This is a genomic window from Cellulomonas endophytica (assembly GCF_004123805.1).
Lineage (GTDB): Bacteria > Actinomycetota > Actinomycetes > Actinomycetales > Cellulomonadaceae > Cellulomonas > Cellulomonas endophytica.
The window spans coordinates 1-41,468 of sequence record NZ_RWJX01000033.1; the positions used below are offsets into that span (position 1 = coordinate 1).

Annotated in this window: 37 protein-coding genes; 21 read left to right on the forward strand and 16 right to left on the reverse strand. The window is 77.9% G+C overall.

The features are described 5' to 3' along the window. Positions 1–102 precede the first annotated feature (102 nt). The gene (locus EJA20_RS10925) at positions 103–879 is read right to left on the reverse strand and encodes a hypothetical protein (RefSeq protein WP_164983942.1); all 777 of its coding nucleotides are present in this window, start codon (positions 877–879) and stop codon (positions 103–105) included. Positions 880–1,064: 185 nt separating this feature from the next. On the opposite strand from EJA20_RS10925, the gene glf reads away from it, so the two are divergent. The 5 genes from glf to EJA20_RS10955 all read left to right on the forward strand — a co-directional run bounded on the left by glf (position 1,065) and on the right by EJA20_RS10955 (position 8,207). Then, positions 1,065–2,255 (forward strand): UDP-galactopyranose mutase, encoded by a 1,191-nt coding sequence (gene glf / locus EJA20_RS10935; RefSeq protein WP_129338188.1) that lies wholly within the window; start codon positions 1,065–1,067, stop codon positions 2,253–2,255. Next, positions 2,252–4,207: a glycosyltransferase gene (locus EJA20_RS10940; protein ID WP_129338189.1), complete on the forward strand. Its 1,956-nt coding sequence runs from the start codon at positions 2,252–2,254 to the stop codon at positions 4,205–4,207. Before glf ends, EJA20_RS10940 begins: the two co-directional genes overlap by 4 nt. Further along, the gene (locus tag EJA20_RS10945) at positions 4,204–5,055 is read left to right on the forward strand and encodes an ABC transporter permease (protein ID WP_129338190.1); all 852 of its coding nucleotides are present in this window, start codon (positions 4,204–4,206) and stop codon (positions 5,053–5,055) included. Before EJA20_RS10940 ends, EJA20_RS10945 begins: the two co-directional genes overlap by 4 nt. After that, a complete protein-coding gene (locus tag EJA20_RS10950) occupies positions 5,055–5,777 on the forward strand; it encodes an ABC transporter ATP-binding protein (RefSeq protein WP_129338191.1) in 723 nt (240 codons plus the stop codon). The genes EJA20_RS10945 and EJA20_RS10950 overlap by 1 nt, the downstream gene beginning before the upstream one ends. Positions 5,778–5,861: 84 nt before the next feature. Beyond that, positions 5,862–8,207 carry a hypothetical protein gene (locus tag EJA20_RS10955; RefSeq protein WP_129338192.1) on the forward strand — a complete coding sequence of 782 codons (2,346 nt, stop codon included), beginning with the start codon at positions 5,862–5,864 and terminating at the stop codon, positions 8,205–8,207. 99 nt (positions 8,208–8,306) lie between these two features. On the opposite strand, the gene EJA20_RS10960 is transcribed toward EJA20_RS10955, so the two are convergent. The 4 genes from EJA20_RS10960 to EJA20_RS10975 form a co-directional block, all read right to left on the reverse strand. After that, positions 8,307–10,646 (reverse strand): hypothetical protein, encoded by a 2,340-nt coding sequence (locus EJA20_RS10960; RefSeq protein ID WP_129338193.1) that lies wholly within the window; start codon positions 10,644–10,646, stop codon positions 8,307–8,309. Further along, entirely contained in the window at positions 10,643–11,248 is a 606-nt protein-coding gene (locus EJA20_RS10965) for a hypothetical protein (protein WP_129338194.1), read from the reverse strand. Before EJA20_RS10965 ends, EJA20_RS10960 begins: the two co-directional genes overlap by 4 nt. 163 nt (positions 11,249–11,411) lie before the next feature. Further along, positions 11,412–12,317: a glycosyltransferase family 2 protein gene (locus EJA20_RS10970; protein WP_164983943.1), complete on the reverse strand. Its 906-nt coding sequence runs from the start codon at positions 12,315–12,317 to the stop codon at positions 11,412–11,414. Further along, a complete protein-coding gene (locus tag EJA20_RS10975) occupies positions 12,314–12,928 on the reverse strand; it encodes a GtrA family protein (protein ID WP_240675377.1) in 615 nt (204 codons plus the stop codon). The genes EJA20_RS10970 and EJA20_RS10975 overlap by 4 nt, the downstream gene beginning before the upstream one ends. 109 nt (positions 12,929–13,037) lie before the next feature. On the opposite strand from EJA20_RS10975, the gene EJA20_RS10980 reads away from it, so the two are divergent. From EJA20_RS10980 to rfbB, 3 genes are all read left to right on the forward strand, one after another. Then, entirely contained in the window at positions 13,038–14,045 is a 1,008-nt protein-coding gene (locus EJA20_RS10980; protein ID WP_240675378.1) for a glycosyltransferase, read from the forward strand. Positions 14,046–14,068: 23 nt separating this feature from the next. Then, on the forward strand, positions 14,069–15,061 hold the full coding sequence (locus tag EJA20_RS10985; protein WP_240675379.1) for an NAD-dependent epimerase/dehydratase family protein: 993 nt from the start codon (positions 14,069–14,071) through the stop codon (positions 15,059–15,061). Positions 15,062–15,142: 81 nt separating this feature from the next. Further along, a complete protein-coding gene (gene rfbB, locus EJA20_RS10990; RefSeq protein ID WP_129338195.1) occupies positions 15,143–16,138 on the forward strand; it encodes a dTDP-glucose 4,6-dehydratase in 996 nt (331 codons plus the stop codon). 93 nt (positions 16,139–16,231) lie between these two features. Here the strand turns inward: rfbB and EJA20_RS10995 are convergent, their stop codons facing one another. After that, positions 16,232–16,852 carry a dTDP-4-dehydrorhamnose 3,5-epimerase family protein gene (locus EJA20_RS10995; RefSeq protein WP_129338196.1) on the reverse strand — a complete coding sequence of 207 codons (621 nt, stop codon included), beginning with the start codon at positions 16,850–16,852 and terminating at the stop codon, positions 16,232–16,234. A 256-nt stretch (positions 16,853–17,108) separates the two neighbouring features. Between EJA20_RS10995 and rfbD the strand changes: the two genes are divergently transcribed. The 3 genes from rfbD (at position 17,109) to EJA20_RS11010 (ending at position 20,138) form a co-directional block, all read left to right on the forward strand. Further along, on the forward strand, positions 17,109–17,957 hold the full coding sequence (gene rfbD, locus EJA20_RS11000) for a dTDP-4-dehydrorhamnose reductase (RefSeq protein WP_129338197.1): 849 nt from the start codon (positions 17,109–17,111) through the stop codon (positions 17,955–17,957). Between the two features lie 111 nt (positions 17,958–18,068). Then, on the forward strand, positions 18,069–19,280 hold the full coding sequence (locus EJA20_RS11005; RefSeq protein WP_129338198.1) for a M15 family metallopeptidase: 1,212 nt from the start codon (positions 18,069–18,071) through the stop codon (positions 19,278–19,280). Between the two features lie 123 nt (positions 19,281–19,403). Beyond that, positions 19,404–20,138 (forward strand): hypothetical protein, encoded by a 735-nt coding sequence (locus EJA20_RS11010; RefSeq protein ID WP_129338199.1) that lies wholly within the window; start codon positions 19,404–19,406, stop codon positions 20,136–20,138. A gap of 60 nt (positions 20,139–20,198) precedes the next feature. Here EJA20_RS11010 and rfbA read toward each other — a convergent pair whose 3' ends face one another. Beyond that, on the reverse strand, positions 20,199–21,062 hold the full coding sequence (gene rfbA, locus EJA20_RS11015; protein WP_129338200.1) for a glucose-1-phosphate thymidylyltransferase RfbA: 864 nt from the start codon (positions 21,060–21,062) through the stop codon (positions 20,199–20,201). Between the two features lie 52 nt (positions 21,063–21,114). Between rfbA and EJA20_RS11020 the strand changes: the two genes are divergently transcribed. Together EJA20_RS11020 and EJA20_RS11025 are read left to right on the forward strand one after the other, a co-directional pair. Beyond that, positions 21,115–22,098 (forward strand): GDP-mannose 4,6-dehydratase, encoded by a 984-nt coding sequence (locus EJA20_RS11020; RefSeq protein WP_129338201.1) that lies wholly within the window; start codon positions 21,115–21,117, stop codon positions 22,096–22,098. Beyond that, positions 22,095–23,108, forward strand: a complete 1,014-nt coding sequence (locus tag EJA20_RS11025) for a GDP-mannose 4,6-dehydratase (protein WP_129338202.1) — start codon at positions 22,095–22,097, stop codon at positions 23,106–23,108. The genes EJA20_RS11020 and EJA20_RS11025 overlap by 4 nt, the downstream gene beginning before the upstream one ends. Here EJA20_RS11025 and EJA20_RS11030 read toward each other — a convergent pair. Beyond that, on the reverse strand, positions 23,105–23,932 hold the full coding sequence (locus EJA20_RS11030; RefSeq protein WP_129338203.1) for a TIGR03089 family protein: 828 nt from the start codon (positions 23,930–23,932) through the stop codon (positions 23,105–23,107). The two genes, EJA20_RS11025 and EJA20_RS11030, sit on opposite strands and share 4 nt — an antisense overlap. 164 nt (positions 23,933–24,096) lie before the next feature. Here EJA20_RS11030 and EJA20_RS19760 point away from each other — a divergent pair, with 164 nt between their 5' ends. The 3 genes from EJA20_RS19760 to EJA20_RS11045 all read left to right on the forward strand — a co-directional run bounded on the left by EJA20_RS19760 (position 24,097) and on the right by EJA20_RS11045 (position 30,185). Then, positions 24,097–24,441, forward strand: a complete 345-nt coding sequence (locus EJA20_RS19760; protein ID WP_129338204.1) for a WhiB family transcriptional regulator — start codon at positions 24,097–24,099, stop codon at positions 24,439–24,441. Between the two features lie 90 nt (positions 24,442–24,531). Further along, positions 24,532–28,215, forward strand: a complete 3,684-nt coding sequence (locus tag EJA20_RS11040; RefSeq protein WP_129338205.1) for a glycosyltransferase — start codon at positions 24,532–24,534, stop codon at positions 28,213–28,215. Between the two features lie 152 nt (positions 28,216–28,367). Then, complete coding sequence (locus EJA20_RS11045; protein WP_164983944.1) at positions 28,368–30,185, forward strand: DUF5719 family protein; 1,818 nt, start codon at positions 28,368–28,370, stop codon at positions 30,183–30,185. A gap of 36 nt (positions 30,186–30,221) precedes the next feature. Here the strand turns inward: EJA20_RS11045 and EJA20_RS11050 are convergent, their stop codons facing one another. Then, entirely contained in the window at positions 30,222–30,833 is a 612-nt protein-coding gene (locus tag EJA20_RS11050; protein ID WP_240675380.1) for a metallopeptidase family protein, read from the reverse strand. 107 nt (positions 30,834–30,940) lie between these two features. On the opposite strand from EJA20_RS11050, the gene EJA20_RS11055 reads away from it, so the two are divergent. From EJA20_RS11055 to EJA20_RS11065, 3 genes are all read left to right on the forward strand, one after another. Next, positions 30,941–31,348, forward strand: coding sequence for a DUF3499 domain-containing protein (locus EJA20_RS11055; protein WP_129338207.1), 408 nt, complete (start codon positions 30,941–30,943; stop codon positions 31,346–31,348). 1 nt (position 31,349) lies between these two features. After that, the gene (locus EJA20_RS11060; RefSeq protein ID WP_129338208.1) at positions 31,350–31,613 is read left to right on the forward strand and encodes a hypothetical protein; all 264 of its coding nucleotides are present in this window, start codon (positions 31,350–31,352) and stop codon (positions 31,611–31,613) included. 75 nt (positions 31,614–31,688) lie between these two features. Further along, positions 31,689–31,916: a Trm112 family protein gene (locus tag EJA20_RS11065; protein ID WP_129338209.1), complete on the forward strand. Its 228-nt coding sequence runs from the start codon at positions 31,689–31,691 to the stop codon at positions 31,914–31,916. A 16-nt stretch (positions 31,917–31,932) separates the two neighbouring features. Here the strand turns inward: EJA20_RS11065 and EJA20_RS11070 are convergent, their stop codons facing one another. Beyond that, positions 31,933–32,754, reverse strand: coding sequence for an RDD family protein (locus EJA20_RS11070; RefSeq protein WP_129338210.1), 822 nt, complete (start codon positions 32,752–32,754; stop codon positions 31,933–31,935). 120 nt (positions 32,755–32,874) lie between these two features. On the opposite strand from EJA20_RS11070, the gene EJA20_RS11075 reads away from it, so the two are divergent. Next, entirely contained in the window at positions 32,875–33,864 is a 990-nt protein-coding gene (locus EJA20_RS11075; protein ID WP_129338211.1) for a stage II sporulation protein M, read from the forward strand. Positions 33,865–33,977: 113 nt separating this feature from the next. Here the strand turns inward: EJA20_RS11075 and EJA20_RS11080 are convergent, their stop codons facing one another. Next, positions 33,978–35,186, reverse strand: a complete 1,209-nt coding sequence (locus EJA20_RS11080) for a winged helix DNA-binding domain-containing protein (RefSeq protein ID WP_240675381.1) — start codon at positions 35,184–35,186, stop codon at positions 33,978–33,980. A 181-nt stretch (positions 35,187–35,367) separates the two neighbouring features. Here EJA20_RS11080 and EJA20_RS11085 point away from each other — a divergent pair, with 181 nt between their 5' ends. Beyond that, entirely contained in the window at positions 35,368–35,766 is a 399-nt protein-coding gene (locus tag EJA20_RS11085) for a GNAT family N-acetyltransferase (protein ID WP_129338213.1), read from the forward strand. A gap of 118 nt (positions 35,767–35,884) precedes the next feature. Here EJA20_RS11085 and EJA20_RS11090 read toward each other — a convergent pair whose 3' ends face one another. The 5 genes from EJA20_RS11090 to EJA20_RS11110 all read right to left on the reverse strand — a co-directional run. Continuing rightward, a complete protein-coding gene (locus EJA20_RS11090) occupies positions 35,885–37,177 on the reverse strand; it encodes a DUF58 domain-containing protein (protein WP_129338214.1) in 1,293 nt (430 codons plus the stop codon). Between the two features lie 7 nt (positions 37,178–37,184). Beyond that, a complete protein-coding gene (locus EJA20_RS11095; RefSeq protein ID WP_129338215.1) occupies positions 37,185–38,264 on the reverse strand; it encodes an AAA family ATPase in 1,080 nt (359 codons plus the stop codon). Next, entirely contained in the window at positions 38,261–39,475 is a 1,215-nt protein-coding gene (locus tag EJA20_RS11100) for a DUF4350 domain-containing protein (RefSeq protein ID WP_240675383.1), read from the reverse strand. Before EJA20_RS11100 ends, EJA20_RS11095 begins: the two co-directional genes overlap by 4 nt. Before the next feature lie 101 nt (positions 39,476–39,576). Beyond that, entirely contained in the window at positions 39,577–40,395 is an 819-nt protein-coding gene (locus EJA20_RS11105; protein ID WP_205687461.1) for a DUF4129 domain-containing protein, read from the reverse strand. Continuing rightward, positions 40,392–41,468, reverse strand: a 1,077-nt coding sequence (locus EJA20_RS11110; RefSeq protein ID WP_205687462.1) for a glycerophosphoryl diester phosphodiesterase membrane domain-containing protein, incomplete at its 5' end; no start/stop codon positions are given. The genes EJA20_RS11105 and EJA20_RS11110, both read right to left, overlap by 4 nt.

Consider the following 41,468-nt stretch of genomic DNA (forward strand, 5'->3'; position numbering starts at 1 on the left):
GGCGTGGCCGGGGGCGGCACGGGGCCGCCCGCACGACCGCCGGGCCCGCCGCGGCTGCGACGGGCCCGGCGGTGCTGCGGCGTCGCCGGGCGACGCCCGGCGTCAGCGCCGCTCGGGGGTCGGGCGGCCGAGCGCCGTCCACTCCGCGAAGGTCAGGGCGCGGTTCACCGTGGGGCCGGCGTAGTAGACCGTCGACCCCGAGCCGATCCGGTAGACGGTCTCGCCGGGGAAGCTCGTGACGACCAGCGGGGTCGGCATGGCCAGCTCGGACCACTCGGCGTAGGCGAGCGGCGTGCCCTGGCCGGCCTCGAGGGACGTCATGTAGGCGATGCCCGGGTCCCACGAGAGCTTCGCCACGCCCATGTCGGCCTGCACCTCGGGCTCCGGCCGGCCGAGGTCGGACCACTGGTCGTACGAGAGCTTCGTGTACGAGCCGGGATCGACGCCGAACACCTCGGCGGACGTGCCCCACTGCAGGAAGCCGGACCCCGGGTAGACCTCGACCGCGGGGTCCGGCGCACCGATGGACTGCCAGTCCGAGAAGGTGAGCGCCTCGGCGAGGAACGTCGTCTCCGGGTCGGCCGGGTCGCCGAAGTACGCGACCGCCGAGACGACCCGGGACCAGGGGGCCCGGTAGACCTCGACCGGCGCGATGCCGTCCGGGGCGGGGCGGCCCAGGTCCACCCACTCGTCGTAGGTGAGCTGCACGGCGACGGGCACGCCCTCGTCGGAGTAGACGTCGAACAGCGCTCCGGACCACTCGACCTGCCAGAGGTCGCCGATGGTGCCCGGGGCGGCGGCGGCGGGGGCCGCGGTGAGCCCGGCGGCGAGGAGGGCGGCCGCGGCGGCGGCGGAGGCGAGGGACTTGCGGGACGTCATGGTGCTCCTCGGGCGTCGGGGCCCGGTCATCGGCGACCGTGCCGTCCCCCGAGCGTCACCGCCCGGGTGGCACCGCCGCCACCCGGGCGGGCCGCGGTGTCCGGGACCGGCCACGCCGCGCCGCGCGCGGGCCGCGGTGGAGCACCGACTAGCCTGAGGCGGTTGTCCGAGGAGAGGGAGTGGGCGTGGACGTCGATCTCGTCGTGGTGGGTTCCGGGTTCTACGGGCTCACCGTCGCCGAACGGTGCGCGGAGGAGCTCGGCGCCCGGGTGCTGGTGATCGACCGCCGGGACCACATCGGCGGCAACGCCTACACCGAGGACGAGCCCACGACGGGCATCGAGGTGCACCGCTACGGGGCGCACCTGTTCCACACGTCGAACGAGCGCGTGTGGGAGTACGTCAACCGGTTCACCGCGTTCACGTCCTACGTGCACCGGGTCTACACCACGCACCGCGGCGAGGTGTACCCCATGCCGATCAACCTCGGCACGATCAACCAGTTCTTCCGCTCGGCGCTCGGTCCCGACGCCGCCCGCGCCCTCCTGCGGGAGCAGGCGGCGGAGCTGGGCGGCAAGGAGCCGGAGAACCTCGACGAGAAGGGCATCTCCCTCATCGGGCGCCCCCTGTACGAGGCGTTCATCCGCGACTACACGGCCAAGCAGTGGCAGACGGACGCGCGCGAGCTGCCCGCGGGCATCATCAGCCGGCTGCCCGTGCGCTACACGTACGACAACCGGTACTTCAACGACACGTACGAGGGCCTGCCGGTCGACGGGTACACGCGCTGGATCGAGCGGATGGCCGACCACCCGCGCATCGAGGTGCGCCTGGGGACCGACTTCTTCGACGAGGGCCAGCCCGTCAACCGCCGCTCCGTCGTCGGGCAGGTCCCCGTCGTCTACACCGGCCCGGTGGACCGCTACTTCGACCACGTCGAGGGCGAGCTCAGCTGGCGCACGCTGGACTTCGAGCAGGAGGTGCTCGACATCGGCGACTTCCAGGGCACCCCCGTCATGAACTACCCCGACCTGGACGTGCCGTACACCCGCATCCACGAGTTCCGGCACTTCCACCCCGAGCGGACGCACTACCCGACGGACCGCACGGTGGTCATGCGCGAGTACTCGCGCTTCGCCGAGCGGGGCGACGAGCCGTACTACCCCGTGAACACGGCCGCGGACCGTGCGCGGCTGCTGGCGTACCGCGACCTGGCCCGCGGCGAGCGCCAGGTCCTCTTCGGGGGGCGTCTGGGCACCTACAAGTACCTCGACATGCACATGGCGATCGGCGCGGCCCTGACGGCCGTCGACAACCGGGTGGTCCCCGCGCTGCGCAGCGGCGCCGGGCTCGAGAGCGGCGGGGTGGACCTGTGAGCACGACGACGGCGGCCCCGACGACCACCCGCGTGCTGCAGCGGGTCGTGCTGCCGGTCGAGGGCGACCTCGACGTGCTCCCGCTGTACGTGGAGGGGACCTCCGTGCGCGCCGCCGCCGTGGCCGGGGCGCCCGAGGACGAGCCGGCCGGGGCGGCGCCGCAGCGGCTCGAGCAGGTCCTGGACCGGCACCGGTACCGCGTGCCGGCCTCGGGCCGCAGCTCGTTCGGCACCTACTTCAACGCCTTCCCCGCCTCCTACTGGCGCCGCTGGACGACCGTGGCCTCGGTGACGCTGCGGGTGCGGGTGTCTGGCACGGGCTCGGTCTTCGTGTACCGGTCGAACGCGAAGGGGGACGTCAGCCGCGTCACCTCGGAGGCGGCCCCGGCGTCGGGGGAGGAGCTGGCGATCGAGCTCCCGCTGACCCGCTTCGCGGACGGCGGCTGGTACTGGTTCGACGTCGTCGCCGGGGACGGCCCCTGCACGCTCGAGCACGCCGCCTGGACGGCGGAGGTGCCGGAGGGCACGCACCAGGGCACCGCGACGGTCGCCATCACGACGCTGAACCGGCCCGACGACGTCGTCGCCCTGCTGGGGCAGCTCGGGGCGGACCCGGAGGTGCTGCCGGTCCTCGACGCGGTGCTGCTCGTCGACCAGGGCACGCAGCACCCGGAGGACGCGGAGGGCTTCGCGGCGGCCGAGGCGGCGCTCGGCGGACGCCTGCGGGTGATCCACCAGGGCAACCTCGGCGGCTCCGGCGGGTTCTCCCGGGGCATGCTCGAGACGGTCGACGCCGGGCGCAGCGACTACGTGCTCATCTCGGACGACGACGTGCGCACGGAGCCCGAGGGGCTCCTGCGGGCGGTCGCCTTCGGGGACCTCGCCCGGACCCCGACGATCGTCGGCGGGCACATGTTCAGCATGTTCGACCGCGCCTTCCTGCACTCCATGGGCGAGCGGGTGCAGCCGTGGCGCTTCTGGTGGGGGCCGGTGCTGCGCGACAGCCACGGCTTCCACCTCGACCGGTCCTCGCTGCGCACGACGGCCGAGCTGCACCGGCGCGTGGACGTGGACTACAACGGCTGGTGGAACTGCCTCATCCCCACGGGCGTCGTCCGCGACCTGGGCCTGTCGCTGCCGTTCTTCATCAAGTGGGACGACGCGGAGTACGGGCTGCGCGCCAAGGCCGCCGGCGTCCCGACGGTGTCCCTGCCCGGCGTCGCCGTCTGGCACGTGCCGTGGACGGACAAGGACGACTCCCTGGACTGGCAGGCGTACTACCACCAGCGCAACCGCTTCGTCGCGGCCCTGCTGCACTCCCGGTACGAGCGCGGCGGGCGGCTCGTCCGCGAGAGCTTCCTGCACCAGGTGCGGCACCTGCTGTCCTCCCAGTACTCCGTCGCCGAGCTGCGGCTCCAGGCGCTGGAGGACCTGCTCGAGGGCCCGGAGCACCTCCACCGCGACCTGGCCACGCGCCTGCCGCGCATCCGGCAGGTCCGCGCGCGCTTCCCCGACGCCCGCGTGTCCTCCGACCCCGGGGCCTACCCGGCGCCGCGACGCGAGAAGCTGCCCCGCAAGGGCGAGGACGTCACCCTCCCCGAGGGCCGGCTGCCGGCGCTGGCGATGGCCGCGGTCGGCGTGGTCAAGCAGCTGCGACCCACCCGGCCGTCGGCCCAGGAGGCCCCGGAGGCGCAGGTCGCCGCCGTCGACGCCCGCTGGTGGCTCCTCGCGCAGTTCGACTCGGCGGTCGTCTCGACGTCCGACGGCGGCGGCGCGGCCTGGTACCACCGGGACCCCGAGCTGTTCCGCGACCTCCTGCGGCGCAGCGGGGAGCTGCACGCCCGGGTGCTGCGCGAGTGGCCGGAGCTCGCGCAGCGCTACCGCGCGTCCCTCGACGACCTGGTCTCCCCGGAGGCGTGGCGCCCCGCCTTCGCCCCGCGGGAGGACGGGTGAGCGCCACCGCGCTCGTCGAGCCGGGGCGGGGGCGCGGCCTCCTCGACGTCCTCGACCGGCGGTTCCTCCTGCGGCTGCTCGTGAAGAAGGAGCTCCGGGTCCGGTACCGGGGCTCGGCGCTGGGCATGCTGTGGTCCTACGTCAAGCCGGCGACCCAGTTCCTCGCGTTCTACCTGGCGCTCGGGGTCTTCCTCGAGCTCAACCGGGGGACGGAGGACTACGCCGTCTACCTGTTCTCCGGCATCGTCGTCATCAACTACTTCGGCGAGGGCTTCGGGAACGCGACGCGGTCCGTGGTCGGCAACGCCCCCCTGGTCAAGAAGGTGTACCTGCCGCGGGAGCTGTTCCCGGCGGCGTCGGTCTGGGTGTCGGCCGTGCACCTGCTCCCGCAGGTGCTCGTGCTGCTCGTCGGCGCGGTCGGCTTCGGCTGGCGGCCCGACCTCGGCGCGGTGGTGGCCGCCGTGCTCGCCTTCGTGATGGTGACCCTCCTCGCGCTCGGCCTCGGCATGCTGGCCGGGGCGGTGAACGTCCTCTTCCGCGACGCGGAGAACCTCGTCGACCTCGTCATCATGCTGGCGACGTGGGTCTCGCCGGTGCTCTACACGTGGGACCGGGTGGCGGCCGTCCTGCCGGGCTGGGTGTTCACGCTCTACCAGCTCAACCCGCTCACGGTGGCGGTCGAGCTCTCCCACCGCGCCTTCTGGTGGCCCGCCACCTCGCGCGAGGCCGCGCTCCCGCCGCACCTGCTGTGGACCGGGCTGCTCGGCCTCGGCGTGTCCGTCCTCGTCGTCCTCGTCGGCCAGCTGGTGTTCCGGCGCCTCGAGGGCCGTTTCGCCCAGGAGCTGTGATGGTCACCGCCGTCGAGGTGCAGGGCGTGACGAAGGACTTCCGGCTCAGCCACGAGCGCTCGCTCAAGGAGCGGGTCGTCGCGACCGTCCGCGGGCGGCGCACCACGGAGGAGTTCCGCGCGCTCGACGACGTCGACCTCACGGTCGCGAGCGGCGAGAGCGTGGCCCTGCTCGGCTTCAACGGGAGCGGCAAGTCGACGCTGCTCAAGGTCGTGTCCGGGGTCATGCGCCCGGACCGGGGGCGCGTGCGCGTCCGCGGGCGGGTGGCGGGCCTCATCGAGGTCGGCGCGGGCTTCCACCCGGACCTCACGGGCCGCGAGAACGTCTTCATGAACGGCGCCATCCTCGGGATGGACGAGCGCCAGGTGACGCAGCGGTTCGACGACATCGTCGCGTTCAGCGAGATCGAGCGCTTCATCGACACCGAGGTGAAGCACTACTCCTCGGGCATGTTCCTGCGCCTGGCCTTCGCCGTCGCCGTGCACAGCGACCCGGACGTGTTCCTCATCGACGAGATCCTCGCCGTCGGCGACGAGCCGTTCCAGCGCAAGTGCCTGGACCGGGTGCGCGCGCTGTCCGGGGAGGGGCGGACCCTCGTCGTCGTCAGCCACGACCTCGACATGGTCGCCGGCCTGTGCACCCGTGGCGTGCTCCTCGAGCGCGGGCGCCTCGTGGCCGACGGGCCGTCGCACGAGGTCGTCCGTCGCATGCGGGAGGGTTAGGGCGGGCGGCGTCCGCCGCCGGCCCGCCGCGTCCGTCCGGCACGCCCGGGCCTGCGCCGGGTGCCCGCTCGGTAGGATCGGCCGGTGCCTCGCCGCCTCACGTCCCTCTGGGCTGCCGCCGCCGCGCTCGCCGTGCTCGTCGGTGCGCTCCTGCCCCTGCTGGGCGACGGCCGCTTCTACTTCGCGGACGACACCCAGGCCGGTGCCTACGGCATCTGGTACGAGCTCGGGGAGCGCCTGCGCGCCGGGACGCTGCCGCTGCTGGAGGTGTCCACCTGGCAGGCCGGCAACGTCCTCGCCGAGGGCCAGTGGGGCGTCCTCAACCCGGTGGTCCTCCTGCTCGGCCTGGCGGCCACCGTCGTCGGCGACGCCGTCCTGCTCACGACGGCCGTGAAGGTGCTGTTCCTCGTCGTGGCCTCGCTGACGACGTTCGCCCTGGCCCGTTCCTACGAGGTCCGCCACGAGCTGGCGCTCCTCGCCGCGGTCCTCGTGCCGTTCGGCGGCTTCACGCTGTACATGGACGCCGCGTCCTGGGTCACGGGCCTGTTCACCTGGGCGCTCCTGCCCGGGTTCTGGGCCGCGCTGCGCCGGGCGGCGGCCGGCGGGAACCCCCTGCTCGCGGGCGTGCTGGGGTACCTCGTCGTCACCGTGGGGTACGTCCACGGGACGATCGCCCTCGTCGTCGTCGGTGCCGGCGTCGCGCTCGAGGCCTGGCTCGGCGGGCACGGGCGCCCGGCCCGGGCGCGGGCCGTCCCGGTCGTGCGCGTCGTCGGCCTCGGGGTCCTCCTCGGGCTGGTGGCGCTCGCGGTGTACCTGCCCGGGATCCTCGCGGCGGACGTCACCGTCCGGGACTCGGAGGAGGTCACGAACGACAACTTCCTCGTCGCCGACCTGTCCGGGCTCCTCGCCGGCGTCGTGCCGCTCACGCAGCCGCAGGTCGGCGGGTGGTGGGGCGGCACCGCCAGCGTCCCCCTGCTGTACTCCGCGTGGGCGCTGCCGCTCGTGGCGCTCGTCGACGTGCGGCGGCTCGCCGCGACCTGGCGCCGCTGGTCGGCGATCGCCGTCCTCCTCGTGGTGGCGACGGCCTTCCTCGTCGGCCCGAGCAACCTGGGCCCGCTGCGGTTCCCCGTCCGCATGCACCCGTACCTCGTCCTCACCGTGGTGCTCCTGCTGGTGGTCGGCCTGTCCCGGGCGGCGGCCCCGCGGCCCTCGGTGCGCCGGCTGGGCCTGGCCCTCGCGGTGGTCGCGCTCGGCACCTACCTCGGCTACGCGCAGGTGCCCGAGCACCGGACGATCGCGGTCGTCGGCGGGCTCCTCGCCGCCGCCGGCCTCACGGCGGCGTGGTGGGCCCTGGGCGGGGTGCTGCCTGCGCGGGTGGCGCGCCTCGCGCGGCGTCCCGGCGCCCTCCGGCCCGCGGTGCGGCCGCGGGCCCTCGCCGGCGTGGCGGTCGCGACGGTGCTGCTCGTGGGGTTCGCCCAGCAGCACTGGTTCCCCCGGACCTGGCTGCCCGACTTCGGCCTGCCCGCCGCCGTGGAGGAGTACCGGGCGCCCCTGGCGGACGTCGGCCCCGGGGACGTCATCGTCGTCGGCGCCCCCACCACCGAGGCCGGGGAGCGCGGTGCCCCTCCCCGCGGCACCTGGGACGACACGCTCGTGGCCAACGCCTGGTACCTCAACGACGCCAGCGTGCAGAACGTCTACACGCCGCTGTCCTACCGCGCCTACGCCTGGCGGCTGTGCATGAACTGGCGCGGCGAGACCTGCCCCGAGGCCCTCGGCGCGCTCTTCACGCCGGTCCAGGTGGGCAACGGCGAGCGCCTGCTCGTCGACCTCCTCGCCGTCTCCCACGTGCAGCTCGTGCGCGCCGCCTTCGACGGGGACCCGGTCGTCCCCGAGGGCTGGCACCTGTCGGAGGAGACGCCGACGACCCTCCTGTGGAGCCGGGACACGCCCGTGCCCGGCGCGGGCGGGGTCGTCTCGACGTCCCGCGGCCTGGAGGTGACCACCGTCGAGCAGTCGGACACCCGCGTCCGGATGTCGGTGGCGTCCCCCGCCGGGGGGCGCGTCGTCCTCAGCCGGCTGGACTGGCCGGGCTACCGCGTGAGCGGCGGCACCCTCGCGGCCCCGGCAGAGGACTTCCTCGTCACCGTGGACGTGCCGGCGGGACGGGCCGGGCGGGTCGTCGACGTCTCGTTCGAGGCCGCCGGGTGGGGGGTCGGGCGGCCGGCGGCCGTCGTCGGGGTCGCGGGGCTGCTGGCGTGGTCGCTCGCGGCGGGTGTGCTCCGCCGGCGCCGCGGCCGGCCGGCCGGGGTCGCCCCGGCGGACCCGGCACCCGGCCGACCCGTCCGGCCCGCGGCCGGGGAGGCCACGCCGCTGCCGGCGGGGGCGACGAGCAGCGGCACGGCCGGCCGGTCGACCGACGGCGTCTGACGCCGCCGAGGACGGGACCGGCGACCGGGGCCGGCGACGACGGGGCCGGCGACCGGCCAGCCGGCGCGGCCCGCGGCCGCCGCCGGGTGCCCGCGGCCGTCAGGGTGCCGGCGCCCCGAGGGGGATCGCCGCCACGGACGCGTCGGACAGGACCGCGATGAGGGGACGGGGCGACCCCGCGAGCGAGACGAGCGCCGACCACCCGGTCACCGGACGCCGCTGCGTGGCCGTGAGGAGGTAGACCGTGTCGGCCGCCGCGGAGCGGACGAAGACGGGGCCGCGCTCCGGCGCCGGCGGGGTGCGCAGGGGCAGCGCCCGGCAGGTCGCGTCCGCGGGCCGGGTCACGGGCAGGGTCGGCGGGTCGGCCACGGCCGGCGTCCGCAGCACGGGACCGGTGCCGTCCCCGAGGTAGCTGCGCCCGAAGCACGTGAGCACGGGGGACAGGTAGGCGCGCGCCACCGTGTAGCCCGCGAGGGCCGGGCGGGGGACCGTCGTCCAGCCCGTGAGCCCCAGCTGCCGCGGGACCGCCAGCGCGTCGACGTGGACGAGCCCGGAGACCCCGTCCACGAGGTAGATCTCCGCGCCGTCGGCCGGCCGGACGAGCGTCCCGGGGGACAGGACCGGCGTGCCCGTCGCGGCGCGCGCGAGGGTCGACGTGGCCACGGTGCGCACGGCGGGCGTCCCGCCGGTGAGGGCGACGAGGTCGGCCCAGCTCCCGACGGCCCGGCGGACGCCGGCCTCGAGGCGCCACACCGTCGGCGTGCCCGGCTCCTTGACCACCGGCGGGGCGGTGGCGGCGGGGAGGACGCCGAGGGCCCGGCGCAGGGCCGTGCTCGCCGGCGGGGCGGGCACGGGGAGGGTGCCCGCGTCCGCCAGGGGCAGCAGCCCGTCGGTCGTCAGCAGGAGACGCCGGGCGCCGTCGGCGAAGACGCCGGTGGTGACGCCGCCGGCGCCGAGGCGCTCGATGGAGGCGCCGTCGAGGACGCCGCGCGGCAGGCCCCACAGCGGGGTCGCCATCAGGGAGGCGTCGAGCGAGGTCGTGGCGCCGCCGTCGACGAGCACGGCGGCCCCGTCCTCCCGGCGGACCGCGACGGTCGCGTCCCGGACCACGGGCACGCCGACGGGCAGGTGCGCCACGGCGGCGCGCGGGAGGTCGGTCGGCGCGACGCCGGGCAGCGTCGCCTGGAGCGCCACGAGGTCGGGGATCTCCCGCAGGGTGGCGTCCGTGACCCAGTAGTGCTGCCCCTGCGGCGTGCGCACGAGGCGCGTCACGTCGCCCCGGTCGGCGAAGAGGTCGACCTGTGCCGGGTTGAGCGCCGTGAGGGCGCCGCAGGACGCGCCGTACGCGGCCACGTCGGTGCAGCTGCGGAAGTGGCGGCGCGTGCCCCGGTCGAGCAGGTACACGGCGCCGTCGCCCCGGTCCACGACGAAGGGGGAGGCCGGCCCGCGGTCGGCACGCCGGTCGAGGTAGGTCTGGGAGACCACCCCGACGGGCCCGAGCGGCGCCAGCGCGTCGAGCATCGCCAGGTCCCGGACGTGGTAGCGCTCCTGGTCGACGACGAGCCAGACGCGGTCGTCGGTCGCGGTGCGCAGCAGGTGGCTGCCGGCCTGCGTGCTGCCGAACCAGTCCGTGAAGATGCGCCAGAAGTTGCGGTTGCCGTAGGCGCTGCAGCTGTCGCCGCTGCCGTACAGGTTGGCCATCGCGGCGGCGTTCGGGACGTAGGGCGTGTAGATGTACAGGCCCGCCGTCGCCTGGTTGCGGATGGTGACCTGGGCGGACCCGCAGACGGCGTTCGGGTGGTAGCCGATGGTGTTGGTCCGGCCCGCCTGGTACGCGTACCGCGTGGGGCGCGAGGCGTACACCTTGTACTGGCGCGCGGCCCGGTACACCTGGTTCGAGAAGCCGAAGTACTCCGCGTCGCAGGGCGCGGTGTCCGGGCACCCGAAGCCCGTGGCGCGCTGGTACGCGTAGAGCGTGGGTCGGGTGCGCGTGACGAGGCTCTGCTCCTTCTCCAGGAGCACGAGCAGCACCCGGGGGTTGACCCCGCAGGAGTCGGCCACGCGGGCGACGATGGTCGCGGCGCTCTCGCCCGCGGCCCCGGCGTAGCCGGCGCACAGGCCCGCCTCCGCCGGGCGGCTGGGCGTGTCCTCCGTGTACCGCTTGAGGCACGGCCGTTCCCCGTCGACGCAGCTCGAGCCCCGGGCGTCGAGGAAGGTCTGGATCTGGCCCGCGCTCATCGTGCCCGGGTCGTAGAAGACGCTGTCCGAGATGATGGAGCCCGGGTCGAAGTCGCGGGCGTCGGCCGCGGCCGCGGGCGGGGCCGTGGCGACCTGCCCGGCCACGCCGGCCGTGACGGCGGTGCCGGCCACGAGGGCGAGGGCCAGGACGCGGGCGACGAGCCCGCGCAGGCCGGGGCGTGCGGTGCGGACGGTGCTCATCCCAGCTCCAGCGAGGTCGGGGCGGACGTGCCCGTCGAGGTCGGCGAGGAGTACTCGACGTCGACGACGGCGGCGCCGGTCAGGCCCTCCACGTCGAGCAGCGCCGGCTCGCAGACCGTGGTGGTGGCGTCGGCGAACGCGGCGACGCTGGCCTGGCGGACCTCCGCGCCGGCGCGGAGCGTGACGGTGCAGGTCCCGCCCGTCTCCACCACCTCGGCGACGACGGCGTCGACCTCGGCCGTCCCGTCCCCGAGCGCCGCCGCGTAGGTGATGCTCGGCGTGGCGGCGCGGCGGCCGTCGGCGCCCACGGGGGGCGGGTCGGCCGTGGCGGACGGGGCCGGCTCGGCCGTCCCCGGAGCGTCGGGGGTGGCGCTCGCGGCCGGCTCGGCCGGTCCGCTCGCCGTGGGGGAGGGGGCGGCGGACGTCGGCGCCGCCTCCGTGGGGCCGGCGGACGGCGGCGTGCTGCCGGCGGCGGCCGGGCCGCCCCCCGTGCACCCCGTCAGCGCGAGGACGAGCCCGGTCGCCAGCAGCGCCGCCCCGGCCGCCCCGCCGCGCGCGTGCCGCGCCCCGCCCCGTCCCGTCGTCGTCCCCCGTGCGCGCATGCCCCCGCCGTCCTCGCCGCGCACCCTCGGCGGCGCGCCCTGTCCCGTCCCACCGACGGTAACCGCTCGTCGCGCCGCCGCGGTGCACGCGCCCGCCCGGTGCCCGCGGACGCACCGGCCCCGGGCGCCGGGCCCGACCGGTCCGGGCCGGGCGTGGACTGGCTCAGGCGGAGGCGGCCGCGCCCGCGCCCGCGCGCGGGCGCATGCGCCGCCCCAGCACGAGGTAGGCCGCCCGCCGCTGCAGCGCCGCGACCTGGGCCAGCGCGTCGCCGCGGCGGACGTCGGCGGCGGAGACGGCCTCGGGGGCCAGTGCCCGCGCGGACCGGTGGAAGACCGCCGCCTGGCGCGCCTGGTCGCGCATGAGGCGCACGCTCCACTGGGACGCCGACACGCGGAACGCCGCGAGCGAGCGGCGCACGGGCACGAAGTCGCCCTGGACGAGGACCCGGGCGTAGGTGCCCGCGTCGATGTAGTACGGGCTCGTGTCGTCCCACCAGCCGGCCGCCTCGAGGGCGGAGCGGCGCAGCAGGACGCAGGCGGGCTCGCCGAAGACGTTCGTGCCCGCCCGGACCGTCACGCGCAGGGCCTGCGCCCCCGGCAGCCGGCCGCGCAGCCCCGCGAGCCCGCGGCCCCGCACGAAGACGCGCCCGTCGGCGTCGACGAGGTCGCGCTGCGAGGCGACGAGCACGACGTCCTCGCCGCCCTCGTCGAACGCGCGCACCTGCTCCTCCACGAGCGTGGGGCGGACGAGGTCGTCGCCGCACACGAGCTTGAGCAGCTCCCCCCGCGCCTCCCGGCTCACCGCGTCCCAGTTGCGCTTGGCCCCGCCGCCCGCGGGCGTGCGCAGGAGCCGGACCCGCGGGTCCGCGGCGTAGCGCTGGAGGATCTCCCAGGTCCCGTCCGTCGAGGAGTGGTCGGCGACGACGACCTCGAGGTCGGGGTAGGTCTGCGCGAGGACGGAGTCCATCGTCGCGGCGATGTAGTCCGCGTTGCGGAACGCGGGGACCACGACCGAGACCCGCGGGGGTCGGGGGCCGGGGGCTTGGGGGGCGTCGGGCCGGTCGCTCACGCGGGGTCCTCCGAGGTCGGGGGCGAGGTCGGGGGCGAGGTCGGGGGCGCGTCGTCGGCGGGGCGCCGGCGGTGGAACGAGAAGCCCCGGTGCCCGAAGAAGCTGATGGTGGCGGTCACGAGGGTGACGAGCAGCTGCCCGACGATGGGCGCCAGGCCCAGCACCTCGACCGTGAAGGGGAGGGCGACGGCGTTGACGCCGAGCGAGGTGAGGTTCACCAGCTCGAAGCGGAACAGGTCGAGCCAGACGTGGCCCCGGACGCGGAAGACGAGGCGCCGGTAGAGGACGAACGCGGTGAGCACGGCCGCCACGTGCGCGCACAGCAGGCTGGCCATGTAGCCGAACCGCTGGCCGATGCTGAGCTCGAAGACGACGAACCACGCCGTGCCGATGGCGGTGTTGAAGGCGCCGACGAGCAGGAAGGCGACGCGCTGGTCCCGCACGAGGCGGAACAGGGGGCCGAGCGAGCCCTCCATCCCGGCGGGCGGGGCGGGGGTGCCCGCCGTCGGGGCCGGGGCGCCGCCGGCCACCGGGGGCGCCAGGGGCTCCGGGGGCGCCGCCGCCCCGGGTCCCGTCGCGCGCCCGGGGGCGGCGTCCTGGGGCTGGGGCACGGTCGGGGGTCTCGCTCTCGCCGGCGGCGCCGGGTCGCGGCGGACGCGGTGGCGCGCCCCGGCGCGAGGCGTCCGGGTGCGCGGGAACCCCTCGACTATAGTCGGCGGCGTGAGCGCGACGGAGGAGCCGGGGCGGGCCGACGAGCCGCACCGGCTGTCCCTCGTGATCCCCGTGTACCAGGGCGAGAAGACGCTCGAGGCGCTCGTCGCGGAGATCGAGCGGCTCACCGTGCCGTTCCGCACGGCGGCCGGGCACCTCGCGGTGGTCGACGAGGTGCTCCCCGTGTACGACAACGGGCCCGACGACTCCGCCCGGGTCATCCGGGAGCTCGCGCGCAAGCACGAGTTCGTCCGCCCCGTGTGGCTGTCGCGCAACTTCGGGCAGCACCCCGCCACGCTGGCGGGGATGGCGTCCTCCGGCGGGGACTGGATCGTCACGCTCGACGAGGACGGCCAGCACGACCCGGGCGACATCGGGTCGCTGCTCGACGCGGCGCTCGCGGCCGACGCCTCCGTCGTCTACGGCCGGCCGACGAACTCCCCGCCGCACGGTGCGCTCCGCAACGCGGCGTCGCGGGGCTCGAAGGTCGTCGTCCGGTCCCTCACGGGCGGCACGGACGCCACGGTGTACCAGAGCTTCCGCCTCGTGCTCGGCGAGATCGGCCGGTCCGTGGCCGCCTACGCCGGCCCCGGCGTCTACCTCGACGTGGCGCTCGGCTGGGTCGCGGGTCGCGTGGCGCAGGCGCCCGTGACGCTGCGCGCCGAGGACCGCGAGTCCGGCTACCGCCTGCGCAGCCTCCTGTCGCACTTCTGGCGCATGGTGCTCTCGAGCGGCACGCGCGCCCTGCGCGCCGTGAGCGTCACCGGGGTGGCGTTCGCCATCCTCGGGATCGCCTTCGCGCTCTACCTGCTCGTCAGCCGGCTCGTCGGCGGGCCGGTGGCGGAGGGCTGGACGTCGACGATCGTCGTGCTGCTCGTCGGCACGGGCGCGATCCTCTTCGCCCTGGGGATCGTCGCGGAGTACGTCGGGGTCGCGGTCAACATGGCCATCGGCAAGCCGCCCTACCTCATCGTCGGCGACCCGGCCGACGGTCCCCTGGGCCGCCGGCAGCGGTGAGCGCCGCCGCCCCGGACGGCCCGGTGCCTCCCCTCGGCCCGCCGCACCCGGCGGAGGGCCCGCGGGCGGTGCTCGTGGTCGGCGCCGGGGGCCTCCTCGGGTCGGCGGTGGTCCGCGCCCTCCGCCGCCGCGGCGTCCCCGTCGTCGCACCCCGGGTGCCGTGGTCCCGGCCCGCGGACTCCGTCGCCGCGCTCCGCGTCGCGGTCGACGAGCTCCTCGACCGGGCGGGGGGCGGCCCGTGGTCGGTCGCCTGGTGCGCGGGTGCGGCCGTCACCGCCTCCACCCCGGCGCAGCTCGAGGTCGAGCTCGGGGTCCTCGCCGCCGCCGCGGACCACCTGCGGACCGCGTCCGCGGGCACGCCCGGCCGCGTCTTCTTCGCCTCGTCCGCCGGGGGCCTGTACGCGGGGGCGCGGGGCGCCCCGTTCGACGAGCGGACCGTCCCCGCCCCGCTCGCGCCGTACGGGCACGGCAAGCTCCGGGCCGAGGCGGTCGTGGCGGCGCTGGCCTCGCCCGACGTGGGCGTGGTGCTCGGACGCATCGCGAACCTCTACGGGCCGGGTCAGAACCTCGCCAAGCCCCAGGGGCTGATCTCGCAGCTGTGCCGCGCGCACGTGGTCGGGCAGCCGCTGAGCGTCTACGTGTCCCTCGACACGCTGCGCGACTACGTGTTCGTCGACGACTGCGCGCTCATGGTCCTGGACCTGCTCGACCCGCGCACGACGCCCGTCGACGGGGTGCAGGTCAAGGTGCTCGCCTCCCAGCACGCCGCGTCCGTCGGGGCGCTGCTGGGGGAGTGCCGACGGGTCTTCGGGCGCCGCCCCCGGGTGGTCCTCGGCGCCTCGCCGACCGCCCGCTTCCAGGCGCGCGACCTGAGGCTGCGGTCGGTCGTGCTCCCGTCGGTGGACCGGCACGCGCGCACGCCGCTCGCGGCGGGCATCCACCGCACGCTCGTCGACGTCACCGGGGCGCTGCACGCGACGCCCGAGCCGCGCCGGCCGCGGCGCCCGGTGGGCTAGATTCGGCGGCTGTTGACCACACCCCGCCGCGCCCGCGCGCGGGGGCGACCCGGCCCCCCGCGGGGACCAGGAGGCGGACCCATGCGCATGCTCGTCACCGGCGGCGCCGGCTTCATCGGCGCCAACTTCGTCCACCAGACCGTCCGGGAGCACCCGGACGTCGAGGTCACGGTGCTCGACGCGCTGACGTACGCGGGCGACGAGCGCAGCCTCGCCCCGGTGGCCGACGCGGTGACCTTCGTGCGCGGCGACATCGCGGAGGCGGACGTCGTGGACGGCCTCGTCGCCGCGACGGACGTGGTGGTCCACTTCGCGGCGGAGTCGCACAACGACAACTCCCTGCACGACCCGTGGCCCTTCGTGCGGACGAACGTCCTCGGCACGTACCAGCTCCTGGAGGCGGTCCGCCGGCACGGGGTGCGGTACCACCACATCTCCACCGACGAGGTGTACGGGGACCTGGAGCTCGACGACCCGGAGAGGTTCACCCCGGAGACCCCGTACAACCCCTCGAGCCCCTACTCCTCGACCAAGGCCTCGTCCGACCTCCTCGTGCGGGCCTGGGCGCGCTCCTTCGGCGTGCAGGCCACGCTCTCGAACTGCTCGAACAACTACGGCCCGTACCAGCACGTGGAGAAGTTCATCCCGCGGCAGGTGACGAACGTGCTCGACGGCGTCCGGCCCAAGCTCTACGGGACGGGGGAGAACGTCCGCGACTGGATCCACGTCGAGGACCACAACTCCGCGGTCTGGACCATCCTCGAGAAGGGCCGGGCCGGGGAGACGTACCTCATCGGCGCCGACGGCGAGAAGGACAACCGGACCGTCGTCGAGACGATCCTCGAGCTCATGGGGCAGGAGCCCGACGCCTACGACCTCGTCACGGACCGCCCGGGCCACGACCTGCGGTACGCGATCGACGCCACGAAGCTGCGCACGGAGCTCGGGTGGGAGCCGCGCTACACGACGTTCCGGGACGGGCTCGCGGCCACGGTCGAGTGGTACCGGGCGAACGAGGCGTGGTGGCGGCCGCAGAAGGACGCGACGGAGCGCCGCTACACCGAGCTGGGCCGGTAGAGCGCGCCGCCGGGCCGACCCACGGGTCGGCCCGGCGTGCCCGTGGTCGGCCGGGTGGGGGCCCGCCGCGCACCCGCCCGTGCGGCGGCGGTGTCAGTGCGAGCGCAGCCCGGCGAGGTAGCCCTGGACCTCGTCCCAGCGGGGGAGGAGGCCGTCCGCCTCGGCCTGCGCCAGGCCCGGTGCGGCCGCGTCCTTCTCCGAGAGCAGCGGGGTGAGCGGGCTGCCGTCGCGCGCCTGCGTCGGCCACTCGATGCCGATCGCGGGGTCGAGCGGGTGGATGCCGTGCTCCCGCCCGGGGGCGTAGGGGGTCGAGCACAGGTACAGCACGGTCGAGCCGTCCTCGAGCGAGCAGAACGCGTGCCCGAGCCCCTCCGAGAGGTACACGGCCCGGCGGTCGACGTCGTCGAGGAGGACCGCGTCCCAGCGCCCGAAGGTCGGCGAGCCGGCCCGGACGTCGACGACGACGTCGAGCACGGCCCCGCGGGCGCACGTGACGTACTTGGCCTGCCCGGGCGGCACGTCCGCGAAGTGCACCCCGCGCACCACGCCCGCGGCCGACACCGACAGGTTGGCCTGCCCGAGGTCGAGACGGTGGCCCAGCCTCTCGGCCAGCCCCTCCTGCTTGAACCACTCGAGGAAGACCCCGCGGGGGTCGCCGAACTGGCGCGGGGTGATCTCCCACGCCCCCGGCACCTGCAGCTCCCGGAGCTCCACCGGCGTCCCCTTCCCGCCTCGCGGCCGGTCACGCCCGTCGCGGGCCCGTCGCGCCCCGCCGGCGCGCCGGGCTCACCCTACGGGAGCGGCACGTCACGGGCCCGTCGCGGGCACGGGCGCGGGGTGGCGCGGGCCACGGCGGGACGCCGGTCCGCGCCACCCCCGCGGACCCTAGGGTGTGGTCTGCCCCGCGGCCGTCCGGCCGCCTGCCCCCGCCCGGCGCGGGGGCGGGGTGGTCCGCGAGAGCAGGAGAGACGTGCGCTGGTTGGTCGTGGGTGGCAACGGGATGCTCGGCACGGACCTGCGGGCTGCGCTGGTGCGTGCCGGCGAGGACGTGGTCGCCCCGGACCGGCGGGCCCTCGACGTGACGGACGCCGCCGCGGTGCGCTCGGCCGTGCAGGACGTGGACCTCGTCGTGAACTGCGCGGCCTTCACGGCGGTCGACGCGGCGGAGACGGAGGAGCCCGCGGCGTTCGCGGTCAACGCGACGGCGCCGGCGCTCCTGGCCCGCGCCGCGGCCGCCGCCGGCGCGCGGCTCGTGCACGTGTCCACGGACTACGTCTTCGCCGGGGACGGGACGCGCCCCTACGACGAGGACGACGACGTGGCGCCCCGGTCGGCCTACGGGCGGACGAAGGCGGCGGGGGAGTGGGCCGTCCTGGCCGCGTCCCGGGACCACCTCGTCGTGCGGACCGCCTGGCTCTACGGCGCCCACGGCCCGTGCTTCCCGCGCACCATCGCCCGCGTGGCCCGCGAGCGGGGGGCGGTGTCGGTGGTGGACGACCAGGTCGGCCAGCCGACGTGGACCGTGGACCTGGCCGACCTCGTCCTGCGGCTCGTCGCCGCCCGGGCCCCGGGCGGGGTCTACCACGGGACGGCCACCGGGGCCGTGTCCTGGTTCGGCTTCGCCCGCGCCGTGGTGGCCGCCGCCGGCCTGGACCCGGAGACGGTGAGCCCGACGACCTCCGCCGACTTCGCGCGGCCCGCCCCGCGGCCGGCCTACTCCGTGCTCGGCCACGGCCGTCTGGAGGCCGCGGGTGTCGCCCCCGTCGGTCGCTGGGCCGAGCGCTGGGCGGCGGCGGCCCCCAGCGTCCTCGCCGGCTGACCGGGCGCCGGGCTCAGGTCGCGGCGGTCGCGTGCCGATAGGGCACGCGGGTCGGGGCCGGGCGGGCCGCGGTCCCGGCGGCAGGTCGGCCGCCCCGCGAGAGGAGCACCCATGACGGCACACGGCGAGCGACGAGCAGGGCGGCTGCGCGGCCTCTGCGACCGGCTCGGCCGGGGCGCGGTGCGCCGCGCGGGGGCCTGCCTGGTGGCCGCGCTCGTCGGCGGCGCCGGCGTGCTGGCCCCGACGGCCGCCCACGCGGCGACCGAGGAGCTGCGGATGGACCCGCTCGCCGGGACCATCTACGCCGTCACGCTCGGGCCGGACGGGCGGGACACGGCGCACCGGGCGCTGGGCTACGCCGAGTGGCTCGCGCTCGGCGCCCCGGCGGCGGCGCCCCTGCCGGTCGACGTGGTCCGCTACCCCTGGTCGTCGAGCCTCTACGGCGTCGTCCGGTGGGCCACGGGCGAGACCGCCTGGACGCGGCTGGGCTGGTCCCAGTGGGCGTCCCTCGGGACGCCCGCGCCGCGCGACGTCGCGTGGGTGCCGGGGACGACGCTGCACCGCTGGGCGACCGGCGACGAGGTCTTCGCGACGTCGGACGGCACGGTGCACGCCCTGAGCCACGCGGAGTGGACGGCCATGGGCTCCCCCCGCGCCGAGCTGCGCGCGAACCGCGGGTTCGTGCGCCTCACGTGGGACAGCACGATCCTCGCCATGAAGGACCTCGAGCGGGGCCAGGGGACGAAGGTCGGGTACGCGGAGTGGCTGGCGGCCGGTGCGCCGACCCCGCAGGCCTCCCCGCGGCTCCCGGGCGACGCGATCGCCAAGGACCCCTCCGGCCCCACCGTCTACTACTTCGGCCCCTCGCTGGAGCGGGCCATCTCGTTCTCCGAGTGGCGCGCCGCCGGCGCCCCGGCGCCCTACGGCGGCCGCAACGGCCAGCTCGACGTCAGCACGCTGTGCGGCATCGCGTGGGACGCCGCCGAGCGGCTGCGCTGCGACGCGGCCGACGCCCTCGCGCGCTTCAACGCCGCCTACCGGGCGCGGTGGGGCACGGACATCGTCGTCGGCGACAGCTACCGCACCTACTGGCGGCAGGTGCAGCTGCGGCTGCAGCTCGGCCGCACCGCGGCGCTGCCCGGCACGTCCAACCAGGGCTGGGGCACGGCCGTGGACATCCCCGAGGCGGTCGGGCGCGCCTTCGGCACGCAGCGGTACGACTGGGTCGTCGCCAACGGCCCCGCCTTCGGCTGGGTGGCGCCGTCCTGGGCGCGCCTCGGCGGCTCCAACCCCGAGTACTGGCACTTCGAGTACGTCGGCTGACGCCGGAGGGGCAGGACGCACGGCCCCCGGTTCTCACCCGCCGCGACGGCCCGACGGGTGCGGGCTCCCCCCTAGCCTTCGACCGATGCGCCCGCCCGGGGCGCCCCGACGGGACAGGACGTCATGCGCCGCGCCTTCTCCGCCCTCACCACCCTCGCCGCCCTCGTGGCGGGCGTCCTGCTCGCCGGCCCCGCGCACGCGGAGCCGAGCGGCTACCACACCGTCCCGTGGTCGAACTCCTACGGCTTCTACCACGGGCACGCCTCGGGGTTCAGCTTCTACGGCCCGCTGGGCAGCCCGACGCTCGGGCGCGCGCCGGAGCCGTCCTACGTGGGGTACCCCTGGGCGCCCTCGGTCTACGCGGTCTCGGCCTTCGACGGCCCGACGACCGCGTCCTGGGGGTGGCGGCACCTGACCGCCGACGAGTGGCGCGCCGCCGGCATGCCCGAGGTGCGGTGGGGCGACGCCTGGATCGACGGCACGCGGCTCGTGAAGTACACGACCTCGTCGGAGATCATCGCGTTCCTGGACGGCTACTCCCACCGGCTCACGTGGGACGAGTGGGCCGCCACCGGCGCGCGCTCCCCGGAGCAGTCCCACGCGGGGTTCCGCAGGCTCACGTGGGACCCCACCATCGCGCACTACGTCACGGACGTCGACGCGTCCCCGATCGGCTACGCGGCGTGGGTGGCGGCCGGCTCCCCGACCCCCGAGGCGCTGCCGATGCTGCCGGGCGACCACATCTGCAAGCGCTCCGGCTCGCCCCAGCTGTACTACGTGGGGGAGACGCTGTCCTACCACCCGCTCACCGCTGCGCAGTGGGCCGCGACGGGCCACGCCCCCTACCGCGACTGCTGACCGCCCCGGCTGCCGCGCCCTCGACGCCCGGCACGGGCCGGGGGTCGAGGACGCACGGGCTCACTCCTCGAGCAGGCCCAGCAGGTAGGCGCCGTAGCCGGACTTGCGCAGGGCCTCGCCGCGGGCGCGCAGCCCCTCGTCGGACAGGAAGCCCCGCCGCCAGGCGACCTCCTCGGGGCAGCCGACCTTGAGGCCCTGGCGGTGCTCGATGGTGCGGACGTAGTCGCTCGCGTCCAGCAGGGAGTCGAAGGTGCCCGTGTCGAGCCAGGCGGTGCCGCGGGGCAGCACCTCCACCTGGAGGCGGCCCTGCTCGAGGTACGTGCGGTTCACGTCGGTGATCTCGTACTCGCCGCGCGCCGACGGCTGCAGGTCCCGGGCGATCGCCACGACGTCGTTGTCGTAGAAGTACAGGCCGGGCACCGCGTACCGGCTCTTGGGCTTGGCGGGCTTCTCCTCCAGGGACAGCGCGCGCCCGCCCTCGTCGAACTCGACGACGCCGTACGCGGTGGGGTCGGCGACCCGGTAGGCGAAGACCGCGCCGCCGTCGATGCCCTCGAAGCGCTGCAGCCGCGTGCCCAGGCCGGGCCCGTAGAAGATGTTGTCGCCCAGGACGAGCGCCACGGACTCCTGCCCGACGAAGGAGGCGCCGAGGACGAAGGCCTGCGCGAGGCCGTTGGGCTCCGCCTGGACCGTGTACGACAGGGAGATGCCGAACTGCGAGCCGTCGCCGAGGAGGCGGTGGAACTGCTCCGCGTCGTGCGGCGTGGTGATGACGAGGACCTCGTCGATGCCGGCCGCGATGAGCGTCGACAGCGGGTAGTAGACCATCGGCTTGTCGTAGACGGGCACGAGCTGCTTGCTGACGCCCATCGTGATGGGGTGCAGCCGGGTGCCGGACCCACCGGCCAGGATGATTCCGCGCATGGTGCGCCAGTCTGCCGCATCGTGCCGCGGGGCGAGGCTAGGGTCCGCCGGTATGCCCCGCGCACTCATCACCGGGATCACCGGCCAGGACGGCCTCTACCTCGCCGAGCTCCTCCTCGGAGAGGGCTACGAGGTGTTCGGGCTGCTCCGCGGCCAGAACAACCCGAAACGGCCGCTCGTCGAGACGACCGTCCCCGGGGTCCGCCTGCTCACCGGCGACCTCGCCGACCTGTCCTCCCTGCTGCGGGCCCTGCAGGAGGCGCAGCCCGACGAGGTCTACAACCTCGGGGCGATCTCCTTCGTCGCCTACTCCTGGGAGAACGCGCGCGTGACGTCGGAGATCACCGGGCTGGGCGTGCTCAACATGCTCGAGGCGGTCCGCCTGCACGGCGGGCGCGAGCGCGGCGTGCGCTTCTACCAGGCGTCCTCCTCGGAGATGTTCGGCAAGGTGCAGGAGGTGCCGCAGCGCGAGTCCACGCTGCTGTGGCCGCGCTCGCCCTACGGCGTCGCCAAGGTCTACGGCCACCACATGACGATCAACTACCGCGAGTCCTACGGGATGCACGCCTCGTCGGGGATCCTCTTCAACCACGAGAGCCCGCGGCGCGGCCCGGAGTTCGTCACGCGCAAGGTCTCGACCGCCGTGGCACGCGTCGCGCTCGGCCTGCAGGACCGGCTCGTGCTGGGCAACCTCGACGCGCAGCGCGACTGGGGCTTCGCGGGCGACTACGTCGACGCGATGTGGCGGATGCTGCAGCAGGACGTGGCGGACGACTACGTGGTCGCCACCGGCCGCACCCACTCCATCCGCGACCTGCTCGACGCCGCCTTCGCGCACGTGGGCATCGACGACTGGTCGGGCCTGGTCCACCAGGACCCCGCCTTCATGCGGCCGGCGGAGGTGGACCTGCTCGTCGGGGACGCGACGAAGGCCCGGACCGTGCTCGGCTGGGAGCCGCGGGTGGGCTTCGACGAGCTCGTCGCCATGATGGTCGAGCACGACCTGGCCGAGCAGCGCGCGCTCGCGGGGCGGTGAGCCGCGTGGTCCCCGCGGCGGCCGCGCCCCGGCGCGCGCTCGTCACCGGGCTCGCCGGGCAGGACGGCACCCTGCTGGCGCTGCGGCTGCTGGCCGAGGGGCTCGAGGTGCACGGCACGGTCCGCTCGCCGGAGGAGGCCGCCGGCCTGGGCGACCGGCCCGGGCTGCACGTCCACGTCGTCGACGTCACCGACCACGCCGCGGTGGCGGACGTGGTGGCGGCGGCCGACCCCGACGAGCTCTACCACCTCGCCGGCGTGAGCTCCGTCGCGCTGTCCTGGGAGCGGCCCGTGCTCACGGGCGCCGTGACGGGTCTCGGCGCGGTCGCCGTGCTCGAGGCGGCGCGGCGGCACCAGGACGCCACGGGCCGGGCGGTCCACGTGGTGCAGGCCTCGTCGGCGGAGATCTTCGGCGTGCCCGACCGCGCGCCCCAGGACGAGTCGACGCCGGTCCGTCCCGCCTCCCCGTACGGCGCCGCGAAGGCCTACGCGCACCACATGGCCGGCGTGCTGCGGGCCCGCGGGCTGTTCGCCGCCACCGTCGTCCTCTACAACCACGAGTCGCCGCTGCGGCCGCCGGGCTTCGTCACGCGCAAGATCACGGCGGGCGCGGCGCGGATCGCGACGGAGGGCGGCGGCGAGCTCGTCCTGGGGGACCTGTCCGTGCGCCGCGACTGGGGCTGGGCCGAGGACCACGTCGACGCGATGGTGCGCGCGGCGCGGCACGACCGGCCGGACGACTTCGTCGTCGCCACGGGCACCACGCACAGCGTCGAGGACCTCGTGCGCCTGGCGTTCGCCCGGGCCGGCGTCGCGGACTGGCGCGCCCACGTGCGCACGGACCCGGCCTTCGTCCGTCCGGCCGAGGCGGCGGAGCTCGTCGGGGACGCCTCGAAGGCCGCGCGCGTGCTCGGGTGGCGGCCCACCGTGCCCTTCGAGGAGGTCGTGGCCCGGATGGTCGACCACGACCTCGCCCTGCTGCGCGGGGGCGGCCCGGGCCCGCAGGCCTAGACGGCCGGGGCCCCCGGGACCGCGGCGGTCCGGTCGACGCGCTCCGTCGCGACGAGGCGGTCGCGCTCCGGGCCCGGCGCCGCGGCCGCACCGGCGGCCGGGTCGACGAGCACCACGGAGCCGTCGCGGGCGAGCACCGCCAGCACCGCGAGCAGCAGCGCCGCCCGGTCGGCCCCGCCCGTCGGCAGCAGGACGCGCTCGCGGGCCGTGCCGGGCAGGGCGGCGTCGGCGGCGGCGAGCAGGTCGGCGTGCGCGACCTGCGGCCCCGCCGGCACGACGAGGGCGGCGCTCGAGGGCTCCGCGGGCGCCACCCACCCCAGGGCGTCGGGGGAGCCCATGACCTCGGCGGCGCCGTCGATCCCGCCGGCGGGCAGCGGGCCGGCGACGCGGCGGGCGAGGGCGGGCAGGGGCACGACGACGAGCGGCGCGCCGACCGCCAGGGGCAGCCCGGCGGCGTCGTCGCGCCCGGCGGCGGGTCCGGCGTCGGGTCCGGCGGCGGGTCCGGCGGCGGGCTCGGCGGCGGGCTCGGCGACGACGAGGACGTCGGCGGGGGCGTCGGCCAGCACGAGGGCGGCGCCGGCGCGCCACGTCCCCAGCGCCCAGAGCACGGCGCGCCAGTGCGCCGGCAGGTCGACGCGGACGCGGGTCCCGGGGACGGCGTCGAGCTCGTCGACGAGGAGGTTCGTCGTCTTGTGCACCCAGTTGACCAGGACGGCGCCCGACAGCTCCACGCGCTCGCCGGCGGGGCCGTACCACGTCAGCCGGGGGCGCCCCGGCTCGCGGACGAGGAGGTCGAGGAGGGCGGGGACCGCGGCGTCGGGCACCGTCCGAGGATAGGGGCCGGGGCGGGAGGGCGGCGGGACCCTCGTCGGTTACCACGGGTCCGCTTGACGCGGAGGAACGACACGCGTGTAATTCTCGGCAACACCCGGTCGGGACACCCGCCCCGCCGGCCGAGCCGAGAACAGGCACCCGCCCGGAGGACGCCATGTGGAACCTGCTCGACGACCACGACGACGAGGCGTTCTCCTCCGACGCCCGCACCGCGCCGCCGGTGCCCGCGCCGTCCAACGTGCTCGCCCTCTTCCCGACCGCCACGGGTGAGGACGAGGGGCCGATGGGGTGGCAGGAGCGCGCGCTGTGCGCCCAGACCGACCCCGAGGCCTTCTTCCCGGAGAAGGGCGGCTCGACCCGCGAGGCCAAGAAGGTGTGCGTCTCCTGCGAGGTGCGCTCCGAGTGCCTCGACTACGCGCTGGCCAACGACGAGCGGTTCGGCATCTGGGGCGGTCTGTCCGAGCGCGAGCGGCGCAAGCTCAAGCGGCGTGTCGTCTGACGCCCGACGGGGCGCCCCCGCGCAGCGACGCGCGGCCCGGGCGCCCGGCCCGCCGGTGCGGAGGTACCGCGCGCGGGCGGGTCGACAGGGATGACTGAGACCCTGGTGCCCGTGGAGCCCACGTCGACGACCACCGCGTCGCTCCCGGTGCTGACGCCGGTGACGGCGGTGCTCGTCACGCGCGGGGTCACGCACTACCTCCCCCGGACCCTCGGGGCCCTCGCCGACGGCGTGCGTCGGCCGGCCCGGGTCCTCGTCGTCGACGTCGGTCCCGTGCCCGCGCCCGGCCTGGCCGAGGCCGCCGCCCGCACCCTCGCCGAGGGCGCCGCCCGTGCGGCCGCCCGGGGGACCGCGCCCGGCACCCCGCCCGGGGTGCGCGTGATCCCCGTGCCCGGTGCCGCGACGTTCGGCGCCGCCGTGCGGGCGGCCCTCGCGGCCGACCCCGGTGCGCCGACGGAGTGGCTGTGGCTGCTGCACGACGACAGCGCGCCCGCGCCCCCGGCGCTCGCCGAGCTCGTCCGCGCCGTCGCGGGCGCGCCCTCCGTGGGGGTCGCCGGCGCGAAGCAGCGGACGTGGACGGACCCGGAGCGGCTCCTCGAGGTCGGCGTGCGCCTCTCGCGCTCGGGGCGCCGCGTCACGGGCGTCGAGGTCGGGGAGCTCGACCAGGGGCAGCACGACGGGGCCGACGACGTCCTCGCCGTGGGCCTGGCCGGTGCGCTCGTGCGGCGGCGCGTGTGGGACGAGCTCGAGGGGCCAGACCCCGCGCTCGGCCCGTTCGGCGACGGGGTGGACCTGTGCCGGCGCGCGCGCCTGGCCGGGCACCGCGTCGTCGTCGTCCCCTCCGCCGTCGTCCGGCACGCCCAGGCCTCCTACCTGGGGCTGCGGGGTGCGGACCGGCCCGGCGACCCCCGGGAGCGGACCCTCGAGACGGACCTCGACGGCGACGGCGAGCCCGACGTCGGCGACCCCCGGCGCTCGTACCGCGCCCGCCGCCGGGCCCAGCTGCACCTGCGCGCCACGGGCACGGCGGCCCCGCTGGTCCCGTTCGTGCTCCTTGCCGCCCTCGCCTCGGCCCTCGTGCGTCTCGTCGTCCGGACCGCGACGAAGGAGCCCGGTCTCGCCCGCGACGAGGTGGCCGCCGTGCTGGGCGTCCTGGTCCGGCCCGGCGCCCTAATGCGGGGCCGCGCGCGGGCCCGGACCGCCCGGCGCCTCCCGCGCCGGACGCTGCGCCCGCTGCAGGCGCCCCGCCGCGAGGTGCTGCGCCAGTGGCGGGACCTGCGCCTGGCGCGGCGCGAGGAGCGCCGGGTCGTCGTGGCGCCGAGCGAGATCGAGCTCGCCGAGCTCGCGGCGCTGACCACGCGGCGGCGTTTCGGCCTCGCCCTCCTCCTGGTCGTGGCCCTCGGCACCGCCGCCGCGGCGGCCGGCCCGCTGCTCGGCGCCGTGGCCGCGGGCGGGCGGCTCGTCGGGCGGGCCCTGCCCCCGGTCACCGGCGGGCTCGGCGACCTGTGGGCCGCCGCCACCTCGGGCTGGACGACCGCGGGCCTGGGCTCGGAGGCGCCGGCCGACGCGCTGCTCGCCGCCCTGCTCCCCGGCACGGTGCTCACGGGCGGGTCCCCGGGCCTCGCCGTCGCCGGGCTCGTCCTCGGGGGCACGGTGCTCGCGGCGTGGGGGGCGTGGGCCGCGGCGGGGGCGGCGACGCGCTCCGTCGGGCTCCGGCTGTGGGCGGGCCTCGTGTGGGCCGTCGCGCCCGCCCTGCTGCTGCCGCTCGGCGACGGGCGCGTCGGGGCGGTGCTGGCGCACGTCGCCCTCCCGTGGGCGGCCCTCGGCCTGGCGCGCACCGTCGGGGTCGCGCGGGGCGACCGCGTGCGGCCGGCCGTGACGGAGCCCCTGCACCTCGAGGGGACGGTCACGCCCGTGGGCGGCGTGCCCGTGCTGGGCGGGGCCGGGCCGGACGGCGTGCCCGGGGCGACCTCGTCGGGCGGGGCCGGCGCCGACGGGACCCCGCCGCGGTTCGGCAGCGCGGAGGCGGCGGCGGGGACCGCCCTGGCGCTCGTGCTCGTCCTGGCCGGCGCGCCCGTGCTGCTGGCACCCGTCCTCGTGCTCCTCGTCGTCGTCGCGCTCGCCGCCCCGCGGGGCCGCGGTCGGGTCCTCCTCACCGCCGTGCCCGCGCTCGTCGTGCTCGCGCCCGTGCTCGCGGCGGCCGCCGCGGCCGACGGCGCCGCGGCGCTGCGCCTGCTGCTCGCCGCACCGGGGACGGCGGTGCCGACCGCGCCGGCCGCCGGGGCCGGGGCGCCGTCCGAGGGCGGCGTGGCCCTGCCCGACGCCGTGCTGCGCCTGCTCGGCGTCCCGGCGGAGGCGACCGCCCTGCTCCCCGGCCCCCTCCCGGACGCGGTGCGCGCGTGGGCGCCGGCCGCGACGGGGCTCGTCGTGCTGGTCCTCGCGCTGGTGGCCCTCCTGCGCGGCCGGGAGGTGGCGCGCGGGGTGCGCCTCGGCTGGCTGGCGGCGGCGCTCGGGCTGGCGGTCGCGACGCTCGCCGCGGCGCTGCCCGTCGCGGCCGTCGACGGCGCGTGGGTCCGCGGCGACGTGGCCCCCGCCGTGGGCCTGGCGGCGGGCGGGCTGCTCGCCGCCGCCGTGCTCGGTGCGGACGGCACGCGGGAGCGGCTGCGGCGGGCGGTCTTCGGCTGGCGTCAGCCGGTCGCCGTCGGCGCCGTCGTGGTGGCGGTGCTCGTGCCCGCCGCGCAGCTGACGGGCTGGGTCTGGGCCGCCCGGACGGGGGCCGGGCCGGCCCTCGCCGTGACGGACCGGGCCGTCGTCCCCGCCGTCGGGCAGGGTGAGCAGACGGGTGCGGGCGCCGCGCGCGTGCTCGCCCTGCTGCCCGGCTCCGCCGTGTCGGACCCCGCCGTGGTCGGGCCGGGGGCCCTGCCGTCCGGGGCGGCCGGCGGGACCGGCACGGACCCGGCGCCGGACGTCGTGTGGCAGCTCCTGCGCGGCGACGGGCCGGGCCTCGGCGACGCCTCCGCCGCGGCGGCCACGGGTGCCCTCGTCGGCGGCCTGACGGACCCCGCGGTGCGCGCGGTGGGCGCCGGCACGGCCGAGGTCGACGCGGCGGCGGCCGCCCTGGCCGCCGGGTCCGGCGGCGACGTCGCCGGCGCCCTCGGCGCGCTGGCCGTGGCCGACGTCCTCGTGCCGCCGGTGCCCGCCGCCGCCCTCGCCGCGGCCGACGCCGGCGACGCGGCGGGCCTGGCCGCGGTGGCCGACCGCGTGGCGCTCGTCGGGCGCCTGGACGCGACCGCCGGGCTCGAGCGGGTGACCGACGGCGAGGCCGGCACGCTGTGGCGCGTGCGGCCCGCCGGTGCCGCCGGGTCGACGGGCGCCGCGGAGGTCGTGACGGCCTGGGCACGCCTCGTCCCCGCCGGGACGGCGACGCCCGCCCTGGCGGACCCGGCCACCCCGGCGACGGCGGTGCCCGCCGTGGCGGGAGGGGCGGCCCCGACGCGCGTCGCGACGACGGTCGCGCCCGGGGACGGGGACCGCCTGCTCGTGCTCGCGGAGACCGCGTCGCCCGGGTGGCGGGCCTGGCTCGACGGCCGCGAGCTCGCGGCCGCGGACGCCGGCTGGCGGCAGGCCTTCGCCGTGCCCGCCGAGGGCGGGCGGCTCGTCGTCGCGTGGGCGCCGGCCGGGCGCGGCCCGCTCGTCGTGGCGGCCTCCGTGCTCCTCGTCCTGGCCGCGGTCCTCGCGCTCCCGCTGCGCCGGCGTCGGGCGGGACGGCGGTGAGCGCGCGGGACGGCGACGCCCCCGAGGGCCTTCCGGGGGACGACGCGGTGCGGGACGACCCGGTGCAGGACGCGGTGCAGGACGCGGTGCGGGACGCCGCGACGCCGGGGGACCGGGCGCCGGACGGTGCGAGGAGGAGCGAGGGGTCGGGCATGGCGGAGGGGACCTGGACGGCGGGGGAGGCACCGGCACCCGGGCCCGCGGGCCCGGCGCGGTCCGGCGGCGGTGCGACCGCGGCGCCGTCCTCGGAGCCCACGGCCGCCCGGGCCGGCGTCCGACGCGGCCGGGCCGCCCGGGTCCTGGGCGGGCTCGTCGTGGTGGGTGCGGTGTCGGGGGTCGTCGCGCTCGGCGTGGTCGGGCCGTCGGGGGCCGCGGGCGCACCCGGCCGCTCGCTGCGGGCGGAGCCGGCGGGGACGCCGCCGTCGACGGCTCGCGCGGTGGCCGTGGAGGCCGCGGACCGTGCCCTCGTCTGCCCCGGGCCGCTCACGCTGCCGGACGCCACGGGCCGGGGCGACGCCGCCTTCGACCCCACGCCCGTCGACCCCGTCACCACGGTGACCGTGGCGGCGGCGGCGGAGGGCGCGCCCGGCGCGGGCACGCTCGCGACGGTCGACGGGGCCACGTCGCTGGCGGAGCTGCCCGCCGGCGGCGGCACCGCCGAGGCCGCGGACCCGGGTGCGGGCTCCGTCCTGCGCGTCGGCCCGGGGGACGGCTCGGCGGTCGCCGCCGGCGCCGGCGTCACGCTCGTCACCGCGGGCGACCTGCGGGGGCTGTCGGGCGCCTCCTGCGCGGCGCCGTCGGCCGAGGTGTGGCTCGTCGGCGGTGCCACGGACCTCGAGAGCACCGCGACCCTCGTCGTGCAGAACCCCGGGAGCACGCCCGTCACCGTCGCCGTCGAGGTCTGGGGACCGTCGGGCGTGGTGGAGCTCGGCTCGAGCGGGCTCGTGCTCCCGCCGCGGAGCGAGCGCGCCGTGCCGCTCGGCGGGCTCGGCGAGCCCCAGCGCGCGCAGGTGGTCCACCTCACCGCGGAGGGCGGGCAGGTGACCGCCCTCCTCCAGGACTCCCGCCTGCGGGGATTCGTGGCGGGCGGGACGGACCTCGTCGCCCCGGGCGCCGCGCCGGCCCTGCGGCAGGTGCTGCCGGGCCTGGAGGTGACGGCCTCCGTCGTCGGCGACCCCGACGGGCCGGTGCTGCGCCTCCTGGCCCCGGCCGCCGCCGGGACGGCGACGGTCTCCTTCCTGGGCCCGACCGGAGCCGCGACGCTGCCCGGCGTGGCGGAGGTGCCGCTCGCCGCGGGCGAGGTGACGGAGGTGCCGCTGGCCGGCCTGCCCGCGGGCGCGTGGACGGTCGTCGTCGACGCCGACGTGCCCGTCGTCGCGGGCGCCCTCCTCACGCGGCCCGGGGGGGCGGACGAGCTCGACCCCGGCGTCACCCGCCTGGAGCGGGCGTGGGCGGCCGCGACGGGCGCGACGCCGGCCGGCGCCGTCGTGCTGCCCGCGGGGCTCGACGCCCGGCTCGTCCTCGGCGCCGTCCCGCAGGACCCGGGGGCGGTGCCCCTCGACCTGCTGCCCGCGCAGGCTCCCGACACCTCGGCCGACGGGACGCGGACCGCCCGCCTCCGCACCCTGGGAGCCGACGGCGCCGTGCTCGGGACCCTGGACGTGGCCGTGCCCGGCGGCACGACGGTCTCCGTGGCGCGGGGCGACCTGCCCCGCGGGGCGGACGCCGTCGCGGTCGAGGTCGTCGACCCGTCCGCGGTCGTCGACACCCCGGGCGCGGGCGGCGCGGCGCCCGACGACGGCACCGCCGGCACCGCCGACCCCGCGGCCGGGCTGGCCTGGGCGCTGGTCCTCACGCTGGAGCAGGCCGACGGCACGCTCGTCACGGTGCTGGACCCCGTGCCCGCCGCCGCCGCCGTGCCCGCCGTGCGGGTCGCGGACGCGGGCCGTCTCGGGGTCGACCTGCCCTGAGCCGTGGCGCCGTCCGGCGCGAGGGGCGCGGCCGGGTCAGCGCTCCGGGTCGTACTCCGGGTCGATGTCCTCCGGCGGCCGGTCGAGCAGGTGGGCCACCTGCTCGACGACGACGTCGTGCACGAGGTCCGCGAGGTCCGCCGGGTCCTCGGCGCGCACCTCGACGGGGCGCCGGTAGACGACGACCCGCGCCGGCAGCCCCGCGTCCGCCGGGAAGCAGCGGCCGAGCGGCACGCCGCCGACCTCCCAGGGCGCCGGGTCGGAGGGCGGCACGTCCTCCACGGCGAACTCGGCACCGTCGAGCTGCTCCGACCACCGCTCCTCCAGGCGCTCGACCGCGTCGAGCACGAGGTCGTCGAAGCGCTCGGCGCGGGTCCGGTAGGCCGGCAGGGTCGGGGGGAGCAGGGGACCGCGCAGGCCGCGCCCCCGGCGGTCGCGGCGCCGGACGGGCCCGAGGTCGACCCCGCGCAGAGGGAGGCCGCGGTCGTCGGCGCCGACGTCGGTGCGCCCGCCCCGCCGGTCGCCCGCGCGGTCCCCGCCCCGGTCGCCGGACCGGTCGACGGACCGGTCGCCGCGTGCCTCGTCGCGCCCCGGGCGGCGGCCCGGCCCGCGGCCGCCCCCGGACGAGGTGTGCCCCGTGCTGCTCACCGGGCGACCCTACCCAAGGGCGCCGGCACCGGGCGCACCGGCCGCCGCCGGCACCCGCCCGGCGCGGAGGGCGGGACGCCGGCCCGTCGTCGTTGTACCGTCGGCGCGTGAGATCCGTCCGGACGTGCACCCGCACGGCGTGCGGCCGTCCCGCGGCTGCCACGCTGACGTACGTGTACGCCGACTCGACGGCGGTCCTCGGCCCGCTGGCCGGGCTCGCCGAGCCGCACTCGTACGACCTGTGCCCCGCCCACGCCGAGCGCCTCACGGCGCCGCGCGGGTGGGAGGTCGTGCGTCTCAGCCCGCGCTTCGCCCCGCTCGCCCCGACGCCCGACGACCTCGTCGCGCTCGCGGAGGCCGTGCGCGAGGCCGGCCGCCGGTCCGACGCGCCGGAGGACCTCGCCGACGCCGTGGGCGCGGCCTCCTCGCGGGGCGCCGAGTCCGCGCCGCTCCGTCCGGGGACTCCCGACGTACGTCGCGGCCACCTCCGCGTCGTCCGGCCGGACGAGGTCTGACGTGCCGCGGCGGCGCGGGCGGGCCGAGGAGCCCCCGGAGCCCCTGGGCACCGTCATGCAGCCCGCGGCGGCGCTCGCCCCGGGCACGGAGGCGTGCCGCACCTGCGGCAACGAGCGCCTCACCCGTATCCGCATGGCCCTGCCCTCGGGCCTGCCGGCCGTGTACGTCACGTGCCCGCGGTGCGAGACGAGCGGCTGGTTCGCCGTCGACGGCGACGGCACGCCCCTCGACCCGGGCACCGCGCTCGGCCGCGACGAGACCTGAGGGCACCGCCGGCACCCGCGGTCGGAGCGTCGCGCGGCGGCGGGGCGGGGTCGGTCGCGCTCCTAGGATGCCCGCATGAGCCACGAGCCCGAGGCGTCCGCGCCGCGTCCGTCCACCGGCCTGGAGCCGTGGGTCCGCGACCTGCTGCGCTGCCCCGTCACGCACGCGCCCCTCGTCGACGGCGTGGGGCCCGACGGGGAGCCGGAGCTGCACTCGACGGACCCCGACCGGCCCCTGGCGTACCCCGTCCGCGAGGGCGTGCCGGTCCTGCTCGCCGACGAGGCCCGAGCCCTGCGCGTGTGACGTCCCCGCCGTCGGGTCACTCGACGGGGTCGGGGACCCCGTGCGGGAGGCGGTGCAGCAGCGTGGCCTCGGCGGCATCGAGGCGGGCGGCCCGCTCCCGGGCGGCGCGCTCGCGCTCACGGCGCTCCGCCACCACCGCTGCGAGGAAGTCCTCCGGGTGCGTCCCGGGCGGCGGCAGGGGCCGCACGTAGCGCTGCACCTGCGCGGTGAGCTCCGTGCCGAGCGCCACCCGGGACGCGGGGTGCAGGGTGCGCGCCCGCGCGAGGAACTGCCGCACGGCCAGCGCGAGGCCGTCGGGCAGGCGGGCGACGTCGGCCCGGCCGGCCCACCACTGCAGGTGCGGCGGCATGGCCACGGGCTGCGGCCGGCGCGTCCGCCCGCGCACCCGCACGCCGTACGTGCCCGCCAGCAGGTCCCCGAGGCGCTTGCCCTGCGGGTGGACCATCGAGGTGAGGAGCCCGACCACCCCACCGGTGGCCCACAGCTCCACGAGCCCGACGAGCGCGCGCACGAGGGCCTGCCGGAACGTGATCGGCCCGCCGTCGTCGCGCACGATGCGGATGCCCACGGCGAGCTTGCCGAGGGACCGCCCCCGGCTGAGGGTGTCGACCGCCGTGGGCAGCACGACGGTCACCCCCGCGATCAGCACCACGGACAGGATCCGGGCGGTCGCCTCGTCCCGGACCTCGAACCCCGTGCTGGCGAGGACGACGCCGACCCCGATACCGAGTGCGAGCAGCGCGAGCAGGTCGAGCACCGCCGCGAGCAGGCGCGAGGCGAAGGACGCCGGACGCGCGTCGAGGAGCACGCCCTCTCCGGTGAGGATCCCGTCGTCCATGCGCCCCCCGTCGTCGCCGCGGCCGGGCCGCCCCGGTCCCGCCCCGGCAGTCTAGGGAGCACCGCCACGGGTCGAGGGGTGCGGTCCCCGGCCGGGCCGCCGATGGGGCAGTCTGTCCCGGTGGACCTCGACGCCCTGGTGGCCGCCCGCGACCCGCAGTGGCGCCGGCTCGACCGGCTCGCCGGCCGCCGCCGCCTGACGGGGGAGGAGGCCGACGAGCTCGTCCGCCTCTACCAGGCCACCGCCACCGACCTGTCGGCCGTGCGCTCCGGCGCGCCGGACCCCGAGACCGTCAGCCGGCTCTCGCAGGTCCTGGCGCGGGCGCGTTCCCGCATCGCCGGGGCGCAGGAGCCGTCGTGGCGGCACGTCGCGCGGTTCCTCGTGCTGCACCTGCCCGCCGCCCTGCACCGGCTGCGGTGGTGGACCGTCGGCGTCATGGTCGCGTTCCTGGGCCTCGCGGCGGCCGCGGGGTGGTGGGTCGCGACGCAGCCCGCCGCGCTCGCCGCCATGGGGCCGGAGCAGGCGCGCCAGGAGTACGTCGACACCGCCTTCGCCGAGTACTACGACCCCGGTGCGGGCTTCGCCGCGATGGTGTGGACGAACAACGCCTGGATCGCCGCCGTGACGATCGGCACCGGCATCACGCTCGTGGTGCCCCTGTGGGTGCTCGTGCAGAACGCCGTCTCCTTCGGGTCCATCGGCGGGATGATGACCGCCCACGGCAGCCTCGACGTGTTCCTGCAGCTCATCGCCCCGCACGGGCTCATGGAGCTCACGGCGGTCTTCGTCGCGGGTGCGGCCGGGCTGCGGCTCTTCTGGACCTGGGTCGACCCCGGGCCCCGGCCGCGCTCGCGGGCGCTGGCGGAGGAGGGCCGCGCGCTCATCACGGTCGCCGTGGGGCTCGTCGGCGTGCTGCTCGTCTCCGGGCTCGTGGAGGGCTTCGTCACCGGGTCCGGCCTGCCGTGGTGGCTGAAGATCCTCATCGGCGCACTCGTCCTCGCGGCCTTCTGGGCCTACACGCTCGTCGTCGGGGGGCGTGCCGTGCGCGAGGGGCACACGGGTGACCTCGAGGACGACGCCGCCGGCTACCGCGCCGCCGTCCGCGGCTGACGCCCGGGCCACCCGCCCGGGCGGACGACGGCCCGCCCCCGCCCGCCCCCGCCCACCCCCGCCCGTACCCGCCCGCCCCGGTCGGGCCGCACCTCAACCGACGTCCGGCTGCCTCAGCCTGCGGCCGCCGGCGGGTCCACGTCGACGCGGTGCCCGTCGGCGTCGTCCGCCCAGAACCGCACCACGGCCTCCGCCTCGGCCACCACCTCGTCCCGCTGGGCCGGCGTCCAGGCCGTCCACGGCGTGACGCGCAGGACCGCGGTCTCGCGCCGCGCGGACCCGCGACCCCCCGACCGCTCGCGCTCGACGCGCCACCCGCCCGCGACCCGGCCGTCGACGAGCACCGTGGGCGGCGGCATCCCGTTCTTGCTGGCCAGGTGCGGCTTCACCGCCGCCGGCACGATCCGGGTGCGGTCGGCGTGGGCCAGCAGCACGTCGTCGAAGTCGGGCAGGAGGCGCACCGGCGCGGGGACGTCCGCGTCGGGCAGGGGGGCGCCGGGCACGTCGAGCAGCTCGCGCGGCCGCGTCCCGGCGCCGTCGAGGTCGTCCGCCCGCTCGTGGCGGACGCGGCGCAGCCGGTCGCCGAGCGCGTCGACGACGGGCTGCAGCCCGGTGAGGCCCGACCAGGACTGCGCGTCGGCGACCGTGGCCGGGCCGTAGGCGGCGAGGTAGCGCTCGACGAGCACGCCCAGGGCGGAGTCCCGCACGGCGGGGTCGGCGAGGTCGAGGTCCGGCCCCGGACCGAGGGCGGCCTCGACCGTGGTCCAGGTGGTCCTGCCCGAGCGGCGCCACTCCCCGCGCGGCGGCAGCTGGACCAGGGGCAGCAGGCAGCGCGCGACCATGGCCAGGGTGTCCGGGCGCCCGGGGTGGCCGCGCGCGGCGAGCGCGGCGCCGAGCTCGGGCGCGGTGCGGGGTGCGTCCTCGAGCAGGCCGCGCGCGTCGGCCGCGACCGCGTCGACGTCCGTGCCCTCCAGGTCCGCACGCCGGTCGGCGTTCCCCCGCAGGTCCCGGCGCAGCCGCGGCGCGCTGAGCGCGGCGAGGACGTGCGCGTCCTCCGCGGCGACGAGGTGCACCGTGCTCCGCATGACCGCCAGCCGCACCACCCGGCGGGAAGCCACGAGGGCCGACAGGTCGGCGTGCGCGAAGCCGGTCAGGCGGTCCCGCAGCGCCAGGTACGGCGACGGCGGGTTCTGCGACTGCAGACCCACGAGGTGCCGGACGAGCGGCACCGGCTCACCCGACGCCCGCTCGAGGAGGTGCTGGCGCCCGAGCAGGGCCCGGCCGAGGCCGGCCGTCGTCACCGTGGTGCGGCTCGTCGTCACCGCCGGCCCTCCGTCCGTCGTCGTCCCGGTCCTGCCGGCCGGTGCCGGCCGGCGCCGGGCGGTGCCGGTTGGCGCGGTGCCGCGCGCCCTGCCGCGACCGTAGCGGGGGCACGCCACGTCGGGTGCCCACCGGGGGCGCCGCCCGGGCCGGGCGGCGTACCGTCGGCCGCGGAGGTGGCGCATGGCCCAGGACGGCACGCAGGACGGCACGCAGGACGGCGGGCACGACGGCACGCACGACGGTGACCGGCAGGGGGGCGCGGCGGGCGGCCCGGCCGCGGACGGAGCGGGGAGCGGTGGGGCGGGGGAGCCGTCGGTCCGCTTCGACGAGGGGAGCAGCGCCTACGTGCTCGAGGTGGACGGGTCCCCGGTCGGCCGCGCCGACGTGCGCCTCGGGGACGGGGTCGCCGTCTTCACGCACACGGAGGTGGACCCGGACCGCGGCGGGCAGGGCCTGGGCACCGTGCTCGTGCGCGAGGCGCTCGCGGACGCGGCGCGGCGCGGCCTCGCCGTCGAGCCGGCCTGCGCCTTCGTCGCCGCGTACCTCCGGCGGCATCCCGACGCGGCGCGCCGCCCCTGACCTCCCCGGACGGCACACGCGCCCGACGCGGACGCGCGCGGCCCGCTCCGACCGGTCCGGGGCCCACGACGTGGGCGCGCGTGGTGCGGTCCGCGGGTCGGCGCCGGGCGGGCCCCGGTCAGAGCCGTCCGGCGGCCTTGAGCGCGAGGTAGCGGTCGGCCAGGGCGGGCGCGAGGTCGTCGGGCAGGGCGTCGACGACCTCGACGCCCCGCTGCCGGAGCCGGAGCGCCACGGCGGCGCGCTCGAGACCCGCGCGCTCGGCGGCGGCCGCGTCGAACACCGCCGCCGCGTCCCCGCGTCCCCGGCGCAGGTCCTCGGCCTCGGGGTCGGCGACGGAGGCGAGCACCACCTGGTGTCGCTGGGCGAGGGGGCCGACGACCGCCAGGAGCCCCGCCTCGACGGCGGCCGGCTCGAGCGCGGTCAGCAGCACGACGAGGGCGCGGCGGCTCAGGCGCTCGCGCACCTGCGCGGCGGCGCCCGGCCAGTCGGCCTCGACGAGCGTCGGCTCCACGCCGGCCAGGGCGTCCGCGAGGGCGGGCATGAGCCGGGGCCCGCTCGCCCCGACGACGCGGGCGCGCACCCGCCGGTCGTAGGCGAGGAGCTCGACGCGGTCGCCCGCCCGGGAGGCGAGCGCCGCGAGCAGCAGCGCGGCCTCGAGGGCGGCGTCGAGCCGGGGCGCGTCGCCGACGCGTGCGGCGGACGTGCGGGAGGTGTCGAGGACGAGGAGGACGCGCCGGTCGCGCTCGGGCCGCCAGGTCCGCACCACCACGTCGTTGCGCCGGGCGGTCGCCCGCCAGTCGATGGAGCGCACGTCGTCGCCGACGACGTACTCGCGCAGGGAGTCGAACTCCGTGCCCGCGCCGCGGACCTGCACGGCGGAGCGGCCGTCGAGCTCGCGCAGCCGCGCCAGGCGGCTGGGGAGGTGGCGGCGGGAGGCGAACTCGGGCAAGACCCGCAGCCGGGCCGGCACGGGCACCGACGCCTGGCGGCCGGCCACGCCGAGCGGCCCCACGGTGCGCACGGTCACGAGGTCCGCCCGGCGGTCCCCGCGCCGGGTCGGCACGAGGACGGTGCGCAGCCGGCGCCCCTCGCCCGGCGGCAGGTCGACGCGGTGCCGGTCGACGACGGCCCCCGCCGAGGGCTGCCACGCGTCGCGCACGAGCCCGCGCAGCCGCCGGGGCCCGACGTTCGTGACCGTGAGCGTGCACGTGGCGCTCTGGCTGAGGCGGACGGACGCCGGCACCTCCCGGTGCACCGCGACCCGCCGCGGCGAGGCCGCGAGGAGCGCGTCGACGACGCAGACGAGCGCGACGAGCACGGCCCACACCAGCACCGTGCCGGCCGACGGGACGAGCGCCAGCGCCACGACGCCCGCCGCCGCGAGCAGCACGGCGCGGCCGGTGAGGACCACGCCGGCCCTACCGGGGCACCGGGACGGCGGCCAGCACGGTGTCGAGCACGCTCTCGGCGCCGACGCCCTCGAGCTCGGCCTCCGCGCGCAGCTGCACGCGGTGCCGCAGGGTGGGGTGCACCAGGGCCTGCACGTCGTCGGGGGTGACGAACGCGCGGCCGCTCAGCCACGCCCACGCGCGGGAGGTGGCCAGGAGCGCGGTGGCGCCGCGGGGCGAGACGCCCAGGGACAGGGAGGGCGACTCGCGCGTCGCGCGGCACAGGTCGACGACGTAGCCGAGCACCTCGCGGGCGATCTCGACGCGCGCCACCTCCGCGCGGGCACGGGCGAGCGCGTCCGGGCCGGCCACCGGCCGCAGCCCCGCGGCGTGCAGGTCGCGCGGGTCGAAGCCGCGGGCGTGCCGTGCCAGCACCTCGACCTCGTCGGCGCGCTCGGGCAGGGGCAGGACGAGCTTGAGGAGGAAGCGGTCGAGCTGCGCCTCCGGCAGCGGGTACGTCCCCTCGTACTCCACGGGGTTCTGCGTGGCGACGACGACGAACGGGTCCGGCAGCGGCCGCGGCACCCCGTCGACGGAGACCTGCCGCTCCTCCATCGCCTCGAGGAGGGAGGCCTGCGTCTTCGGCGGGGTGCGGTTGATCTCGTCGGCGAGCAGCAGGTTCGTGAAGACGGGGCCCTCTCGGAAGGAGAACTCGGCCGTGCGGGCGTCGTAGACGAGGGAACCGGTGACGTCGCCCGGCATGAGGTCGGGCGTGAACTGCACGCGCTTCGTGCCGAGGTCCAGGGCGGCGGACAGGGAGCGCACGAGCAGGGTCTTCGCGACCCCGGGGACGCCCTCGAGCAGCACGTGCCCGCGGCACAGCAGCGCGATGACGAGCCCGGTGACCGCGGCGTCCTGCCCGACGACGGCCTTGCCGACCTCGGCACGGACCCCCGCGAGCGTCGCGCGCAGCGCCGCGTCGGCGCCCGGCGCCTCGGGGCCGACGGGCGCGGCCGGCCCGGCCGGGGCCTCCGGCGCGGGCGGGTGCGTCGTCCCGCCCTCCGGTGCCGTCGACGGCTCGGGCGGCGGCGGGTAGGGGGTGTGCGTCACGGTCGGTGAACCTCGCTCTCCAGGTCGTCCAGGTCGGTGGCCAGTCGGGTCAGGGTCGCGTCGTCGCGCGGCGGGGGGCCGTACAGCAGGGCCTCCACGGCGCGCGCCTCGCGGCCGGTCGCCCGCGCCACGGCGTCGATGACGACCGGCGCGGCAGCCGTGCGGGGGAGCCCGAGCCGGGTCGCGCACCGCGAGGCGGACCCGGCGCGCAGGGCGGCGCCCGCGCGGCCGTGGGCACGCCCGCGGCGGTAGAGGCGCCCGCGGCCGCGCACGGTCTCGCCCGCGCGCACGACGACGGGCAGGGGCTCGGTGACGAGCCGCCCGGTGCGGCGCACCCGCCAGAGCGCGGCGACCGCCACCACGAGCACGGACAGCGGCACGAGCAGCCGGACGAAGGGCGGCAGCAGCGCGTCCGTCGAGCCCCCGACCCCGCCCTCGTCCGCCGGGTCCACGCCCGTGTCGTCGAAGGACGGCACGTACCAGACGAGGGTGTCGTGGCGGCCGAGCGTGCGCAGGGCGAGGGCGGCGTGGCCGGCCTCGTCGACCCGGGCGTTCGACAGCAGGCCGGCGTCGCCGACGACCGTCACCCGGTGCCCGTCCTCGTGGGCCACGGCCCACGTGCCGCCGTCGTCGCCGCCGTCGGTGAAGCAGACGGTGGCATCGCCCGTCCCCGTGGCCCTCACCCCGCCCGCCGCGTCGACGGTGCCGGCGGCGAGCGCGTCCGGGTCGTCGCACCCCGCCGCGCGCTCCGCGGGTGCGGCGGAGCCGCTGAAGGCCGGCGCCAGCGCGTCGGTCACCAGCGGCAGGCTGAAGCCGGGCGCGAGCAGGACGAGGTCGGCGCCCGAGCCCGCGACCGCACGGACCTGGTCCTCCGCGAGGAGGAAGTCGTTCGTGACCAGCAGCGTCGTGCCCGGCGCGGCGACCGCCAGGGCGTCGGCCGTGGTGCGGACGTAGCGGACGTCCACCCCCCGGTCGCCCAGCACCTGCGCGACGGCGCGGCCGCCGCCGTCCTCCACGTTGTCCGGGGCGAGCGGGACGGTCGACGTCCGCGGCTGCGGCAGGGCGAGCACGACGCCGGTCACGACGAGCGCGCCCACGACCGCCAGGGGGGCGCGCAGGCGGCGCCAGCGGCGGACCGACCGGGCGCGCAGGTCGGTGCCGTCCCCGACGACGCCGAGCACCCCGGCGGGCGCCGCCGCGGGCGAGGGCACCGGGGAGGACGTGGGGGACGACCCGGGTGAGGGCGGGAGGGAGGACCCGGAACCCGGTCCCGGCCCCGGCGTCCCGCCCGACGGGACCTCGGTCGTGGCGCTCACCGCGGGGCCTCCACGCGGCCCGGTGCGGCGCCGGCGCGGCCTGCCGCCGGGACGTGCCCGCCGCCGACGCCCGCAGGCACGGCGGCGCCGGCGTCGTCCGGGCCCGCGGCCCCGTCCCCGCCGGGGGGTGCGCCGGGGGCGGTCGGACGTGCGCGCGCGACGGCCTCGTCCAGGGCGCGGACGGCCTCGGCCTCGCCGCGGGTCGCTGAACGGTGCCCGTACACCACCGCGTCGAACCGGTCGGCCGCGGCCCGCAGGTCCGCGGCGTGGGCGGGCAGGCGCACGCCCGCGGTCGCGGCCGCCTCCCGGGCGGTGCGGCCGGGCCGCTCGTCGAGCACCGTCCGCTCCTCCAGCGCGCGCACGAGCGCGCGGAAGCGCTCGGCCAGGGCGAGCGCGGGGTCGCCGGCGGCGAGCGCGGCGTCGGCCGCAGCGCGCAGGGCGGCCGCGTCGCGGTCGTCCTCCGCCGCGAGGACCCCGCGCGCGGACGCGGTCCGGCGGGAGCGCCGCACGGGCCCGCCGACCCACAGCGAGACCGCCACCACGGCGAGCACCGCCAGCGCCACGAGCCCGGTCGCGAGCGGGGACGGCAGGGAGCCGAGGCGCACGTCGGCGAACAGGCCGTCCAGCCAGGCCAGCAGCGACTCGAGCAGGGTGCCCCGGCGGTGGTACTCCGGCCGCGCGAGCTCCTCCACGAGCCAGCGGCGCGCGGTGGGCGCGTCGGGGTCGACCGGCACGGACCCGGGGAGGGCGGCCAGCACGTCGAGCACCCCCGCGCCGGGGGACGCCGCCGTCAGGCCGGGCAGGGACGGGATCACGCGGTCGCGGAGGCCGCGCGTGCCAGCTCGATGTCGAGACCCTCGCGGCGCATGCGCACGTCGATGTAGAGCAGGGCCACGACGGAGGCGAGGTAGGTCGTCGCCAGGGTGGTCGCCAGGACCGTCGCGACGCTGAGGACGAGGAGGTACGGCCCCGTCCCGACGGACGCGCCGAGCACGCCGGCCAGGACCCCCGCGGGGGTGAGGACGACCTGCTGGACGATGCTCAGCAGGACGTTCACCAGCAGGTACGTCCCCAGCAGCCGCCAGAAGCTGCCGCGCGACAGCCGCCACGCCCGCTGGACGCTGGGCCAGAACCGGCCGCCCTCGAGCATGATCGCCGGCGGCACGAGGAGCGTCCGGACGGACACCCACACGGTCACGACGAGGAGCGCGAGCGCGGCGACGAGCCCGACGACCGCGGCCAGACCCTCGCTCTGCTGCGCGACGGCGACGACGAGCAGGACGACGAGGACGACCGCCACCGTGGCGGCCAGCCCGAGGAGCACGGTGAACAGGAGCACGAGCCAGGCGCGCGGCTGGCGCAGCGCCTCGCCGAAGGAGATCTTGCGGCCGAGCACGGACCGGGAGACGGACACGATGACGAGCCCGGTCAGCACGGGTGTGGCGACGAGGAGCACGACCGACACGAAGGCCAGGCCGAGCCCCGCGCCGAGCTGCTCGGCCAGGAGCCCCGAGGGGTCCGCGCTGCCGAAGGCGTCGTCGACGCCGCCGACGAGGTAGCCGCTGAGGTACCACTGCAGCACGGCGCCGATGGCCACGGCCACGGTGACGACGAGCGCCGACAGCCCGAACATCACGGCCGGGTTGGCGCGGACGGCGCGGAACGCGCCGTCGAGCACCTCGCCCAGGCTCAGGGGCCGCAGCGGCACGATGCCCGGCTGCAGGGGTGCGGGGGCCCACGCCGGCGAGCCGTAGCCGGCCCACCCGCCCGGGGCGCCGCCGGGCGCCGGCGGGACGGGCGCCGGGCCGCCGGAGGGGGAGGTCGTCACGGGGGAGCCCCAGCCGGGGGGCGCGCCCCAGCCCGCCGCCGGGGCCCAGCCGCCGGGGTC

Coding starts and splice junctions, on each gene's coding strand:
- EJA20_RS10925 (WP_164983942.1), bottom strand. CDS start 879: ATGACGTCCCGCAAGTCCCTCGCCTCCGCCGCCGCCGCGGCCGCCCTC.
- EJA20_RS10950 (WP_129338191.1), top strand. CDS start 5,055: ATGGTCACCGCCGTCGAGGTGCAGGGCGTGACGAAGGACTTCCGGCTC.
- EJA20_RS10960 (WP_129338193.1), bottom strand. CDS start 10,646: ATGAGCACCGTCCGCACCGCACGCCCCGGCCTGCGCGGGCTCGTCGCC.
- EJA20_RS10965 (WP_129338194.1), bottom strand. CDS start 11,248: ATGCGCGCACGGGGGACGACGACGGGACGGGGCGGGGCGCGGCACGCG.
- rfbB (WP_129338195.1), top strand. CDS start 15,143: ATGCGCATGCTCGTCACCGGCGGCGCCGGCTTCATCGGCGCCAACTTC.
- EJA20_RS11005 (WP_129338198.1), top strand. CDS start 18,069: ATGACGGCACACGGCGAGCGACGAGCAGGGCGGCTGCGCGGCCTCTGC.
- EJA20_RS11010 (WP_129338199.1), top strand. CDS start 19,404: ATGCGCCGCGCCTTCTCCGCCCTCACCACCCTCGCCGCCCTCGTGGCG.
- rfbA (WP_129338200.1), bottom strand. CDS start 21,062: ATGCGCGGAATCATCCTGGCCGGTGGGTCCGGCACCCGGCTGCACCCC.
- EJA20_RS11020 (WP_129338201.1), top strand. CDS start 21,115: ATGCCCCGCGCACTCATCACCGGGATCACCGGCCAGGACGGCCTCTAC.
- EJA20_RS19760 (WP_129338204.1), top strand. CDS start 24,097: ATGTGGAACCTGCTCGACGACCACGACGACGAGGCGTTCTCCTCCGAC.
- EJA20_RS11040 (WP_129338205.1), top strand. CDS start 24,532: ATGACTGAGACCCTGGTGCCCGTGGAGCCCACGTCGACGACCACCGCG.
- EJA20_RS11045 (WP_164983944.1), top strand. CDS start 28,368: ATGGCGGAGGGGACCTGGACGGCGGGGGAGGCACCGGCACCCGGGCCC.
- EJA20_RS11065 (WP_129338209.1), top strand. CDS start 31,689: ATGAGCCACGAGCCCGAGGCGTCCGCGCCGCGTCCGTCCACCGGCCTG.
- EJA20_RS11070 (WP_129338210.1), bottom strand. CDS start 32,754: ATGGACGACGGGATCCTCACCGGAGAGGGCGTGCTCCTCGACGCGCGT.
- EJA20_RS11085 (WP_129338213.1), top strand. CDS start 35,368: ATGGCCCAGGACGGCACGCAGGACGGCACGCAGGACGGCGGGCACGAC.